The sequence below is a fragment of the Chryseobacterium sp. FH2 genome (assembly GCF_001045455.1).
In the GTDB taxonomy this organism is placed as follows: Bacteria; Bacteroidota; Bacteroidia; order Flavobacteriales; family Weeksellaceae; genus Chryseobacterium.
In genome coordinates this window covers 57,672-115,342 of the sequence record NZ_LFNE01000009.1, presented here as the reverse complement: position 1 = coordinate 115,342, position 57,671 = coordinate 57,672, and the positions used below count along the sequence as shown (strand labels likewise).

The window sequence follows — 57,671 nt, the reverse complement described above, 5'->3', positions numbered from 1 at the left end:
TCAAGGTCATTTTGTCTTCCTACGTAGTTCCACATCAGATATCTTACAAAATAATATCCGTTTTGGAATGTAAAGAAATAATCCATATTCTGAGCCAAAGAAGGTTTCTGAACGGTAATCAAATTATAAGGCTTTACCTTTAAGTAATCTGAAACGGTGATCGACTTATCTTCATATTTCTTTCTCAGCTCATCAAAAACCTGTTTGGCCTCAGGATTATCTGCAACATCTTCATTTCCGTAATTAAACTGAAAATCCGGCGCTCCGTACATAGAAATATAGTTCGACATTACGTCTTTATCTTCATTAAACATTCTCGGCATAAAGCTTACCTGAGACTTATTAAAAACGTAATTGAATCTGTCTCCAGTTTTTCTATACATTCCCGTTTTTTCATCTTTTTCGTAAGAATCACCTGTCTTTTGAGTCTTGAAACTTCCGTCTTCATTTTTCTCGATACCGTTTGCATCAAGGAAAGCTGTATAGTTTTGACCATAAATTGTAGGCCAGTCACCATACTGAACTCTGTTATAATAATCCAACATTCCGATCGCATTATCCGGATCGTTTAGGTTCATCGGGGGATTGGCATTCGCTCTGATAGGAATTACCATCCAACAAGAAAACCCTATAATCATATAAACAACCGATAAAGCAATGGTCTGGAAAATATTTTTCTTTGCTCTTTTAGCATATTTAATAAGGAAATAACAAATAGCAATCATTAAAATAAACCCTGCAATCGTTCCTGAATGGAAAGGTAAGCTCAAACCGTTTACAAAGAAGATTTCCAGCCTTCCGAACATTGTCATGATTAAAGGAAAAATACCCTTAAATACAATTGCTAAAATAATTAAAGTAATAACGTTTGCCCACAAAAAGTTTTTCCAAGTAAACTTATAATTTCTTGTATAATATACGAAACAAATTGCAGGAATCGCCAACATACACATCATGTGAACTCCTACAGAAAGTCCTAAAATGAAGAAAATAAGGATAATCCATCTCTCGCTGTCCGGAGCCTGGTATTCGTTTTCCCATTTAGTAATCAACCAAACTAATAATGCAATAAACATTGACGCCATCGAATATACTTCACCTTCCACAGCTGAGAACCAGAATGTATCTGAAAATGTAAAACACAATGCGCCTACAAGCCCTGCAAAAAGAACCGAGATTTCCTGATGTTTCGTGACTTCTTCAAAATCTTTGTTTAAAAGTCTTCTGACGAAATGCGTAATCGTCCAGAATAAAAACAAAATAGTAAAAGCACTAAACAATGCAGACATTGCATTGATAACGATAGAATAGTTTTCGCCCTTTCCTAAAGCAAAAATGGCTGCCACAGCACCCACTATCTGAAATAAAGCCGCCCCGGGAGCATGCGTTACTTCCAATTTTACCGCAGAAGAAATGTACTCACCACAATCCCAAAAACTGAAATTGGGTTCTATGGTGGACAAGTACGTGAAAAATGCAATAACGAAAACTACCCATCCCAAAATGGTGTTCCATTGCCTAAAAGTCCAATTTTTCATAGTATTAAATCAATTACGCGAAAATAAGGCTTTTATATGATTTGAAACTGTTTTTAACAAAATTTAAAGAATTTGGCTCGCTTTTTGAAAAGTTTCATCCTCAGATCGCAAGGCGAAAAATAAAATTTATATACTCCTTGCTTAGAAATCAAACAAAAGTTTAGTAATTATTTATTTTTTTGTATTTTTGCGGTCAGATTTTTATTGAAAATAACAAACTAATGAGTAATGTTTACGATAATATTCTTGGCCTTATAGGACAGACTCCTTTGGTGAAGCTAAATACTGTTACAAAAGAAATTCCTGCAACCGTTTATGCCAAGTTAGAATCATATAATCCTGGACATTCCACTAAAGATAGAATTGCACTTCATATTATAGAAAACGCTGAGAAAAAAGGTTTATTAAAAGAAGACTCTGTAGTTGTAGAGACTACATCCGGAAATACCGGATTTTCTATTGCAATGGTTTGCATCATTAAAGGATATAAATGTATTCTTGCCGTAAGTGATAAAACGAAACCCGAAAAGATCGCTTATCTCAAGGCACTTGGTGCAATCGTATATATATGCCCTGCTAACGTACCTGCGGATGATCCAAGATCGTATTATGAAGTAGCCAAGAGAATTGCTTCAGAAACGCCAAATTCAGTTTACATCAATCAATACTTTAACGAGTTGAATATTGATGCACACTACCGAACTACAGGCCCTGAAATTTGGGAACAGACGGAAGGTAAGATCACTCACCTGTTTGCTTGTACAGGAACAGGCGGAACTTTGTCTGGTTCGGCGAAATTTTTAAAGGAAAAAAATCCTAACATAAAAATCATTGGTGTAGATGCTGATGGTTCTATTCTGAAAAGCTATCACGAGACAGGAGAAATCCATAAGGAAGATGTTCATCCTTATCAAATCGAAGGAATGGGAAAAAACTTAATTCCTTCTGCCCTTCTTTTTGACAAAGTAGATGAGTTTGTGAGAGTAAATGATGAAATGTCCGCTTACAGAACCCGTGAAATAGCCCTGAAAGAAGCCATTATGGGAGGTTATACTACAGGAGCCGTTACACAGGCATTAATTCAATATTCTCAAACTCACGAATTTTCTGAAAATGATCTCGTTGTTTTAATTTATCCCGATCACGGTTCAAGATACATTACCAAAGTATACAGTGATAAATGGATGGCAGAACAAGGTTTTGTAAATAACTGCGTTCATAATTATGATGAAGTTTTCAAAACAGAATTTATTAAATAGAAACAAAATCACGATACAAATAAAGCCTTTTTTGTAGATCACAAAAGGCTTTATTTTTTAAAAAGTACTATATAAAATGTTGGATATTTTTGAAAGAATAAAAGAAAATCCAGGACCTCTTGGACAATTTGCAGATTATGGTGAAGGATATTTTATTTTCCCCAGATTAGAAGGTCCTATTGGCCCGAGAATGCAGTTCCAAGGAAGAGAAGTAATTTTCTGGAGTGCTAATGATTATTTAGGAATGTGTAATCATCCTGAAGTTTTAGAAGCTGATGCAAAAGCTGCTGCAGAATATGGAATGTTTTATCCAATGGGTGCAAGAGCAATGTCGGGAGAAACTGAACAGCATTTACAGTTAGAAAGAGAATTAGCAGATTTCGTACAAAAAGAATCCGCTTATTTATTAAATTTCGGTTATCAGGGGATGGTCTCTACCATTGATGCTCTGGTAGGAAGACATGATGTAATCGTTTATGATGTTGATTCTCACGCATGTATCGTAGATGGTGTAAGACTTCACGCCGGTAAAAGATTTACTTACAAGCATAATAATATTGAAAGTTTAGAAAAAAATCTTCAAAGAGCAACCAAAGTAGCAGAGGAAACTGGTGGTGGTATTTTAGTTATCACTGAAGGCGTTTTCGGAATGAGAGGTCAGCAAGGTAAGCTGAAAGAAATTTGTGATTTGAAATCAAAATACAAATTCAGGCTCTTGGTGGACGATGCTCACGGGTTCGGAACTCTTGGTAAAACAGGTGCCGGTGCCGGAGAAGAACAAGGTTGCCAGGATCAGATTGATGTTTACTTCTCAACTTTTGCAAAATCAATGGCCGGTTTCGGGGCTTTCATTGCCGGTGATAAAGAAATTATCCGATATTTAAAATTCAATTTAAGATCTCAAATTTTTGCTAAATCTTTGACAATGCCGATGGTAATCGGAGGATTAAAAAGACTGGAATTGCTGAGAACAAGACCGGAAATCAAAGCAAAACTTTGGGAAAATACAAATAAATTGCAAAACGGACTTAAAGAGAGAGGTTTCAACATCGGTGATACAAATACCTGCGTAACTCCGGTAATGATGCAGGGAACGCCCGTAGAAGCAACGCTTTTAGTAAAAGATTTAAGAGAAATCTACGGAATCTTTACTTCAGTGGTAGTTTATCCGGTGATTCCAAAAGGAATGATTTTATTAAGATTAATTCCTACTGCTTCTCACACAGATTCGGAAATCAACGAAACTCTTGCCGCATTTGAAGCAATTCATGACAAATTAGTAGGTGGTTATTATAAAGAGCAAGAGCAAAAATTGTTACAAGAACAAGGTTTAAGTTTCAAAGAAATTTAATCTTAAAAATAAAAAAACCACTGAATGAATTTCAGTGGTTTTTTATGAAGTAATAAAAGATGAAATTTAGAGGTTATGTTTTAGGTATTATTTCAGCAATTTCTTACGGATTGCTCCCCATTTTCATTTTACCCATTAAGCATGCTCATTTTTCATTAGATGTTACTTTATTCTACCGATTTTTATTTTCAGCCTTAATGATTGGCGGATATTTACTGTATTCTAAAGAAAGTTTTTCTATTAATAAAAAGGAAATATTAATATTTGTTATTTTAGGAATTTGTTATGCGCTTTCCTCAGAATTTTTATTTTTAGGATATGATTTTCTTACCGCAGGAATTGCATCAACGGTTTTATTTATCTATCCCGTCATTGTTGCTTTAATTATGTTTTTTCTTTATAAAGAAAAGCTTACAAAACTCTCAATCGTTTCATTATTACTTGCTCTTGCAGGAGTAATTACACTTTGTTTAAAAGGTAATAGATTGGAAATCAACTATATTGGTTTAGGAACCGTCTTGTTAAGTTCGATTTTCTATGCACTATACATTGTCATTGTCAACAAAACAAACATTAAGGTTTCAGGATTTAAACTTTCCTTTTATTCTATGCTTTTTACTTCAGTTTTTTTTATGGTGAAGGCAATTATAGAAAATGAATCTTTTGTAATTCCTTCCACAACTGCTTTTCTCAATTTTTTGGTTTTTGCATTTGTAACCACTGTTATCTCAAGTTTGTGTTTGGTATATGCCATCAAAGATATTGGTTCTACTCCTGCAGCAATCTTGGGAGCTTTGGAACCTGTGATTGCAGTAATGATAAGTGTTTTAATTTTCCATGAAAAGTCTACTTTCAATTTATGGTTTGGGATCATCCTAATTCTTATCGGGGTTATTTTAAATGTAATTGCAGACAGCAGAAAACTAAAACAAATTAAAAATCTGTAGAACATACATCTAAAGCCACAAAATTAAATTATTTAAAATAAATTTGTAAAAATTTTTCTATTGAAAGATCTGCTTCTTATTACTCCGCCATTTACCCAGCTTAATACTCCTTATCCGGCAACAGCATATATTAAAGGCTTTTTGAATACCAAAAATATTTCAAGCTGCCAGATAGATTTAGGGATGGAAGTTATTTTGAAATTATTTTCAAAAAATGGAATTCAGGAAATTTTTGATACACAAATTGATCTTCAAACTATTTCAGAAAACTCTAAAAGAATTTTTACGCTAAGAAATGAATATTTAAAAACAATTGATCAGGTTATCCTTTTTCTTCAAGGAAAAAATCCTACACTCGCAAGACAAATTTGCAGTATGAATTTTCTTCCGGAAGCTTCACGTTTCAACCAGCTTGATGATATGGAATTTGCTTTTGGAAATATGGGACTTCAGGACAAAGCTAAACATCTCGCCACGTTATATTTAGAAGATTTATCTGATTATATAATTGAAAATATTGATGCTGATTTTGGTTTCAGCAGATATGCTGAAAGATTAGGAAAGAGTGCTAATTCTTTTGATGAATTATATTCAAAACTGTCGGATAATCAAACCTTTATTGATAACTTTACTTTAGAAATACTTAAAGACAAGTTAGATACAGTTCAACCTAAATTGGTATGTTTCTCCATTCCCTTTCCCGGAAATTTATATTCGGCATTCCGTTGTGCTAAATTTATAAAGGAAAATTATCCTCATATCAAAACTGCAATGGGCGGAGGTTTTCCTAATACTGAATTAAGAGAAATAAAAGATAAAAGAGTTTTTGAATTTTTTGATTTTATTACTTTAGATGATGGTGAGTTACCAATCGAACTTCTCCATGAAAATCTAGGCATAAATGGATGTAATGTAGAATTTAAAAGAACTTTTTTAATTGAAAATCAAGAAGTTACTTATAAAAATAATTCGAAAAGGCACGATTATAAACAGGCCGAGATAGGAACTCCTGATTATACTGATTTACAATTAGATAAATATATTTCCGTCATCGAAATTGCCAATCCAATGCATAGCTTATGGAGCGATGGGAGATGGAATAAGTTGACAATGGCTCATGGATGCTATTGGGGAAAGTGTACTTTTTGTGATATTTCTTTAGATTACATCAAAATTTATGAACCTGTTTCTGCAAAAATTCTGGTAGACAGAATGGAAGAATTGATTACAACAACGGGTGAAACAGGTTTTCATTTTGTAGATGAAGCTGCCCCGCCTGCCCTGATGCGTGAAGTTGCTTTGCAAATTTTACGAAGAAATCTTGTTGTGACCTGGTGGACTAATATTCGTTTTGAAAAAAGTTTTACACGAGATTTATGTTTTTTACTAAAACTTTCAGGTTGTGTTGCTGTTTCAGGTGGACTTGAAGTTGCAAGTGACAGATTATTAAAATTAATTGACAAAGGCGTTTCTGTAGATCAGGTTGCCAAAGTAACAAGAAACTTTACAGAAGCAGGAATTATGGTTCATGCTTATCTAATGTATGGTTACCCGACTCAGACCGTTCAGGAAACGGTTGATTCCTTGGAGATGGTCCGTCAGTTATTTGAGATGGGAATTTTACAAAGCGGATTTTGGCATCAGTTTGCCATGACTGCTCACTCTCCTGTCGGAATCAATCCTGAGGAATTTGGAGTAACCCCCATCAGGCAGGAAATTTTATTTGCAAACAATGATATAGATTTTAAAGACATAACAGGAATTGATCACAGTAAATTTAGTTTCGGCTTAAAAAAATCTTTATTTAATTATATGCATGGAATCAATTTTGAACTTCCGCTTCAGGAATGGTTTGACTTTAAAATTCCAAGAACGACAATTGATCCGGATTATATTCATGACTGTTTGTTGGAAGAAGATGATTTTAAATTTAAAGGAAATTCTAAAGTGATATTTTTAGCTAAAAACGTAATCGCTGAGAATCGCGTAAAAACAAAAAAGAAATATATTTATCCGTATACTCAACTTACATTCCATTTAAAAACGAATATAGTTTCTGTAGATTTGGATCAGAAACAAGCTGAATGGCTAATAAAAACCCTTGAAAAAAATTCTACAGATAATTCAAAAAAGATAACGCTTCAACAGCTGAAAACTGATTTTGAAGAAAATCTTGAAGACTTTGAATTATTTTGGTTTTCAAAACCAATGCAACAGTTAAAAGAAAACGGAGTGATTTTGAGTTTATAGGTTATTGAAAATGACAGCTTAATATAAAGTAAAACCCCTGAAAATAATTTTCAGGAAGTTTTTTATTTTTAAAAGCTAATTATTTTTTATTTCTCAACCCCATCTTTCGTAACCTCACCTACAATTACTTTATCCTGAACTTTAATAAAACTCGGATCCATAATTGCCATCCTTTCTGCAAGAGCTTTATAAGTTGGAAACTTTAAAATAGAAGCCCTTCCGGACATCTCTCTATAAATGGTAAAGCTCTTTCCACCAGCAGTTTTTAACTGTTTTGTGGTAGTAATATATCTTCCGATAAGCTTACTTTTAGCATCATAAATTTCAATATCAACGAAAGTTTTTTCAGAAATTGTATCATCTGAACCAAAACTTACAGGCAGATTGGCAAAATATCCTACCGGAACACCATTACTTAAAATTTCACCAACATTGTTGACTGTAATATTGAGTTTGTCAATTTTACTTTTCGTTGTATAAGCATCTTTCGTTTTACTATCAAACTTTCTTTTAGGAGCATTTTTGAAAAGCTCATCCAAATTTTTAATGTTGATTCCCCTGTTATCAATGATTTTAAAATCTTTGATTGAAGTATAAACTGCAGATTTTTCCTCTCCCGAAAACGCAGACGGAGAACTATAATCCAGCTCTAATGTTTTGTCCTGATTATAAATTCTGTTTACCTTTATATAACTGTCTCTTACAGAGTCTACTATACTTTTATCAATAAATTCTATTGTATAAATGGGGGTTTCTTTCAAATCCATAAAAGTGTACACATTAGATTTGTTCGAAATCTTAGCAACATGTACTCCATCGAGACTTATGACACCTCTTTTGGTTTTGAAATTTTGAGCATTTAATAAAATCCCTAAAACTGTAAACAAAATAATTAAACTTTGTCTCATAAAATCAGATTTCTACATTACATAAAAAAAGTGTAACCAAAGTTACACTTTCTTGAAAATATATTTAGCTTTTCATTTAATTATTCGCAAAGGATAATTCCTTTATTATGATTAAATTCTACAACACCGCTTTTGATTGGATAAGAAAAAACAGAGTCTTTTTCATTTTCTTTAGTTAAGTTTTTAGTATAAGCTTCATCAATAGATTGAGCATACAACTTCACTTTACCGCCGATCAAAGAAGAAACAATTCCCGCGTGGTTTTTCATGATGTGAAATTCACCATTTTTTCCAGGCAACAATACAGAGTCTACTTCTCCTTCAAAAACTACGTATTCTGGTGTTAAAATTTTTATATTCATTTTGTTTCTCAGATTAAAGAGTAAAGAGAAAAGAAAAAAGAGAGAATGTCTTACTCTTTTTTCTTTATTCTATATTTCTAATTAAGCGTTATCAGCTAACATTTTTTGTCCTGCTGCGATAGCTTCTTCGATAGTTCCTTTCAGGTTGAAAGCAGCTTCTGGTAAGTGATCTAATTCACCATCCATAATCATGTTGAATCCTTTGATAGTATCTTTGATATCTACTAAAGATCCAGGAATACCTGTAAACTGTTCAGCAACGTGGAAAGGTTGAGATAAGAATCTCTGAACTTTTCTAGCACGGTAAACAACAGATTTGTCTTCTTCAGAAAGTTCTTCCATACCAAGGATAGCGATAATATCTTGAAGAGCCTTGTATCTTTGAAGAATTTCTTTTACTCTTTGAGCACAATCATAGTGTTCGTCACCGATAATCTCCGGAGCCAGGATTCTTGAAGTAGAAGCCAACGGATCTACTGCCGGATAGATTCCTAATGAAGCAATCTTTCTGTCAAGTACCGTAGTTGCATCCAAGTGAGCAAACGTAGTTGCAGGAGCCGGGTCAGTTAAGTCATCCGCAGGTACGTATACCGCCTGTACTGAAGTAATGGACCCATTTTTAGTTGAAGTAATTCTTTCCTGCATCGCACCCATTTCAGAAGCCAGAGTTGGTTGATAACCTACCGCAGAAGGCATACGGCCAAGAAGTGCAGACACCTCAGAACCAGCTTGTGTAAAACGGAAAATGTTGTCTACGAAGAAAAGTACATCTCTACCTTGCCCGCTTTCTCCACCATCTCTATAATACTCAGCTAATGTAAGACCAGAAAGTGCTACTCTTGCTCTTGCGCCAGGTGGCTCGTTCATCTGTCCGAAAACGAATGCTGCTTTTGAATCTTTCATAGCTTCTAAGTCCACTTTTGAAAGATCCCACCCTCCGTTTTCCATAGAGTGCATGAAATCATCACCGTATTTAATAATACCTGATTCTAACATTTCTCTCAAAAGGTCATTTCCTTCTCTCGTTCTTTCACCTACTCCGGCAAAAACTGAAAGACCACCGTGTCCTTTTGCAATATTGTTAATCAACTCCTGAATCAATACTGTTTTACCTACACCAGCACCACCGAACAAACCAATTTTACCTCCTTTTGCATAAGGCTCAACTAAGTCGATTACTTTAATACCTGTAAATAAAACTTCTGCAGAAGTTGAAAGTTGATCAAATTTTGGAGCTGGTCTGTGAATTGGAAGACCACCTTCCTTAGAAATATTTTGAAGCCCGTCGATAGCATCACCAACAACGTTGAATAATCTTCCGTTTACAGCCTCACCGATTGGCATTGTAATAGGATTTCCGTATCCGATTACATCCTGCCCTCTTTGAAGACCATCAGTAGCGTCCATTGCGATACATCTTACTGTATCTTCACCAATATGTTGTTCTACCTCTAAGATTACTTTTTCACCGTTCCCTTTTGTAATTTCCAACGCATCATAAATACTTGGAATTGCTTCCACGTTTGAAAAGACTACGTCGATTACAGGACCAATAATTTGAGAAATTTTTCCTTTAATTTGGTTTGCCATTGCTAAATTTTTTCTTGGTGCAAATATAATGATTCTTCATAAACCCACAATTGGTAAAAAAAAGATTTTTATCATACTTTTTGAAGAAGCTTAAAACCAAATTTTACTGTTTATTTTTTTGAATTTTCCTTTGATTTTAATATGATAATACGATTTAAAGATATACATTATAAAAATAGTCTTCTATATAATAGATGCTATAAAAAATCATAACTTGAAAATAACTCTTCCTATATTATCATAGATAATTTTAAAGGCTTTATATTTGCAATCAAATTTTTTTTCGTTTTGAAAGTTTTCAAGAATTTCACAGATTATACTTCACAAAAGCCATTAGCATTGTCTTTAGGTATGTTTGACGGAGTACATCTTGGTCATAAAAGTATTATTGATGAATTAATAAAAATAGGTTCTGAGAATGATTTGGAAACTGCCATTCTCACTTTCTGGCCACATCCGAGATTTGTTTTTAATCCGAATGAAGATTTAAAACTTCTTAATACTCTGGAAGAGAAGAAATTATTAATTGAAAAATATGGAATTGATAATTTATTTTTAAAAGAATTTGACGAAGAATTCAGAAACTTAACGGGTGAAGAATTTGTACGCCAGATTTTAATTGATAAATTAAACGTAAAATATTTAATTATCGGTTATGACCATTCTTTCGGGAAGAATAAAAGCGGAAACTTTGAATTGCTTCAAAAATTATCAAAAGAACTTGATTTTGAGGTAGAGCAAATGGAAGCAATTAATATTCACGAAAACAATATCAGCTCTACCAAAGTCCGAAACGCTCTTTTAGCAGGAAATATCAAAGATGCAAACGAAATGCTGGGTTACTCCTACTCTGTTTCCGGAACCGTTGTTCATGGAAAAAAAATCGGGAGAACAATAGGCTATCCGACTGCTAATATCGAAACAGAATCAATTAAACTTTTACCCAAAAAAGGTGCATACATTGTTGAAGTTCTTGTAAACGGAAAACAATATAAAGGAATGTTAAGTGTTGGAACCAATCCAACAGTAAACGGAGAAAAATTAACAGTCGAAGTTTATATCCTCGATTTTGAAGGAGATATTTATGATGAAAAAATTACTGTGAAATTCAGGGATTTTCTTCATGACGAAATAAAATTCGAAGGTCTTGAAAAATTAATTGAGAGACTGGATGAAGATAAAAGATTAACGGAAGAGTTTGAATACAAAAAAACCTTATAAAATTATACGGTTAATAATTCTTAAACTAATTGGTAATTTTTTGTCTTGATACTTTCATTCTCTTTACGTTAACGTTTTTCTAATTCAGAAGTTTTTTCAAAAAGATTGTTTTAATCCTCTAACTCAATGGGATTACGTGTATTTTTTTCTATTTCAATTCTTTTCTGCCGCTCACGTAAATTATCTTTTTGATCTTGGGAAAATACTGTACCCATACTTTCCAATTGGTATTTTGCATTTTCTCTGAAATCCGCCCTCGCTTGAACTAATTCTTTTTTTGTAATCAACTTAGAATTCTGATAGTACATCTTATTTATTGCTATTGTCTGTCCTTTCAAATTGGAACTTGGTATTGATTTTACCAATTCAAAACCATAATCTCCCGTTTTATCAGTTATTTTCACAATTAATCCTGGAAGACCGCTAAATTTGTTAGGACCATAAGGAAAGGGAATTTCGGTTGCATACCAAGCCGTCCAATCTCTTCCTTTGTAGTGCACCTCCGCTTTTTTACAAGCAATAGAATTAATTACTTTGGTTTCATCAATAAGTTTCCAATTATCAATTACTGCACTATTATAAGATAACAAGCTCATTCCTACTGCCTCGTAATATTGTGAATTATCATTTGTTTGGATAATTAGAAAATTAGATGTCTGTGTTGAAACATTATTCAAATCAATATGACTCTTATTCTTATTAAATTTCGCCATAAAAAGTGAGTCAAATTTCAATCTATTTTCACTAATAAAAAAAGCACGGCTATCACTTATTTGTAATGAGAAAAGTTCCTTATAAACATAATCCCGATTTAGAGTATTGGGTTTGCATTGAAGCAAATAAGTAAATTTTCCCCGCAACGAATCACTCTTAATTGTTTGAGAAAACGATACAGAGAAAACGAATAAAAATATAATTGTTAAAATTTGTTTTTTTCTAAAATTCATATTCCTTTGTTTATTTTCACTATAAATTTCCAAAAGCAACCAAAGGTATTCTTTGGACGGTCTATAATTATTACTTTAGATTAATACAATTAATCTAGGCCTGAAGCCTATTCAGTTGTAAACAATGGTTAAGGATTAAAAGGGCTACCGATCATACAATAATTATTTTGAATTTGCTGTCCCTAATATACCCATTGCTCAGCAGTCCAATCCTGACAAGTATATGCAGAAGTACAAGTTACTGTTACAGTTGCACATTCTACTCTTTTTGTAGTTTTACCTTCTAAAGTTGTTTTGTTTTTGCTCTTTGAAACAACTTCTTTTTTATCTTTTGATTAGTTTCAACATTTCAAAGAAAAAAAATAAAAATGATTTACACATTATTTTATATCACTTTTTTTGGAAAAATTCATTATGTTAAATGTATAGTTAACAAGCATTTATAACCACAATAAATAATTATTTATTTATGAATAAAAAAGAAATTAACTGTTTAAAATCTCTTCCTTCGCCTTTTTCGTCATTGAATTAAATACCAATTCATAAGACTGATCGATTAATTTAAAAATTAAATCCCTTCTCAATCCATCTACCATTACAGAATTCCAATGTGTTTTATTCATATGAAATGCTCCTGTAATTTGCGGATGCTGTTCACGAAGTTCTGCACTCCATTCCGGATCTGTTTTTACATTGATATTTAAAGGTTGTTTTTCCAATGGCATCAGAAGAAACATTTTAGTTCCGACTTTCATGACAAGCGTTTCATTGTCAAACGGAAAAGTTTCGGTAACTCCTTTTTTTGCAAGACAGTAATCTAAAATTTCGTTGGCATTCATATTTTATAGTAATAAATATCTGGTAATGAGTAATTTTCAATAAATAATCTTTAATTTCTCAATTATTCCTCCAAATTTAGTAAATTTAAGAAACAATCATTATCACAATTAATCTAATTATTATGAAAGCTTTAGTCATAGGCGCAACAGGTGCTACAGGAAAAGATTTGGTCAATCAGTTACTTAATGACAAAGACTTTGAAGAAGTAGATATTTTTGTAAGAAAACCTGTTGATATTCAAAATGATAAATTAAAAATTCATATTGTCAATTTTGAGAATCCGGAAGAATGGAAAAATGAAGTAAAGGGCGATGTCGCTTTTTCCTGTCTTGGAACAACGCTAAAAAATGCAGGAAGCAAGGAAGCGCAAAGAAAAGTTGATTTTGATTATCAATACGAATTTGCAAAAGCTGCAAAAGAAAACAATGTTGAAGATTATATTTTGGTTTCAGCTTATGGAGCCAGTCCGAAATCTAAAATATTTTATTCGAAGATGAAAGGTGAATTGGAAGAAGCTGTAAAAAAGTTACATTTTAATAAAATTACCATTTTCAAACCCGGAATGCTGGAAAGAAAAGATTCTGACAGAGCCGGAGAAGTTCTAGGAAGCCGCATTATCAAATTTGCCAATAAAATAGGACTTTTAGAGAGTCAAAAACCGCTTCCAACCAATATTTTGGCCAAAGCAATGATCAATTCTTCCAAAATAAAAAGTAATGGCTACTCTAGTATAAAACTGGGAAATATTTTTTGTTTTGCGGAGAAAAGTAATTCCTGATTAAGTTATGAATTAAAAAAGCTTCGACTTTGCTCAGCTTGACATATCTAATAATAACTGTTAATTTCCAGATACTTATAGTAGTGTCAAGCTGAGCAAAGTCGAAGCTCTAAGATATATTTTTATTTAAAATATTTCGTGATAGATTCGCTTGTAGGCTTTGTAGTACTGATGAAAGAATCGATCAATTTTCCGTTTTCATCAACTAAGAATTTTGTGAAGTTCCAAAGAATGGTCGTATTTTTTACTCCGTTTAATTCTTTTTCAGTTAAATATTTAAAAATTGGTGCTGTATCATCACCTTTTACAGAAACTTTTGCTGCTAAAGGAAATGTCACTCCATAATTTTTCTGGCAAAAAGCTCCGATTTCAGTATTAGTTGCCGGTTCTTGTCCTCCAAAATTGTTTGCAGGAAAACCTACAACAACAACCTTATCTTTATACTCTTCCGCAACTTTTTCTAAATCAGCATATTGAGGCGTAAAACCACACTCAGAAGCTGTATTCACAATAAGAATTTTTTTTCCTTTAAAATCTGCAAAGTTAATTTCCTTTCCGTCAAGGCTTTCCACTTTGAAATCATATATTGTTTTTCCCATAAGTTCATCGGTTTTAGCTTTAGAAACTTCACTTTTTTGGTTCATGCAGCTTTGTAAAAATGCTACAAACGAAAGCATTAGTAAAAAAACTTTTTTCATTTCTATTATTATTTGGCTGCAGTTTTCTGCAATTATTCAATTAAAATTTAAAAGTATTCGCGGGAAACACTTTATTGATCTCTACTTTATTTAAAAGCATTACATAATCTCCGTCTTTTCTCGGACTTGAAGAATCAATTCTGAAAGGCATTGCCAAATTCCCAACTTTCTTGTAATCAGAATAAATTAACGTTTCGTCTTTTTTTATTTCTTTTAAAAGCATGTACGTTTTCGTATCAAAATAATATATGTTTTTGTTGACATTTTTCGTTAATTCAACCTTATGACAGTAAATATCTCCTACCTTTTCTTTTCCTAAATATTTAGCATCAAAACCTTTATTTTCCCAGTCAATAAAATCGTTATCAAAGCTTTCCGGTATATATTCGGCATATTCCTGAAGTTTATTGGTTGCATAATTCATTGCATATCCTTTCGTCCCATCATACCCTTCGATAGCCGTATCTTTTCCATTAATTGTAATTACAGTTTTTGTAAGATTCGGGCGTTGCTGATAAATTTTAATCGGGTATTCATCTTTAATGCCTAAAACTACTTTCCCTTGAAGTAATACTGAATTCAAAAGCTTCCAACTTGTTAATCCTCCTGATAATTCGATATTTTTATCAATAATTTCCTTTGCAGTCTGGGCAAATGATATTTGTGAAAATGCAAGGACAAATACTAAAAGTAATTTCTTCATTAATCTTAATTATAATTCAAATATAAGGCTTTTGCAATAACATAAAAAGGCAAATCAGCCAATTTGCCAATTCCCCCCTTACTTTAATAGTTTTCTAGCCTTCTCCAAATCTTCGGGTGTATCTATTCCAACTCCGACAAAATTAGTTTCTATCATCTTGATTTTCATACCATATTCGAGATAGCGGATACATTCAATTTTCTCGGAAATTTCCAAAGGTTTCATTTCCAGTTTTGAAAATTGAAGCAGAGCATGCTTTCTGAAAGCGTAAACTCCAATGTGTTTAAAATAATTTACATCAAAAGAAATTTCCCTGTGAAAGGGAATCACAGAACGGCTGAAATATAATGCAAAACCATTGTTATCCGTAATTACTTTTACGTTATTAGGATTTTCAACTTCTTCTTTTTCAGTTAGTTTTATTTTTAATGAAGCTAAAGAAATCTCCTGATTTTCATCGTTATGGAACACTTCAATTAGCTGTTTTAAAGGTTCTAATTTTAAAAAAGGTTCATCTCCCTGAACGTTAATGACAATATCACAATCAATATTTTGTACCGCTTCTGCAATTCGGTCGCTTCCTGTTTCGTGTTGCCCGGTCATGACAGCTTTTCCCCCGTTTTTTGCGATCTCATTAAAAATAATTTCTGAATCTGTCGCTACAAAAACTTCATCAAACAAACCTGTCTCTACAACATTTTGATATGTTGTAGTGATAACTGTTTTTTCTCCCAACATCTGCATCAGCTTTGCCGGAAAACGACTTGCTTCGTAACGTGCAGGAATGACTGCGATTATTTTCATGATTCTAATGTAATAATTAAAAAATCTAACAGGGTAACATTTAATTAGTAAATTGTTACCCTGTTAGATTGGTATATTATATTTTTTATTTTAAAGCATTCAAAGCATTCTCCAATTTTGGCATCATTACAGAAATTTCGTCAGTAGCCAAACCTCCAACAGAAGCTCTGAACCAAGGCTCAGATTTTTCTTCTCCAAATGCAGAGAAAGGAACCAAAGCCACTCCTGCTTCGTTGATTAAATAAAACACCAAATCAGAAGAATTTTCAATAACGGTTCCGTCAGGTTTAGTTTTCCCGATATAATCTAATTTTATGGTAAGGTAAAGTGCTCCCATCGGTTCAATGCTGTCAACAGCAAGACCTTTTCCTTTTAAATCCTGAATTCCACTATGAAGGACTTTTAAGCTTTCTTCCAATTTACCTTTGAAATCTTCCACGAAAGCATTTACATCATCCGGATTTTCAAAATATTTTGCAGTAGCTTCCTGTTCCGGTTTTGGCGCCCAGGCTCCAACGTGCGTTAAAAGAGCCTTCATTTTATCTAAGATATGCACAGGACCAAATCCCCAGCCTACACGCACACCAGTTGCGGCAAGGCATTTTGAGATGCCATCGATATAAATGGTATAGTCTCTCATTTCAGGGAAAAGAGAAACAGGATCAACATGTCTTGCACCGAAAGTGAGGTTAGAATAAATTTGGTCATACATTAAGTATAACGGTTTTTCATCTTCACTTCTTTTTTTATTTTCAGCTAAAATCAATTCGCATATTTCTGAAAGCTGTTCTTTTGTAAACATTGTTCCTGTTGGATTCAATGGCGAACAAAGCGCAACCAGCACTGCTCCGTCCAAATGAGGTCTTAGGTCATCCGCAGTGGGAAGAAAATTGTTTTCCTGGCTTGTCTTAACTTCCACAGCATCAGCAGAAGTAAGATATGCATAATGATTATTATTCCAAGATGGTGTAGGATAAACTACTTTATCACCCTCATCAACAATGGTTTTATACACTGCATAAATCAATGGTCTTGAACCCGCTGTAATCAAAATATCATTAGGTGAATAATCAAGATTCCATCTCGTTTTTAAGTCTTTAGAGACCTCTTTTCTTAAAGATAAAAGTCCATTTGCAGGCGGATAATTAGTCAGATTATTCTGATAAGCCTTCTGAATTTCTTCCTTTAGCTTCGCAGGAATCGGATAGATATTAGAATTCAAATCACCAATGGTAAGATTAGCAATTTCCGCTCCTTTTGCCTTTAACTCGTTTACTTCGTTACCAATTTTTACAATTTCAGAACCAATCAGGTTCGCCGCTAATTTTGAAACTTTCACTTTTTTTTATTTAATTTAGATATTAGATGTCAGAAATTAGAAGTTGGATTAATAAGTAAACCGGCTTCTAATTTTCTATTTACGTCAATTGAAGATCTTTTTTCACTTCATTAATTTTTTCATCCAAAGACTTTAATTTATCTCTGAAATCTGATTCAGAAGTAATTGAGTCTTTTACAGAGATATAAAATTTAATTTTTGGTTCCGTTCCGGAAGGCCTTACACAAACTTTTGTTCCATCCTGCGTATAATAAATCAATACATTCGATTTTGGAATGTCATTCATTACCTGCTTTTCATTTTTAGAAACAACAAAATTTGTTTGCTCTTTGAAATCTTTCACTTCCTCTACTAATGAACCAGCCAGTTCTTTTGGTGGGTTTTCCCGGAAATTTTTCATCATATTCTGAATTTCTTCAGCACCGTCTCTGCCTTTTCTAACAAGATTTACCAATCCTTCATAATACATTCCCAATTCCTGATAGATTTCAATCATGTACTGATACATCGTTCTTCCGTTTGCTTTGCACCAAGCTGCAATTTCACAAGCCAAAAGAATACTTCCGCAAGAATCTTTATCACGTACGAAATCCCCTGTCATGAATCCGAAACTTTCTTCACCACCGCAAATGAATTTTTCCCTGCCCTCAAAATCGCGGATCATTTTTCCGATCCATTTAAATCCTGTAAGGCCTACTTTGCAGTCAACACCGAATTTTTGGGCAATATCATAGAAAATATCAGAAGTTACGATGGTAGAACCTATAAATTCCTTTCCTGTAATTTTTCCCTGCTTTCTCCATTCGTTCAGGATATAATAAGTAAGGATGGTATTGGTCTGGTTTCCATTCAATAACTGAATTTCTCCATCAAGATTTCTTACTGCAATTCCTAACCTGTCACCATCCGGATCTGTTCCGATAACAATATCTGCATTAGTAATTTTCGCTAAATCCATGGCCATTTCCAAAGCGGCCGGTTCTTCGGGATTTGGAGAATCTACCGTCGGGAAATTTCCGCTAGGGATCATTTGCTCCCTGACTAAATCAATTTTTTTGAAACCTGCTTTTTTTAAAGCTTTGGGAACAGTTGTATATGTAGTACCGTGAATGGATGTAAAAACTACGTTTAAATTTTCCCTTCCAATATTTTGGTACATAGAATTTTCAATACAGGCATCAATATAAACATCGTCCTGTTCTTCTCCAATCCATTCGATTAAATCATCATTTCCGTTAAATTTAATTTCATCAAATTTTACAGAATATACTTCATTAATAATCGCTTCATCATGTGGCGGAACAATTTGTGCGCCGTCATTCCAATATACTTTATAGCCGTTATACTCGGGTGGATTGTGAGAAGCTGTCAGCACAATTCCTCCATTACATTTTTTATCACGAACTGTGAAAGACAATTCCGGGGTTGGCCTGTGGTCTTTGAAAAGCAATACTTTAATTCCGTTTGCTGTCAAAACATCAGCTACTAATTTTCCGAATTCTTTTGAATTATTTCTTACATCATAAGCAATTGCCACACTAATTTCTTCTCCTTGAAACTGCTTCAACATATAATTTGCAAGTCCCTGTGTAGCTTGACCTAGCGTATATTTATTTAAACGATTGGTTCCGACACCCATAATTCCACGCATTCCTCCTGTTCCGAACTCCAACTCCCTGTAAAAAGAATCTTCCAAATCAGGCGAATTGCCCTCAATCAAAAGTTGAACAGCATCTCTCGTCTCTTTATCAAATGTTTCACTTAACCAAAGTTTCGCTTTTTCTAATGTTGTCATATTTGTATTTTGTTTCTTTTATAGTTTGTAAAGTTCCAATTTTATTTAATTCTGTCTTTTTAAGGAAGAAGAATGTGTTTGACTATTTTTTTACAGATTCTTCACTACATTTCATCCTGAATGACAAATAGCGTTTTTATCTGCAACCCTTTTAATCTAATTTCTTATTCTCAACCTTCGTTGTTTTATCTATTTTAAACGCTCTGATTGGGTCATTATAATAAACAAACTTTGCAGTATTCTGGATATGCCCTTTCAATGAATCTTTTACATTTACTTCTGCATAATTTCCGTTTTTAGAATCGATATTCAGGTTTTCAATTTTCCAGTAAGGAGCAATCAAACTTGCTGTGTCTGAAACTTTTATAACTGCATTTTTTGTCTGACCTCGAAAATTTGCCTTACTTCGGTTCAGCATTTCGACTTCTGCTCTTCTTGAGTTTATCGATCCCATAAATGTAGCATTATTTTTTAAATTCAGCCTAAAATTGTCAGTCTTAATTTCGCTCGAAATATTCATTTCCACAGAATCAGAAATGGCGACTTTCTCAAGATTATATTTTGAATAAATCGTTACATTATAAAAATCAACACCTTTCGTTCCTCGTTTTTCTTTGATGGAAAGTGTTTTATCTTTTACACCAACATCCAGATTATTGGCAACATTTGGATATGTTTCTATCTCTATAAAATCTTTAGGCCCTTTTGCATAAAATACACGAAACTTTCCGTCTAAATCTAAATTTACAAATTCAGAAACATCTACATCTTTTCTTTCAATATTTCCTTCCGGGGAAACTTTTCCGCATGATACTACCGCTAAAAGTATAAATGTGTAAAATGTATTTTTCATATTTAATTTAAAATATCCTGTATAACATTAAAATTATTATAAGACTTTCTATTCCCATTAAAACATAAAGGATTAATACTCTCCAAAGTAAACCTGGTATTGAGTACAAATTTTTAAAGGCATTCCAATATGTGAGCGCGGGAAAAAGAATAGAAAGACCGAATAATATTTTATCAATAATATTAAAAATCTGTGAGAAAGGTTTCCACAAACCTATCAGACTTACAATATCACTCAACAAAAATATGATTAAAATTCCTAAAAGCCCCACTGTTCCTATGATAAAATGCTCTGCAATATTCAATTTTATTCTTTTAAAAAGAAAATAACCATTTGCTGCCAACATCGGGATGATGACAAACAGTATTATTTTGGAATATTTTGAGAAAAAATCTTTGACATATAAGGTATCTTCTGTAAGGGTTTCCGCCGGAGCAAATTTTTCATAATAATGATAACTAAGCACATTAAAACCAAAAAGAATCAGTAACAATGATATAAAATTGTTGTATCTGATTCTTTTTCCTGAAATATAATCCATTGCCGTTTTTCCGGGCCTGAATAAAATATCTTTTAATGTATTAAAAAATTTACCCTCCACATGCCAGACCGAACCCAGAATATCATTTTTAATGAGTGAATTCGGAGTTATTCTTGCGGTGTCAGATTTTTGTCCGCAATGAGAACAAAACTCACCGGAAATTGTATGACCACAGTTTAAACAACTTTTTTTACTCATACTCAGAAGGCTACATTATATTTATTTTTTTATTTTTCTGTAAAACCAAGTATTTGAATGTTCTGAAACTGATGACAACAACAAATTATATAAATTCCCAAGAACCTTTCAATTTATTTGATTTACAAGAAAATACAATAATTAGTAAAGAGAAAAATACTAAATATTTGCTTAGCTTTATTCTAAATCACTTCATCAATATTATAATTCTTATGCTCTCTATTTGTTCTGATAATCATTTCTCCTAAAAAGCCTGCAATGAAAAGCAAAGTACCCATTATCATCATCGTTAAAGCTATAAAAAACCAAGGATTATTCGTAATTAAATGTCCGTAAATTCCTCTTGCAACATCAATTAATTTTGAAATTCCCAACCAAAGTGCAGAAAGGAAACCAACGATAAACATTAAAGTTCCAACCGCTCCAAAGAAATGCATCGGTCTCCCGCCAAAACGACTTACAAACCAAAGTGTTACTAAATCTAAGAAACCTCTGATAAATCTTTCTGTTCCGAATTTTGAAGTTCCGTAAGGTCTCGCCTGGTGCTGAACCTCTTTTTCCGTAATTCTTCTGAAACCTGCATTTGCAGCCAAAACCGGAATATAACGGTGCATATCTCCATAAACATCAATCGTTTTTACAACCTGTTTTTTATAAGCCTTTAATCCGCAATTGAAATCGTGAAGCTCCACTCCCGAAACTTTTCTTGCCGCAGCGTTGAATAGTTTTGACGGAACATTTTTCGTCATTACATTATCAAAACGCTTCTTTTTCCAGCCCGAAACAATGTCATAATTTTCATTAATAACCATTGAATACAATTCTGGAATTTCTTCCGGAAAATCCTGTAAATCAGCATCCATTGTAATAATTACATCGCCGTTTGTTCTTTCAAACGCCGCATGAAGTGCCTGAGATTTTCCGTAATTTTTGGAAAATTTTATTCCGTGGATTTGAGGATGCTGAACTTTTAAATTTTCAATAATACTCCACGATAAATCTGTACTTCCGTCATCTACAAACCAGATTTCATAAGATAAGTTACTGGATTTGCAAACATTATCAATCCTCGAAAAAAGCTCTTCCAGAGAGGCTTCTTCATTCAATAACGGAATAACTATAGATAAATTCATTTAATTTTTAATAAAAATTATTCTTGGGTTGTCTCTTCGGGCTGAATCGTTTTCGTTCTGAAAAATGCTCCAAAAAACACTGACAAAACTACGTAAAATATAAGAATTGCTGCAAAATATCCTGAAAAATGACTTGCTGTAAGCATATCTTTTCCTTTTATTGCCGCAGGATTGAATCTCTGAAGTCCTTCTTTGTATTTTTCTTCTAGTTCATCAATATCTTTTTGGTGTTTTAAAATCTTTTTGGCAGAAATATATTCTTTATCCAATTCTGATTTTTGTCTTGTTACATATTGATAGTTTAACAGTTTTTTTGCATCCGTATCAACAAAGTTTAAAAACACATAAATACTGAAAACCGACAAAATCCCACCAATAAACATGGGTACAAATGCTCTTTTGAAAGCTTCTCTGAAACTTACCTTGTGATCATTCCAATAAGATTTTACAGACCAAAACGCTGTAAGCGCATATAAAATAGGCAACACAAATGCATTGGTTTTCAATGAAATATCAAAATAATTGATACCCGAAAAAAAAGAATATACTACAAAGAAAACAATCATTGTAGCGATAAAAAGTATAATTCCTAATATAGATGGGCTTTTAGTCATATTTAATTTTTTAGAAAAATTTGAAAAATTATTGGCCTAAATTTCAGCAATTTAGCTTTATCAAAGGATTTTTCAGATTATTTTTCTTTGATTTTATTTTGAAGTTTATAATTTATTCCTACCTTTGCAACGGCAAGTCCTAAACAACCAGCTCCTGAGAATCCTCCAGGGTGGGAACGCAGCAAAGGTAATCGGTCGTAGCGGTGTGATTTAGGTAGCTTGCCATTTTTTATTGGTTTAAGTTGAAGTAAGGTAATTTGAAGATTATCTTTTTTTAGGCCTAAACTTTCCGACATTTCAATTCCAATTTTCAAATTACCTTTACTATTTATTTAAAATTCGAACGTCTCGCCTAATTTCGGTAAAACAAGCTCTACATCTTTATCCGTAAAATGCTTCAATGCACTTTCGTGATTAATTTCAATCGCAGGGAAAGTATCAAAATGACATCCGATAACTTTTGGAGTTTTTAATAGTTCTGCTGCTGCAAAAGCCGCTTTTCTAGGACACATTGTGTAGTGACTGCCGATCGGAAGAATGGATAAGTCTAACTTCCCGTATAATCTTGGAAATAATTCCATATCCGCCATTACTCCTGTATCACCTGCCAAATAAACGTTTTTACCTTCAGGAAGCCTGAAAATATATCCTACGGGAACACCACCGTAGCTTCCGTCAGGGAAAGAGCTTGTGTGGTGAGCCGGAACCATAGAAATTTTAAGATCATCGATTTTTGCCGACCCACCTAAGTTCACATCATCTTTATTTTTTGCATTTTTGAAATATCCGCAGATTTCCGGAACAGCGATAATCGTTGCTTCAGGATGAAACTGCAATACCTCCTCCACATCTGCAATATGATCTCCGTGCGCGTGAGTCAATAAAATATAATCGATTTTCTGAGCTGAAATATCAAACCCTGATTCTGCTTTTTTATAGTTGTAGAAAGGGTCGCATAAAATCGTTTTGCCTTTATAAGTGAACAAGAAACAGTTTTGTCCTAAGTATTGTATTTTCATTTTTAATTTAATTTTGAATGTTATATGTAATTTTCGACAAACATGGAATAAATGCTTCAAAAATACCTTCAATCGGTTTTCTGATAAGCATTTGAACTTCACCGTAAATATTCGAACTCATGATGAACATATTTAGTTAAAAAAATTCAGTCCAATTGCTGTAAGAATTGCCATTACAAAGGTCATAATTCCCACTTGTTTCAAAAATGGATCTAATTCCTTTGGTTCTTTTACGGACATAATGCTTCTTCTTAGTTTAGCTAGAGGAAACAGTAAAATCATTACGATGAAAACATAATAATTCTGAGCCTGAATAAAACCATTTATTCCTAAAAATATAAGTATTAAAACTAAAGGAAGCTGCAACAAAATCATCTCATAAATCATCGCATTTTTGAAACCGATTCTTAAAGCAAAACTATTTTTACCGGATAACTTATCGCTTTCAATGTCTCTCATATTATTAAGATTCAAAACAGCCATACTCATCATTCCGATCGCTGCTCCGGGCAATAACATGTCCCAGCTGAACGATTTTGTAAACAAAAAATAACTTCCGCAAACAGAAACCAATCCAAAAAATACAAACACGAAAAGATCTCCCAATCCCATGTATCCGTAAGGCTTTTTACCAACTGTATACCCTATCGCCGCTAAAATACAAGCCACTCCCAATCCGATGAAAATGTAAAATTCATTCATATATTCCGGAACGAAAGCCACATATAAAAGTGCAATTGTCGCTGCAAAAGATAAAACTGAGAAAAGAATAACTGCATTTCGCATTTGTTTTGCCGTAATTTTTCCGGAAGCAACTGCTCTGGCTTCTGCTTCTGATACTCTTTTGGCATCCGTTCCCTTTACACCGTCTCCGTAATCATTTGCATAATTGGAAAGAACCTGATAGAGCAAAGTCACGATCAATGCCAATGCAAAAATCTTCCAATCCCAAATTCCACCTTCACCATAAAGCCTCCATTTTGCAATGAAAGCTCCCATTATAATTCCGCTTAAAGAAAGCGGCAATGTTCTAAGCCTTGCGGCTTTTATCCAATCTGACATAAATATTTAGATGTTAGATATTAGAAGTCAGAAGTTAAATTTTAAAACTGTGTAAGTCTAATATCTAAATTCTAACCTCTAACTTCTTATGTTATGATATCCATTGATCTTTTCCGAAATCCGGCTTTCTTTTTTCCAGGAATGCATTTCTACCCTCTTTTGCTTCTTCTGTCATATAAGCCAAACGAGTGGCTTCTCCTGCGAAAACCTGCTGGCCAACCATTCCGTCGTCTGTAAGATTCATGGCAAATTTCAGCATTCTGATAGAAGTCGGGGATTTTGCTAAAATTTCCTGAGCCCATTCGTAAGCTGTATTTTCCAATTCATCATGAGGAATAACAGCATTTACCATTCCCATTTCTAAAGCTTCCTGAGCAGAATAATTTCTGCCTAAAAAGAAAATTTCACGAGCTTTTTTCTGTCCAACCATTTTAGCCAAATAAGCAGAACCATAGCCACCATCAAAACTTGTAACATCAGCATCAGTTTGCTTGAAAATTGCGTGTTCTTTACTCGCTAAAGTCAAATCACAAACTACATGAAGAGAATGGCCTCCGCCAACTGCCCATCCCGGAACAACCGCGATAACAACTTTTGGCATAAAGCGAATCAAACGCTGAACTTCCAAAATATTCAAACGATGTCTACCATCTTCACCTACATATCCCTGGTTACCTCTCGCTTTCTGGTCACCCCCACTACAAAAAGCCCAACCACCGTCTTTTGGACTTGGCCCTTCTCCTGAAAGTAACACTACCCCAATTGAAGGATCTTCTGAAGCATCATAAAAAGCATCATATAATTCTGAAGTAGTTTTAGGTCTGAAAGCATTACGAATTTCCGGTCTGTTGAAAGCAATTCTCGCTACACCATTGCATTTTTTATAAGTAATATCCTCGTATTCTTTGACGGTTTTCCACTCGATCATCTTGTAAAAATTTTTCCCAAAGATACGGAATTACAGAGAATTTTACTGTTGATTTTTAAGGATAATAATCGGAAAATTACTGATCATTTAGTCGAAAATTAAATTTACTTTTTAGCCCTCAAAAACTTTTGTTAAGTAGCTAAGAATATTAGAGTTGGTTATCTAAGTTTTAAAAACAGGCTAAAGTGAGCTTCCTAATAATATAAAACCCGAAGCAATTTTTTGCTTCGGGTTTTTATATATATTTATTAATTATTATTTCGCCTTAGCTTGAAGAGCAGCTTCTTTAGCTTTCATTTCAGCAGCTTTTGTTTGATTTTTAGTAAGATTATAAATATCTTTCAGGGTAGAAACAGCATCAATGCTTTCCGGTAAAGCTTTATACCAGCTTTCTGCATATGGTAAAGCTTTTTCAAATCTAGCTTTTCTAGCTTCAATAAGCTTTGTTGCATCATCCGGCTTAGCTTTTCTAAGTGCATTGATTTCCTCTACAGCCTTTGTATCATCACCAATAGTTGTATACACTAAATTTTGGTAAGCATTAGCAAAGTCCGGTTTAAGCTCAATTGCTTTTTTGAATGAAGCTTCCGCATCAGCTGCTGTAGCAGGATCTTTAGATTGTAAAACTCCTAAATTGTACCAGTTTGTAGCATCATTAGGATTTTTAGCTAATTGCTCTTTCAGGTTCTGCATAAATTTTTCTGTGTTACCAGATGCATAAAGCGCAGTTCCCTGAGCTTCTTTAAGCTTTGCATTGTTTGGAAATTTAGCTAAACCTTTTTCAATAAGAGCTACTGCTTCATCATTCTTTTTGGCATTTAGCAATAAAGTTGATAAAGTTTCATATAAATCCGGTTCTACACTTTTAGTCTGCTCAGTTTTAAAATCAGAATAATCTTTTGGAGAAGATTTTTTCAACAATTCCCAGGTCTGCTTGTCATAATTAGCAACTTGCCCTGTCTTAGTATCTTTTGCAGTATAAGTTGTCTGAACACCTGTATAACCAGAATTAATTAAATCTGTATAAATTTTAATCGCAGAATCATTGTCATTAGCCAATGCATAGCTCAATCCAGCATAATACATATACATTTTGTCATCTTGTCCGTTCGCTTTCAGCAAGTCATAAACTTCCATAAACTTAGGAGCCGCACCTGCGTAGTTCTTTGCATTGTATGCATCCATAGCTGCTTTATTAGCACCTTGTAATTTAGCATTTACATCTTCTTTCTGTCCGAAAACAAAAGCTGATGCTACGATAGCTAAACTTAAAATTAGCTTTTTCATAATCACTATTTTATATTTAATTGTACAATTTTATTCTTCCGAATCAGAATTCCCAGTTTCCTCAGTTGGGTTTTGATTTTCCGCTTGAGGTATTTCTGTATTGTTTTCTTGGTTATCAGCTACAGTTTCTGTTATTTCTTCATTTTCTTCAGAATCGTCTTCTACATCTTTATCCATTTCTACTTTTGCGATTGCTGCAATTTCATCATTTTTCTTTAGGTTAATCATTCTTACCCCTTGAGTATTTCTACCCATCACTCTCATCTCATCCATATTCATTCTGATAGCAACACCAGATTTATTGATAATCATCAATCCGTCTTCGTCTGTTACGTTCTGAATAGCGATCAGATTTCCTGTTTTCTCAGTGATATTTAAGGTAATAACTCCTTTTCCTCCTCTGTTGGTAATTCTATAATCTTCGACAGCAGTTCTCTTACCGTATCCTTTTTCAGATACCACAAGAACGGTTTCTTTTTCCACATCGTTCACAACAATCATACCAATTACCTCATCGCTATCTTCCATTGCGATACCACGAACCCCGATAGAACCTCTACCAACTTCTCTTACTTTCTCTTCCGGGAATCTGATACACTTACCGTTTTTCGTAGCAATCATGATCTGAGAAGTTCCGTTTGTTAAATAAGCACCTAACAATTGGTCATTATCTCTAATCTCGATAGCATTAACTCCATTGACTCTCGGTCTAGAATATGCTTCAAGAGACGTTTTCTTAATGGTTCCGTTTTTAGTGACCATTACAACGCTCATTTGATTTACGTATTCAGAATCTTTTAAGTTATTGGTTCTGATATATGCTTTGATTTTATCGTCAGGTTCGATATTAATCAAGTTTTGAACCGCTCTACCTTTTGCTGTTTTAGAGCCTTCAGGAATTTCAAACACTCGTAACCAATAGCATCTTCCTTTTTCTGTGAAGAATAACATATACTGGTGATTCGTCGCAGAAACTATATACTCTAAGAAATCTTCATCTCTTGTTGTTGCCGCTCTGTTTCCTACACCACCTCTGCTTTGGATTTTGTATTCTGAAAGTGAAGTTCTTTTAACATACCCTGCGTGTGAAATGGTAAGAACCACAGATTCATTAGGAATAATATCTTCAATAGACATTTCTCCTCCTGAATAATCAATTTCAGTTCTTCTTTCATCACCATATTTTTCTTTAATTTCAGCCAATTCATCCTTAATGATTTGGAATCTTCTTGGTTCGTTCGCCAGAATATCTTCCAAATTAGCAATTTCTTTCATGATTGCATCATATTCATCACGGATTTTATCAAGCTCCATCCCTGTCAGACGGGCAAGACGTAAGTCAAGAATCGCCTGAGCCTGAATCTCGGAAAGATCAAATTCTGCAATTAACCCTTCTTTTGCAGCCTGAGGATTGGCGCTGTGACGAATGATTGATATTGCTTTATCTAAAGAATCCTGAGTACCAATCACTTTCATGAAACCTTCCAAGATATGAGCTCTTTCTTTAGCTTTTCTAAGCTCGAAATGAGTTCTTCTTACAATTACTTCATGTCTGTGCTCCACAAAATGATGGATGATATCTTTTAAGTTTAATTGTTCCGGTCTGCCATGAACCAATGCAATATTATTAACACTAAAAGATGTCTGAAGTGCAGTATATTTATATAATAAATTTAAAACAACATTAGGAATCGCATCGTTTTTCAGTTCATAAACAATACGTAGACCTTTTCTGTCAGATTCATCTCTGATTTCGTAAATTCCGGGAATCTTATCATCCTTTACAAGCTCGGCAGTTCTGGCAATCATCTCTGCTTTATTTACCTGATAAGGGATTTCTGTCACAATAATAGCGCTTCTGTTACCAATTTCTTCAAAATTGACCTTAGCCCTTAAAACAACTCTGCCTCTACCCGTATGGAAAGCATCCCTTACCCCGTCATATCCATAAATTATACCACCTGTAGGGAAATCCGGAGCGATGATATGCTGCATGAGCTCATCAATTGTAATATCTTTATTATCAATATAGGCAGAAATTGCATTTACAGCTTCTGATAAGTTGTGGGGAGCCATATTTGTAGCCATACCTACTGCGATACCAGATGTTCCGTTTACCAGAAGATTAGGAATTTTTGTAGGCATTACTGTGGGCTCTGTCAAACTATCATCAAAGTTATTCTGGAAGTCTACAGTCTCTTTGTCTAAGTCTGAAAGAATGTCATCAGAGATCTTTTTTAATCTTGCTTCAGTATAACGCATTGCTGCAGGCGGATCCCCATCCATAGATCCAAAGTTACCCTGACCGTCAACTTGTGGATAACGCAAGCTCCACGGCTGTGCCATTCTCACCATTGCATCATATACAGAGGAGTCTCCATGCGGGTGATATTTACCTAAAACATCTCCAACGATTCTAGCAGATTTCAAATATTTTCTATTAGAAAAAACCCCTAATCCATACATACCATACAGCACTCTTCTATGAACGGGTTTCAAGCCATCTCTTACATCCGGTAACGCTCTCGAAACAATAACGGACATCGAATAATCGATATAAGATGACTTCATTTCATCAACAATGTTGATAGGAATCAGTCTTTCTCCTTCTTTTTGCATAAACAATTTTATTATAATGATTTTCAAACCTTTAGCTGTGAGCTTGAAAATTATTTATTTTGTATTTTTATTAACGGGCTAATTTACGAAAAATTTGCCGATTTTTGTGGCAGAATTTATTCAAAAAATCTTAAAAATTCATAAAATATGAGCGTATTAAGTATAACTTTCCACTGTACGAAAAATAATCTCGAAGAATGGGAAAATTATATTGATGAAACATTGGTTTTAATGACAGAAAATCTACTGGATGTCAACAAATATATCCTTTCCGAAGTACATAGCGATTATATTGAAGATGGGAAAAATTATAATCTTCTTTTAATCTTTGACAATGATGATCTTCGTGAGGATTTCATCAAAAGTGAACTCGTCAATATTGCTGAAATTGTCGAGAATAAATTTGGTCAGGAGGTAATGATTTTTAATACTTTCTTAAACCCGAAAAAAACAAGACTTTAGTTAAAAAAAGAAAAGCACTGGAATTATCAGTGCTCTTTTATTTTTTCTCAATTCCATCTGTGATGTCCGCGCCCTCGATGATGTCCATGGCTGTGCCCGTTTCCTCTTTTTTCATAGATATATACTTTTTTTGTATGTCCCGGTGGTCTTCCTCTCCTTCCGTAGTGCTCGTGAACCACACATGAGGTTAACATCAACATTACCGTTGTGACACCAACAACTTTAATCAAACCTTTCATTTTTTCATTTTTACAAATTAAGGATGAAAATAATCAAGGTTAATGCCAAAAATTAAGTACGAAAGTATTGGATTTAGTAAAAAAAAGTTAAAATTCTGAGTTTAAGATACTTTGTTGAAGAGCTAAAGTTTTTTGGCAAATCAATTTATTATCTCACTTCTTTTTTCAAGCATGACAACATCTTTCCATTCTCCATTAAGCTTCCCTAACTTTTTTCTTATACCCACTATTCTAAAGCCATACTTTTGATGAAATTTTATCGAAGTTTCATTTTCAGGAAAGATGTTTGATTGCAAAGTCCAGAATCCGTGATTTTCGCTATCCAAAACCAGCTTTTTAAGTAAAACCGAACCCAATCCTAATCCCTGATGTTTATTATCCAGATAAATACTTACTTCTGCCACTCCTTTGAAACATTCTCTTTTACTAACCGTTTTCAGGGCGCACCAGCCAATAACTTCATTGGCTTCGTTTTCCAAAACCCAGCGGCAATCGTTATAAAACTCCATATTCCAGGCTTCGGCAGTCGGGACTGTAGTTTCAAAAGTTACAATACCACTGTCAATCCCCTGCTGAAATATTTCTAAAACCCTGGTTTCGTCATTGGGAAGCATTTCCCTTAGTTCGTAATTCATTTATTTAATAATATTTTCTTTTGTTTTTTCTTTTAATTCTGGAATAATGCGTCTGTTTGCTTTTCTCATCTTCCGAAATCACACTGATGTTCCCATCCACTTCCAAAATAGAAAGCTTTACCTCTTTAATTCCGTTTACGCCATGTTCACGCACTGCTTCTTCAAGCTCATCTTGTGTTATTTTAACTTTATCTAAAGCTTTTTCATCTACCTTCCCATCTTTGACCAAAATCACAGGATCTTCTTCCATAAAGGTTTCGAAATAGCGATTTGAAAACATCAATCTCTTTAGAATAAAATTGGCAGCAAAAAGAACCAATGCAGCAACCAGCCCGCCCTGTAAAGAGGTGTCCGGGCCTACCATTGCATTTTGTACGGCATTGGAAATCAGCAATAATAAAACGACATCTCCCGCATTGAGCTGAGAAAGCTGGTTTTTGCCAAAAAGGCGAATAGCAATCACCATGAAAAGGTAAACGCAAAGAGACCGGACAACTACATCAAGAATAGGATTCACAATAGTTTATTTATACCAAATGTATAAATTTTTATGATTTGTAAAAGCATTTATTTCGCACTATACAATCGGCTAGCTTGAAGAAAACAACATACACATAAAACCGTTAGTTCCTGCTTAGTTCTTGTGATAGAAAATAAATAAAAAACCGCTCATTTAGAGCGGCTTATTCTTTAAGGACATTGAGCAATTGGAACTTCACTGCAAACGACCTGGTTCAACCTTTCGCAATAAACACAATATTTTTTCGGTTGTCCTCCATACACTGATTTTAATTCAGTCTTGTTCAGTTTTCTTAAATTTTTCATATTGTTTTAATTTTGTGGATTAAAGTTAAAACGATATAATTTATCTTTTATTACAGATTTTTGATTGAGATTTTCAGGATTTGCACTTGAAAAATAAGATTATCTGTTGTCAATTTCCACTGTTACAGGCATGACATAAGTATATGCCATCATATTTTTATTTAAAATTCTGCGGTTAATTTTAAGATTGGTTAAAACGTTTTCAATTTCCCTGCTTACATTTTTACAATCCCCTGTCGAATGAACATTCGTAATCTTTCCGTTTTCCGAAATATCAAATTTCACCTCTGAATTTACAATTCCCTGTTTGTATTCATAATTTGCAAAATCAAAATTATCCATTAGCTCATTTCTTACTTCATTCAAGGCATCATTTTTATTCAGCTGAATTTCCTGAATTACATTGTTATTGGCAACTTGTGCTTTAACGGTATTCATTAGAGACATAAATCCGCAGACAAAAAAAGAAGCAATAAATATTTGAATATTATTTTTCATAACTTATTGGTTTTAAATATTATAATTAAATTATTTTGTATCTCCTACCAAAGTTATTAAAAATAATTCATATTAAATTAACTTTTAGTTAATATTTAGTTAACATTGAAATATAAAATGCTGATTTACAAATATATAACTTTCAAAATAATTGAAAATTTAATATTGGAAGTAAATTCCAGGCATAAAAAAAGCCAAACCGATTAAGTTTAGCTCTATATTTGGAAATTATAAACCTTCAATAATTCTTTTACTTTCAATTTCATCAATGATAAACTTTGCATTACTTTCATTAATGTATTTATTTTCATAAAGCCAGTGGATCCTGCTTAGTTGTACATGAGTTGGAATTAGATTATCTATTCTAAAATATTCTTTTAAGTAAAATTCTTTTTTACTTTCCTTAATTTTAGAAACAAATAAATCAACCTGTTCCTTATCTTTATTTGTATAGAAGAAAATAATGGGTCTTTTCGCTGTAAGGCTTTTAGATGCTTCTTTCCTAAATTCATTATTGCATAGTCCTGCAATAATAAAAACAGGAATCATCATAACTCCAAAAACAATCATTCCTAATGAGCCAGAAAGATGATAATGCTCATTAAAAAATATCGTAAGAAATATTCCATTAAACAAAACGGATATAACTACAATTATAAGTACAAAATCTTTACTTTTTCTAAAGACAATTTCCTCATCTTGAATGTCATTAAAATGAACTTTATACTCCTGCACTTCTTTAGCGAAGTTATCCTTTATAAAAACTCCATCTTCTTGAATTTCAAAATATTTTGTGTTTCTCCCATTCTTTTGTGTTAATATTTGCATATCAAAAATCTATTCCAGTTCTCTCTTCAAAAACTTACCTGTTAAACTCTTTTTCGACTTTACAATTTCCTCAGGCGTTCCTTGTGCAACAATCTGTCCACCGTATTTTCCTCCCTCCGGACCAACATCAATAATGTGATCGGCTAATTTTATGACATCCATATTATGTTCAATAATGATGAATGAGTTTCCTAATTCCACCAATCGGTTTATAGCTTCCATCAGAATTTTTACGTCTTCAAAATGAAGTCCGGTTGTAGGCTCATCAAGAATGTATAAAGTATTTCCTGTCTGTCTTTTTGCGAGCTCAGTTGCCAATTTGATACGCTGAGCTTCCCCTCCGGAAAGCGTTGTAGACTGTTGTCCTAACGTAATATATCCTAAACCGACATCCTGCAAGGTTTTTACTTTCGCAAAAATCTTAGGAATCGGCTGGAAAAATTCTACCGCTTCATCAATCGTCATATCCAATACATCAGAAATTGACTTTCCTTTGTAACGAACTTCCAGCGTTTCCCTGTTAAAACGTTTTCCGTTGCAAGTTTCACAGTGAACATAAACATCCGGTAGGAAATTCATTTCAATCACCTTTAAACCGCCTCCCTGACAAGTTTCGCATCTTCCGCCTTTTACGTTGAAAGAAAATCTTCCCGGTTTGTAACCCCGGATTTTACTTTCCGGTAATTCTGCAAAAAGATTTCTAATATCTGTAAACATTCCCGTGTACGTCGCAGGATTTGAACGAGGTGTTCTACCAATCGGAGTCTGGTCTACATCTACAATTTTATCGATATGCTCAAGACCTTCAATTTTTTTGTAAGGCAGAGGTTCCTGAACTGCTCTGTAAAAATGTTTGTTAAGAATCGGGTACAAAGTTCCGTTAATCAGAGAAGATTTTCCGCTTCCTGAAATTCCCGAAACCACAACTAATTTTCCCAAAGGAATATCAAGGGTTACATTTTTAAGATTGTTTCCTGTAGCACCTTTTAATAATATATTTTTACCGTTTCCTGCTCTTCTTACTTCCGGAATAGCAATTTTTCTTTTTCCGTTGATATATTGAGCTGTGATTGTATCGGCATTCAATAAATCATTTGGCTTTCCCTGCCAAAGAATTTCGCCCCCGAATTTTCCTGCTCTCGGACCAATATCCAATACTTCATCGGCTTCCAGAATCATATCTTTATCATGCTCAACAACTATAACCGAATTTCCGATGTCACGAAGATTTTTTAAAGAATTAATCAATCTTTCATTATCTCTCTGGTGAAGCCCGATACTGGGTTCATCCAAAATATAAAGAACATTTACTAATTGAGACCCAATTTGCGTTGCCAGACGAATCCTTTGAGATTCCCCTCCGGAAAGGGTTTTAGAACTTCTGCTTAAACTTAAATAATCCAAACCAACGTCCAATAAAAACTGAAGACGGGTTTCGATTTCTTTTAAAATCTCATGAGCGATGATTTTATTTTTTTCTGAGAATTTATCTTTAACGTCTGTTAACCATTCTTTTAAGTCTGATAAACTCAATCCATTAACCTCAGCAATATTTTTCCCGTCAATTTTAAAACTTAAACTTGAGGGCTGAAGACGAGCTCCTTTACATTCCGGGCAGGTTTCTTCCGTTGTAAAATGCCTTTCCAGCAAAGTTGCTTCGTAAGATTCTCTTTCTTCAATCAATTCTTCCATAAAAGGAATCAAACCATCAAAGCTGATTTTAATCTTTTTGGTAATTCCTGCATATTTTAAATCTTTATTAAACTCCTTGTGACAGCCGTGGTAGATATACTCCAATGCCTCTTCCGGAATATCTTTAAAAGGAGTCGCTAAACCCAGCCCAAAAATTTCAAGAATATTTTTAATCTGAGCCAGAATCCATTTGTTTGACTTGATATCCTCCAAAGGTAACAAACCTCCCTGATTGATTGATAATTTGGGATTTTCAACAAAATAATCAGTATTGATTTTTTTTATTGTACCCAGCCCTTTACAGCTTGGGCAGCTTCCTTTCGGGGAATTGAACGAAAAAGTATTCGGTTCCGGTAAAGCCAGTGAATGTCCTGTTTCTGCATCCATCAAATTCTTCGAGAAATATTCAATATCCGTACTTCCCAATTTTTGAATTCCGATAAGTCCTTCTCCCATTTCCATCGCTGTTCGCAATGATTTTTCCATTCTGCTTTCAGATGCACTTTCCCCAATAATCCAACGGTCAATAACAATATCAATATCGTGGGTTTTGTAACGGTCTAGCTTTAAATCATATTCAATATCCAGCAACTCACCATCTACTCTTGCCTGTCCATATCCTTTCTTCGCCATCTGAACAAAAAGTTCGTGATAATGCCCTTTTCTGGAACGCACTACCGGCGCCATCAACATTATCTTTTCGCCTTTATAATTTTCTTTGATAGCTTCAAGGATCTGGTCTTCTGTATAGCTTACCAATTTTTTTCCCGTTGTCTGTGAATAGGCATCGGAAACTCTCGCATACAAAAGTCGTAAATAATCATATAATTCCGTAACAGTTCCAACAGTTGAACGAGGATTTTTATTGGTTGTTTTTTGCTCAATAGCAATTACAGGGGAAAGTCCTTCGATTTTGTCGACATCAGGACGTTCCAGACCTCCTAAAAACTGTCTCGCATATGCAGAAAACGTTTCGATATAACGACGCTGACCTTCCGCAAAAATAGTATCAAAAGCCAATGACGATTTTCCGCTTCCCGAAAGCCCGGTAATCACGACCAATTCGTTACGTGGAATTTTCACATTAATGTTTTTAAGATTATGCTCGCGTGCACCGTAAACTTCTATATATTCTGTTGATTTACTCATAATTTGGTGTGACTTTACCTGAAAATCACGATGTGCAAAATTACGGAATTTTATGGAATTTTTTGTGTTAAAAAATGTTAGATTAAATAACAGGTAAAGGCATAAAATTTTTAATTTTAATTATTTTAAAGTTTTTTATAGATGCTTTTAACTTATAGATTCATTTCAAATAAAAAGATCGGTGAAAAATATTCATCGATCTTCTTTTCAATAGTTTATTTAATGTATTTTATTTTACAAATGAATTGTAAGAATTAAGTACTGAATCATAAGCAGAATCAATTTGCTGAATATCACTGTCTGATATTTTCCCCGAAGCTTTAGAATTTCTTATTAATTTTCTGAAAGTATCTAAAAAATTCGCCGAATTTTTATTCACATTTTCAAATAAAGATTTTTTATAGGCATACTGTGTATCTTTTACGTTAAAATCAAGCTTTGCATTATTTTCAACCGCTTTGGCAAATTCATCATATTTTTCCTGGGCTTCCACTTCATTGAATTTTCCTTCATATTGCCTGCCTATAACACCATATGCAGAATCAAGAGTATTCATCAGGCTTTTAGAGGAAATAATATATTCTTTCATGGGATGATCTTTCAAAATAACTTCTTCAGCGGCATCTGTTGCAGGTTTTATTTTATCTAAAATACTTTCTCCTGAAACAAAAAAAGATTGGGCATCAGTTTCAATTTCTTTTGCTATTGTCTCTGCTTTTACCCCTTTATCATCTTTAAAATCTTCAGAGTTCATGTATGACTTCAACTCCTCGAATTTCTTTTCAATATTGCCTTTTTTAGTTTTATAATTTTGAAAATCGGTTTCAATCGCAGTTTTATCTTTCCCAAATCCGGACGGTACATTTTTAATTTTATCAAGATTATAATCCATAGAACCAATAACAATCGGCATTATCATGACACTCCCTCCTTTTGATTTCGTAACGGCGGCATCTGCATATTTTAAAATACTTTCGATATGGCTTGAAGAGCTTTTATAAGAGTCCAAGAAATTATTATTAAAATCAATAATGGCATTGGCTCCATTACTACCTTCAATATTATTTAAAATGGCATCCCCGAATTTACCCAAATCTTTCTTACAGCTCATACTGACGATACTCAGAGACAGCGTCAATACAAGTACAATAATTTTTTTCATATATTTTATTTAGCGATTAATTTTAAATTAAGAATCGGTGTCTTCGTTGGTAACTTTCACTAGATACTCAATTCCGTCAATTGCTTTTGAAACAATCTGATTTTTAAGAATATTTGACATATTCTCCCAGTAGGCTCTTCCATAGAAAGAATAGTTTTGGGGAATAATTTCAACTTCGACGGTTCGTACAAAGCCCTCTTTCGGTTTATTGCTTATCATTGTTCCCCTGGTAACTCTTACTTCTTTCATCTCATCTTTCAGAACCATTCTGCAGTAATTTTTAACATCCTCCAGAGAAATAATTTTATCTCTTGTAGTCAAAGCATATTTATAAGCTTGAATACTGTCTGTACCTTTCTGCTCTTCAGCCCCTCCAATCGTTTCGGTAAGAAGAACCAGCGTTTGAGATTTTAATTGGTTTGAAAGTTCAGTTCCCGGACGCATGTGATTTGCCAAAGTACAATATGTTACCCAGAAAGATGCATAGGTATGATCCGTTTTTTCTACAGGTTCCATAATGACATAATTCAGCTCTTGTTTAATGCTTCGTTTTGCATTATTCACTTTCTGAACCATTGATTTCATTTTATCAGACATTTCGCTCAGAACGCCTTTTACATTATCCCTGTTTAAAAGAGAGAACGCTGCAATTTCGTCTCTTGTAAGCTCGAGAACACTTGCAATCATATCAACGGCATTACGATTATTGAAGCGTTCCATTCCTCCTTTTCTGACGGTATACAAACCTTTTTTCAAATTATCGTTTGGCGTAAAGGGAATTTCAGTATATACTCTTCCCTCACCATCCTGAACCTCATCAACATACAAAAAGTGTTCGCCGTCATCGGTAACCAAAGGAATATTATTTCCCATAATATCTAAACTGTATTCCGTTTTTTTCCAACCGCGGTTATAAATTGGGAAAGCATTTAATACAAAAGAAAAATTATCCAAAATTTCGGCAGTAAACTGTGGAGGAAATTCTAAAGTCAACCATAAATACCGTTTGCCTTCAATGTATTTTCCGATTTCTTCCCGATCTCCAAGGAAATCAAGATTTTGCGGAAGCTGACCTGCTTCAGAAAACAGACTATGCGAAAGCCCTGTTATTTCAATAAATTTATGATGATAAATACTTTTAATATCATCTATAATTTTACTCTGAATAGATTGCTCATGAAACATCTGCTCATATCCGTCTGCTTGTTTATTTTTAAGGTAAGAAATTCCTTCTTTTACAAACAAAGGGTTCCCGTTACTTGAAATGGTAATATATGGCAACAGTTTATAAACAAAATCTAAATGCTCAAAAGCGGGATTTGAACAGAAAATGCTTACGGATTTAGGAAAATTTTCGCTTGCATATTTTGTTACGTTAATTCCAATGGTAATTTTCCTGTAATCCTCCGGTTTTCCCTGAAATCTTGCAATAGGGATTTTGTTCAGCCTGTCATCTATTCCATAGCAGGTATTTCCTACAAACATAATAGAATTCTGCGCTTTATTAATCCGGACATTACCAACAGGAGTAAAGGGAATATTAAGCTGTTTATCTGATTCTGATTTTACCGTTGAAGTCATCTGCTTTCTGAAGAAAAATTCTGTATGTTCCAACAATATTTCAGACGATTCATAAGGCTGTGTAAAAGCAATCGCATGGGCAGGAATAGGATGTGTGTAAATAGAGGGCGTTAAAAGTTTTGCCAATTTCTCTAAAATCCGGGCATTTACCGTCTGTATCTCGTTGTTTGCTTTAAAAACCTCGGTGCTGAATGCATCTATTAACAATTTTACAAAAGGATCCAAAGACTGCGGACTTTTTAATCCCCAAACTTTAGTTGCATTCTGGAGCATTCTCGCTTTTACCGATTCTTTGGAATATATATTCTGATCTAAATTCATAAATTCTGGTTACAATTAAAACTTAATCGATAGACATCGGGCTCAAAAATAACTCTGTAGAAAAGCTGAAACGCTCTCCTGTTTCCTCCATCTTTGCATTGATGGCGATTTTGACTTTCTTTTTGATTTCCGTGTGCTCTTTTGTATCATAATTATGTTCTACAAACTGAATACTGGCATCAATTTGCGGCTGAACAATTCGGGGTTCGTATGCTAATATCTGTCTTTTTAAACTTTTAATGAAAACGTTTTCCCAAACAGCACTTGTAACTCCATTATCGAATTCCAGATTCCAAACGTCGTTTCCGTAATTTTCATCATATCTGTTTTCGCCTTTTTTGGTGGTGATCAGCAGCATGATATTGTGGGCAATACTTTCACCCATGTCGCAGGTGTCAATACTTCCTCCTTCCGTCATTAATGCTGATGGAACAAAAGGCATTCTGTAATTTGGTGTATCCATGATTCTACTTCTTTATTTTTTACGTCATAATCTAATTTATCTGAAAATAAATACCAAATTAAACATTTTTCACGAAATAGAGTATTGTTAAAATTCAAAATATTATTTAAAGTTTTCGTAATTGAATCTTCAGGAAAATTTATAATGAGCTTTAGATAGCACATTCCTAGCCCCGATTGCAGCGGCATCCTTTTTTTGTTTGGCATTTAAAAGCATAGGCAAAAAAGATATAGCGGAAAGCGGGATCAAGCTCCTGAAAAAAACATAAATGATGAAAAAAGCACCTCGATCCAAGCAAACAGCTTTTAGAATATTATTCTTTAATTTTTTGATTTCGGTTAATAAAGTAATACACCGGAAGTCCCAATAAAACCATGACGAAGCCTGGCCAAGTATACTGTTGTTTGTAGATTAAAAGTAAAATACAAAACCCTGTTCCTATTAATAAATAGATAACAGGAGTGACAGGATATAACCATGTTTTATACGGTCTTTCAAGATTGGGCTGTTTGAATCTCAAATAAATAACTCCAAAAACAGTAATCATATAGAACAACACAATTACAAATGAAATCATATCCAAAAGATTTCCATACTGGCCGCTTAAACATAATAAAGAAGCCCAAATTCCCTGCATCCAAAGAGCATTTTCAGGAACTTCGTTTTTGTTGTTTTTTCCCGCTTGTCTGAAAAACATCCCGTCTTTTGCCATCGTCTGGAAAACTCTTGCTCCTGCCAGAATCAGCCCGTTATTACAACCGAAAGTAGAAATCATTACCAACAAAGCAATAATAACCGTTCCTGCACTTCCGAAAATATTGTGAGAAGCTGCAACCGCTACTCTATCATTTTCTGCAAAAGCAATCGCATCCCTGTCTAGTGCATTCAAATAAACATAATTAACGGCGATATATAAAATCATTACGGCAGAAGTACCATAAATCATAGACTTTACAACATTTTTTTTCGGATTATCAATTTCTCCTGACACAAAAGTTACACTTTCCCATGCTACAGAACTGAATACAGAGCCTACCATCGCAGCTGCAATTCCGCCCATTAATGTCATTCCGCCAATCGGTTCCCAACCTTCTTTTAAGAAATTTCCATTCAAATCTTTTTTCAGATTGTTAAAAGAGTCATATCCTAAACTGAAGTTTTCAGCCAAATGAGAAAAATCTACCAAAATAAACCCGGCAGCAATTAATCCTAATAAGGCTAATATTTTAGAACCTGTAAAGATATTCTGTAATAATTTTCCACTCTCTACTCCTCTGGTATTGATATATGTAAGCAAAAGTATGATTGCTATCGCCAAAATCTGTATCCAGGTTATTTTAAACTCCCCGCTTTGAAAAATCGGAGCCGCATTATTAAGAGCAGGGAATAAATATGCTGTAAATTTTCCAAAAGCCATCGCCACTGCCGCAATAGTCCCTGTCTGTATTACTGTAAACAATCCCCAGCCGTAGAGGAACCCCATCTTTTTTCCAAAGATTTCCTTAAGGTAAGTATACTGCCCGCCAGCTTTAGGATACAATGCAGAAAGCTCTCCATAGCTTATTGCAGCAGCAACAGTCATAATTCCCGTAATCACCCAAACGGCAACAAGCCAGAATCCGGAACCGAGATTCCGCATCATATCAGCACTTACAATAAAAATTCCGCTGCCAATCATAGAACCCATTACAAGCATAACAGCATCCCAAAGTTTCAGTTTTTTCTGCATAATCAAGTATAGATGTCAAATATAAATAAATATGCGCTTGTTTTTTGATTTTGTTTTAATTTTTAAGAATGACCTGTTTTTTATCAAGTTTTTGTCTGTTTATGATTCAATTTTTATTAGTATTTTTGAAAAAAATATTAAAAATGAAATTCAAAGCAATACTATTTGCAGTAGCTATAAGTGCTTCAACTTTAGCTTTTGCGCAGGAGACGAAAAAAATCGGTCCACCGGCCGGAAACGCACTTGTTGGTGATACATACGGAAGCGGAGTTGCTTCTGGAACTGAATCTAAAGCAGTTTCTGTAAAAAAATTAAGCAAAATGCTTAAAAAAGAGAATAAAAAAGTTGAAAACGTAGCCATCAAAGGAAAAGTAACAGATGTTTGCGAGAAAAAAGGATGTTGGTTAACTATTCAGACTGAAGATAACTCTCAGTTTTTCGTGAAAATGAAAGATTATGCTTTCTTTGTTCCAACTGCTTTAAAAGGTAAAACGGTAGTATTGGACGGAAGCGCTGAAAGAAAAGTAACTTCTGTCGATGAGCAGAAACATTATGCAGAAGATGCTAAGAAGTCTCAGGCTGAAATTGATGCGATAACGGCTCCGAAAGAAGAAATCAGATTCGTAGCAAACGGAATCAAAGTTGTAAATTAATTTCTTTTGTCATTGTGAACAAAGTAAAAAAACTAAACTTTACAAATTTCGCCGGAATGACAGACAGTATAAAAAGCAAAAGCGGAACAAATTGTTCCGCTTTTTACTATTTATTCTATTCTAAATTCTGCCACAGCATCCAATTTTGGATATTTAGTCGCAGAAATGAATTTCTTTCCGGTACAGTCAATTTCCAACCACCCTTTTCGTTTTTTAACGTCTCCTACTTCCATTACAAAAGGAACAAAGGATATTTCATCTTTACCGTCTTCTACAATTTCCCTGTATTGAACGGCCACGTCTAAAATACATTCATGATCTGTATTTAGCTTTACATTTCTATAAATAATATCATAGTGTGTTTCTTTATTTTCAGGAATATCAAGATAAGTTTCCCAACCATCAATTCCGGAATTTAATTCGCTTATTGCTTTCAAAGCATAATATAAAGCAATTGTATAATATTTTCTCGTTTCCTTTCTTATATAGTCGCCCACAAAATGGCCTCCTTCAAATAAAATCGTAGGCATTCCCGATTTGATGAAATTGTCACCTGTAGAGGCAGGATAAAACTCATCAGAATATCTTCCGATTTGATTAGGAATTAATTCTTTCAAATGACGATAAACTTCCGCAATGACAGCCATGCATTTTTTTCTGTTATCTGTAACGGTACGCTCTATATTCTCAGAAGGTGCCAAAAAAGAGAGCGTTGCAGGATGTACTCCGTCAGTTGTGAAAATTGTTCGCTGCTCATGAAGATTCAGAGCATAATCATACTTTTCAGAAGCTGCTGTTTTTTTTAGAATTTTAATCTCTTTGCTTGCTTCATTATGAAAATCTCTATTAAGGTCAATTTCTGCGGCATTTAGCCTCATCCATTTATGAGAGCCATCAGGATTTAACATAAAAATAAAATCAAGTCTGATTTTGCTAAACAATTCTTCTTTTAGCTCCTGAGCTTTATCTAAAGTAATTAATAAGTCTAACATTGCATGTGTAGCATTCGATTCGTTACCATGCATTTGCGACCATGCAAGAACATTAATGTTCCCAGAACCAATAGTCAGTTTGTAAATTGGTTTTTCTAAATAAGATTTTCCAATCTCCTGAATGTAATCACTGAGATTTACCTGTAAGTAAGAAAATAATTTTTCAGGAGAAATATAACGATTTGGGAAATCAGGGTTCTGTTGATAAATCTGTTCAAAGTTCATTAATCAAATAGTTTACAAGAGTCAAAATTAACCATTTTTCCGGAAAAAATAAAATTAACATTTGTAAAACAGTTAAACATTGTGAAGTGACAAAATGTCTGTGGATAAAATTGTGGATTAACAATAATTCAATGTAAATCATATAAAGTATTAAAATCCAGAAACTTATAAAATTTATCTAAATTTTTATTTTAGGTCTACTTTAACTAAGAAATTTAATAGTTATCAGCATTTGAGGGTTATTTTATTAAACAAAGAATGTATGGAAAACTATATATAATAATACTATATACAAATGTAAACGCATTGATTTTAGACTTTCAATTTGCTGTTCATCTTAGTTTTTTATCTAAAATTTAATGATGTAAACTGCTGTATTTAGCGCTTATATCTAAAGTTAAATTTACGTTATACATAATGCATAATGAATGTCTAAAGCTGACAGTTAATTACTATTTATAGCAGAAAAGCTCCTATTTATAATATGTATAAGCTTTATTCAGCTTCTGGCAATCCCCTTGCTCAATACTATTAGACTAATAACATATAGTGGCACAAAAATAAATTTATTAGGTAAATATTGATAACTTATCAAAAATAACTTATTAATAAGTTATTGACTTTTCGGGCTCATAAAAAGGCAAATTTAAAATCTGTTATGGATAAATTACTGTAAAATATTACATTTAAAAAGTAGAAATATTAAAACTACTTGTTTATCAATGTATTATATAGTTTACACTTGTACACAGCATTATTTTACATTTGTATATTACAAATAGTTGCATTTGTAAACTATATTATTTACATTTGTAAAGTACTTGAAATCTATTTTTATGAGTTTAAACGAGAGAATTTCCAAAGTCATAGAGTATTCAAATCTTACCTCTTCCGAATTCGCAGATGAGATAGACGTACAGCGATCTTCTATTTCACATATTACGTCAGGAAGAAACAAACCATCTCTTGAATTCATCATAAAAATAAAATCACGTTTTCCAGAGATTCTTTGGGATTGGCTGGTTACCGGTGAAGGCGAAATGCTGAAATCTGAATTACGTGAAGAAAATAAAATTCAGGAAAAAAAGCAGGAAGAAGAAAATTCAAAGACAACTTCTCTACCCGACCTTTTTACGATGATGAATAAAGATGAGGATTTTGGAACCGAAGAAATGGAAATTCCGGCTCCAAAAACAACTTCCGGAGAATCGTTTATACCGCACCAAAATACAGGTCAGGAAAAAATATCCGGTTCTCAGCGATTAGAGAAACATGATGATGAAATAACAAATCAAGTCGTTGGAAATCAGGATAATAAAATAAAACGTATTGTTATATTCTACGAAAACGGAAAATTTGAAAGTTTTGAGCCATAAAAAACCTGATCAGGAAAAGATCAGGTCAAAAATATTTGAGAAGAAAACTAAAGCTAATGCTTTATTTTTTTCAGCTATATTAATAAAATGAGATACTCATTTTGTATGCTTTCATGGTACACAACTAAATTACAAAATTAATACTAAATCCACAATAAAAAATTTAATTTAATATTATATAATCATTATTTAAAATAACCTGAATAAATATTATCAATTACGATTTATAAATAACTAAAAAAAGCTCTACTAATTGGTAGAGCTCTTTTTAGTTTGAAAAAAAGATTATTTTCCTTTTCTTCTTTCTAATTCTTTCTTAATGAGACCAAGCTCTCTACCTGTTTGTCCGGCAACAGAAGTATTTTCCTGGGCTCTTCTTGTAAGATACGGAACAACATCTTTTACGGGGCCGTAAGGGAGGTATTTAGCAACATTATAGCCCTTATCAGACAAATAAAACGTAATGTTATCACTCATTCCGTAAAGCTGCCCAAAATACACATGCGGATTACCATTTTCAAGGTTTTTTCCTTTCATTTTATCCATTACAAGCTCTGAAGAAATTTCATTATGAGTTCCAAAGAATGCCGAAACCTTATCTAAATGATCCATTACAAAATCAATTCCTCCATTATAATTTTTATCAGAGGCATCTTTATTTGGCTGAATTGGATCTGCATATCCTTTTTCAGCAGCTCTTGCTCTTTCTTTTTCCATATAAGCCCCCCGGACTATCTTATAACCAATAAAATAACCTTTCTCCCTTGCCCTTTGAAGATGTGCTTCCATATATTCCAATCTTCCAGTTCTATACATTTGAATTGTATTCCAAACAATAGGTTTTTCCTGATTGTATTTCTCCATCATCTCTTCACAAAGATGATCTGCAGCATCCTGCATCCAGGTTTCCTCTGCATCTACCATTACTTTTTTATCATTTTCGTGGCAAAGCTTACAAACCTCATCAAATCTTTTTACAACTCTTTTCCATTCTTCTTTCTGGCTGGAAGTCAGCTCTGCATTTTTACCAACTGCTTCGTAAAGGTCAATTCTACCAAAAGCTGTAGGTTTGAAAACGATAAAAGGAATTGCAGGATTTCCTACGGAAAATTTTACGATATCTTTAATTTCCTGACACACAGCATCAAAAGTGGCTTCATCTTCTTTGCCTTCTATAGAATAGTCAAAAATACTTCCAACTCCTCTTTTGAAAAGCTGTTTCACAACTTTCATACTTTCTTCACGTGTTTCACCACCGCAAAACTGCTCAAACAAAGTGTTTTTTACAATTCCGGTAACGAAAGGAAAATCATTATGAACAGTGAAATTAAGAACAGAAGTTCCAATTTTTGTAAGTGAAGGCTGCTCGATCATTTTGAACATCCAATACGCTTTCTTTAACTGTGCATCAGATTTATCTGCGAATGCAACTTTAGTATCGTTAAAAATGGGCATTACTTTTATATAAATTTAAGGTTCCGCAAAGGTAAGAAAACCTTAGTGTTTTTAAAGAAATTTTTCTACAAATTACCTTCGATTCCGCTTAAAAGCATGGCAATTATTCCAACGAAAACCCAAAATCTCAGAATATTGAGAGTCACAAATTTACTTTTCCTGGAAAAATTTAAAAGCAGATAAATACAAACAACCATCACAAACAATCCTCCTGAAAAATAATAAGCCATGAAACCTGAAATCCCCGTTCTGATAATTAATTTCATCGAAACAGCCATGGTAAAAATCAATAAAGAAATGATGATAATTTTTGTAGTTTTATTCTTATAGTAGTTAGGAATTGTAGTATATCCAAAAGCCTTATCAACACTCTTTGTCAATGTATCTTTCACAATATCAATACATAAAAGAATCAGAAAAAGGAAAATTGCCATTAAGAAAACTTTTAATGAAAAAGTTTCATAATAAACCATCATCCCGAAAAAGGGATATAACGTAAGGCTTACAAAAGTAAGATTATTTAAAACTAAAATCCTGCTTAATTTATGGCTGTAGAACCACATAAAAAACTGGTAAATAACAAAAAATAAAAATACTCTATGAGAAATAAACCATGCAACCCCTAATGATATTATACTTAAAAATAAGTAAACATACAGGAAATATTTCTGTTTAATAAAGCTTTGGATTCTTGTTCTAAAAGGTTTTACAATATGATCTTTTTCAAAATCGTAAAACTGATTGATAATTCCGCCTGCCAAAATAGTTAAAACTGTACAGAAGATAATACCGTGAACTTTAAAATCAAAAACAAATTTTCTTAAACTTTCCTCCTGATTAAAGAGGAAAAATGTGGAAACATACAGAGCAAAAGTAAGTAAAACAGCTACAAAAACACGAGCTCCCAAAAGGAAACCTACGAATTGTGACAGCCTGTAAAATAGAGATTTCCGGGCAATATTTTTTTGTTGGAAAGTTTCTTTTTCAGAATTCATTCCAACGTATTTAAAATCTGTAAATTACTTCTTTTTGGAAACCGTCAAGCATTTTTTCAGCCTTCTCGTAATCTCTAGTGAAACCTAAAATATACCCGCCGCCGCCGCTTCCGCAGAGCTTCAAATAATAAGCATTAGAATCTAACCCTTTTTTCCATATATTGAAAATACTCTCGGGAATCATCGGACGGAAATGTTCGTAAGCCCAATGAGAAAGCTTTTTCAGGTTTCTGAAGAAAGGATTCATGTCTTTTTTAAGGAAAGAATCAATGCAGGCATTATTATAACGAATAAACTCTTCTTTCAATGTTTTTCTGAAACCTTCCGTCTTCATTTTTTCAAAGAAAATCTGAATCATTGGTCCTGTTTCACCTGTCATTCCTGAATCAATCAAGAAAATAGCCCCCTTTCCTTCTTCCCCTTCCGGAATGGAAACTTTATCTAAATTTTCTCTGTTTTCGATGAGAATCGGAAGATTCATATAACAGATTAAAGGATCCATTCCTGAACTTTTACCATGGAAATAACTTTCCATTTCGCCAAAAACAGCTTTTAAGCTCTTTAAATTATCTTTAGAAATATTCTCAGGATTGTGCTTGCTCAACGAATATTTTTCGAAAATAGCAGCAACCAATGCTCCGGAACTTCCCACTCCATATCCCTGCGGAATATTAGAATCAAAGAAAAGTCCGTTTGAAATATCTTGTTTAAATTTTTGTACGTTTAATTTGAAGTCTGCAGGAAGGTCTAAATTTTCAAGAAAATCTGAATACTTTTGCAAATGTTCGTTTGATTTTTTTTCAAATTCGGAGCCTGAATCCGAGAATTTTAAAGTTCCTTTGTAGAAGCTATATGGAACTACAAGACCTTGAGAGTCTTCTATCATTCCGTATTCTCCGAAAAGAATTATTTTTGCGTAAAATAGAGGGTTCGTCATCTTGACAATAAATCTTTTTGCAAAGTTAAAAATTATTCCGCTGAATATAAGCAAAATTCAAGCCGAATTCTAACAAATTTTAACGAAAATACCTTTAAAGGTTTTAATTAAATATTAAAAACCCTTATTATTATTTTAAAATTAACAAAAAAAACCGAATTAATCAGGCTTTTTTACCATGTATTTGAATAAAACTATTGTTTGATTAATTTCTTAGTTACCGTTTGCTTTTCAGTCTCTACAGTAATTACATAATTTCCGGTCTGAACCGAAGAAAGATTGACCTCCGCATTATTTCCCTTTAATGAAGAAGCTGAAGTTATCAATCTGCCTGACGCATCAAAGATTTTATATGATTTTAAATTCTCTTTAGATGAAATAGTAATCATTGTTTTGGCAGGATTTGGATATATTCCGACAGTATCTTCAACTCCTAGAACAGCACAAGAGAAACTGGCTTGCCAACCCAAATCATTAACTCCCGGATCCGAAACAAATTTTACTGTAATTGCTCCCGAAGGATGAGTCGATGTAAATGTTCCAGGCAATGCGGTTCCCGTTAAGTTATTTCCGTTTGCAAATAATGGCGAGCTTGTGGATGGACCATTGTATATATACACCCAGCGAACCGGCTTTAATCTAATTAATGAGATATTTAATTAGATTTAATAGAGAGAAAAAAAGACGTCAATTGCTTAACGTCTTTTTTATAAGTATTTAATTTTTTTATAAAGTATCTCTGTCTTTCAACATTTTTACTTTTAGGAATCGAATTAAAACCAATCCAACTGCGAAAAATATCGTCATTGAAAGTGCTGCAATACGCATATTATTAAAATGCTCAATCAGCGTTGCAAAAATAAATGTTCCTAAAATGATTGCCAGCTTTTCCAAAACGTCATAAAAGCTGAAAAAAGTTGTGTTTTCCATAGAATCTTCCGGAAGAAGTTTTGAATATGTAGACCTTGACATCGCCTGAAGCCCCCCCATTACAAGCCCCACAACCGCTGCTACTCCGTAAAACTGGTACTCTACCGTAGGATTTTCTTTATTCAGGAAAAAAGCCCAGATACAAGCTACAATCCACAATACAATAGCGATAGAAATTACGTTTTTATTACCAATTCTTTTAGATAATCTTGAGAAAATAACAGCTCCTATGATAGCTTCAATCTGAATCACCAAAAGTGTTCCTATTAATTTATCCTGAGCAAGGTTTATTTCGCTTTTCCCAAATAATGTTGCCATAAGAAAAATCGTCTGCATACCAACACTGTAAAAGAAGAAGCTTGAGAGGAAGAATTTCAAATTTTTATCTTTAAATAATTCATTTCCTACTTTGAACAACTCATGGAAACTTTCTTTTGCAATGTCTTTATAAAAGCTTAAATTATCTTTAAAAACTTCAAAAAAACCACCCTGCTCAGCATGTTTTTTGAAAATATTTTTATAATTTAACAATACTAAATCTTTTGGAAGTTTATCTTTCACATCTCCAAATTGAGGAAGATGTTTGAAAGTATACTGAGAAAAACCAAACCACCAAGCCCCTGTTAACAAGAAACTGATTCTTGTAAACAATAACTGTTGAGCTGCACCTTTAGCAAAAACCTGAATTAATACCAAACAAATTACTACCAAAACTACAGAACCTATATATCCGTAAACATAGCCTTTTGCAGAAAGTGCATCCTGCTTGTCCCGAGTCGCAATATCCGGCAAAAATGAGTTATAGAATACTAAACTTCCCCAGAATCCTACGCTCGCTGTAATACTGAAAAGAAGGCCTAAAAATACATTGTGCATCCCCGTAAACATTGCCAGTCCCATACAAGAAGTGGCTCCTAAATAACAGAAAAACTGTAAGAAAGATTTCTTATTCCCAATGGTATCTGCCAGAGAAGACAAAAACGGTGAAAGGAAAACCACAATTAAAAAAGATATCGTTAAAGAATATCCGTAAACCGCATCCGGCTGATATTCTTTTCCGAAAATTTTAATCATGTGTCTTACCGGAACATCAATCCATTTTTTAGTTTCAGCTACGTATTCTTTCTTTTCGTAAGCTGTGGTAAGGATAGAATAGTAAATAGGGAAAATAGTAGAGGTAATTACCAGGGAATAAACAGAATTTGCCCAGTCATAAACAGCCCAGGCTTTCATTATCTTTGGATTATTCTTTATATTCCTAGGTTGTTGATTATCAATTTCAGACATTTCAAATAAATATTAGTACACAAAAATAAAAAAACCATTGAATATTCAGAGGTTTTTATTTTCTTTCATCAAACATTTATTGTTTAGTTAAAATTTAAGTTCAATTTCTACCGGTGATTTTGCCGGTGAAGCAGATCTCATGATGTCATGCTGAACCCTTATAAGTTTTAAATATTAAAAAAAAACAAAAAATCCGAAAGCGTTAGACTTCCGGATTTATAAATAATTTACTAAAACAATTATTACATATTTTCAATAACAATAGCAGAAGCGCCACCACCGCCATTACAGATAGCTGCAGCACCATATTTTGCATTGTTTTGCTTTAAAACATTAATCAGAGTTACAATAATTCTGGAACCAGAACTTCCAAGTGGATGACCAATAGCCACTGCTCCGCCATTTACGTTTACTTTAGAAGCATCTAAACCTAAAATTTTGTTATTTGCCAAACCAACCACGGAGAAAGCTTCGTTAAACTCGAAGAAATCAATGTCTGTAAGCTCTAAACCTGCCTTTTTAAGAGCAATTGGTAAGGCTTTTGCAGGTGCGGTTGTAAAGTTTTCAGGCTCCTGGGCAGCATCTGCATAAGAAACAATTTTAGCTAAAGGGGTAAGGCCTAATTCTTCCATTTTTTCTTTGGAAACAAGAATTAATGCAGAAGCTCCGTCATTAAGTGTAGAAGCATTTGCAGCCGTTACTGTCCCTTCCTCTTTTTTGAAAACCGTCGGTAAAGTAGGAAGCCTGTCGAAGTTTACTGCTTTGTATTCTTCATCTTCAGCAAAAACGATTGGATCTCCTTTTCTTTGAGGAATTGATACCGGTACAACCTCATCATTGAATTTTCCTTCACTCCAAGCCTTCGCAGATCTTTTATAAGATTCAATGGCGAAATTATCCTGCTCTTCTCTTGTAATGCTATAATCAGTCGCACATTTTTCTGCACAAACTCCCATATGAACTTTGTTGTAAACGTCTGTAAGACCATCTAAAACCATTCCGTCCTGCATTTTCACATCACCTAATTTTGTAGCGTTTCTTGCGTTATAATAGTGAGGAACGGCAGACATATTTTCCATACCCCCGGCAACAATTACATCTGCGTCGCCAGCTTTGATAGCCTGTGCAGCCATAGTCACGGCCTTCATTCCTGAAGCACAAACTTTGTTTACTGTAGTAGAGGGTGTTTCGATAGAAAGACCAGCTCCAAGGGCAACCTGACGGGCCGGTGCCTGTCCTTCACCCGCCTGTAAAACATTTCCCATATAGATTTCCTGAATGTTTTTGGGATCTAAACCAATTTTATCTAATGCTCCTTTTACAGCAACAGAACCTAATTTTGTAGCAGGAACCGTTGATAAACTTCCCAAGAAACTTCCAATCGGAGTTCTTACCGCGGAAACGATGAATACTTCTTTCATTTTATAATTCTATTTTTAATTTTTTAACTCAATGATTCCTTTCGGCTTCACTTACAGTTTTATTTTTTATTTTCTTTAGCTTTCATTAAAACCAAATCGAATTTCTCGCCATTCAGCTGAGAATTTATTTTTATATAATTATCCTGTGTTGCAATTACTGTATTACTAAAAACATCACCGACTTTGATAGGATTGCTCTGTTCTGTTTTTTCAAGGACAATTAATTTATAATTACATTCGTCCACAAAAACAATGCTTGATTTTATAAAATCTTTACCATCATTATAATATTCCGTCTGAATATTATCCTTCACAGTCATATACCAAAGATTCTTGGGATAATTGATACGTAAAAACGTTCCCTCTTTTATATTACTGCACTTTACCGGGTTGTCCACAGGTTTTGCCTGAGCTGCTGCTTTCTGACCTTTAGTCTGAGAAAAAACTAAGGAAGAAAAAACAATGGCAAATAAACTTAATAGCTTCATATGTTGTGTTTATATTTTTTTGTTATTACTTTTTGAAAAAATCATTAAGAATGCTCCCAAAAATTCGAAGAACCATCCCCATCTCAATTTTACAACCCCCGCAAGAGTTTTTCTCCATGATTTAAATGGTAAAAAGCTGAAATAATCCAATGACTGAATTTTAACTGCAATTAATGTAAAAATGAACAGTAAAATTAAAAGAACAGCAAATGTTCTCGTAATTTTCTTTTCATTATTCACAATTCCGAACAAGGCGCAAGCCGAGAAAATCCAGCAGGCAATAGCCAGATAATGATCCAGCTTCCAATAATTCCAATTCCCGATTATGGGTACGTGTACCAAAGGCAAAAAACTACCCACAACAACCAATAATAATCCAAATAACTGAATATTTTTCATCTCTCTATAAAGTGCCAAAATACAAAAAAAAACACACTTAAAAACAGTGTGTTTTAAAATCTATTTATTTATATCCAAACAATTGTTAGCTTTAAAATAATTGTCATAAATTTAACAATTTCACAATAAAAAAATCAATTACTTAATTATTTTAAAATATACATTTGCGATTTCAAGACCAATTTGCAATCCGTATTCCTTCTTTAGCTGAGCATTTATTATTAAATGCATGTATTACATCTTTTTGAATAAACAAATAAATCCTACCGTAACCTATTGCTAATTTGCTATGGGGTATTTTAGCCAAAAACATTTTGTAAAGTGCCTTTTGAGCCTTATGGTCTTGTTTTTTGTCAAAATAAAGCCCTCTCTAAGTTCTCTATCTATAAGATGAAAAATATTTCAATTGGTTGCTTGATTATAAAAAATTGCACTTTCTTTGGAAAATGCAATGTAATTTTAATAATCAAATAAATTAATGGCTCACAGAAGAGACTTCTTCCGGATTATGCTTATGTCTGAATAAAATAGCAAACAGAACGGCTAAAACCAATGCATAAGCAGCAAAAGAAAGCCAGATATTATGCCAGTCTTTTACCATTACAATTGATGATAAAGTACCATCCGGATTTACCGCAGAATTGAAGCTTTTTTTTAAGATTTCCAAGAAAGTAGGATTATCTGGGGTTGTTTCCAAATACGCTGACAAATCTGTTACTGTTGTAAATCTGTAAGTAAAGAATTTATCAATAGCCCAGCCCGCAGCATAACTTCCGAAAACAGCTCCAAAACCGTTTGTCATCATCATAAACAAGCCTTGTGCAGAAGAACGAATCTTTTTGTCAGTTGTGGTTTCAACGAAAAGTGATCCCGAAATATTGAAAAAATCGAAAGCCATACCGTAAACGATGCAAGAAAGAATAATCAAACTTAAACCGTATCCTTCAGGAACTCCGTATGCAAAAAATGCAAATCTAAGAACCCAAGCCAACATCGACATTAGCATTACCTTTTTGATTCCGAATTTCTTTAAAAAGAAAGGAATCGCCAGAATAAACAATGTCTCAGAAACCTGAGAAATAGACATAATAATCGTAGACCTTTGTACAACAAAAGAGTCTGCATATTTTGGAAAATGTTCAAATTCGCTCAAGAATACGTCTCCATAAGCATTTGTAAGCTGTAAAGCCGCTCCTAAAAGCATTGAAAACAAGAAAAACAATGCCGTTTTATAATCTTTAAATAATTTAAAGGCATTAAGCCCGAATTGTTCTGTTAAAGGAGCGCTTTTATCAATCAATTTTTGAGGAGGACATTTTGGTAACGTCAAAGCGTAAATTCCCAGACAAACAGCAACGGCTCCGCCAATATAAAATTGTCCTTCGGTAGCTTTATTTCCCGTAAGGTTGGTAATCCACATGGCAACGATAAATCCTATCGTTCCCCAAACACGTATAGGCGGAAAATCTTTCACCACATCCAGATTACTGTTTTTCAGAATCGTATAAGAAATCGAGTTCGCCAGGGCAATTGTCGGCATATAGCAACACATTGCAATAAGCATCACTGTAAAGAAAGAACCAGGTTCTGTAGAATGTGGTAATATAAAAAGAACAATTCCGTAAAGAATATGTAAAGCCGCAAAAATGCGTTCTGCATTCACCCATCTGTCGGCGATAATTCCTGTAATGGTCGGCATAAAAATAGAAGCTATTCCCATTGTTCCGAAAACTGCTCCAAACTGAGCTCCGTCCCAATGTTTTGTGCCAAACCAAAAATTAGCCATCGTAATCAGCCAAGCCCCCCAAACGAAGAACTGAAGAAAACTGAGGATGGTAAGTCGTAGTTTTAAATTCATAGTTAGTGTAAAATATCTCTTTAGTCGATTTTCTTTTTTCTCCTTTTGATTTCTTCCTGAATCTCCAGAGCTGTATCGTAATCTTCTTCTTTTACGGCTTCTTCCAAAAGCTTTTGAAGCTCTTCCATCGAGATAGATTTTAAACTATCTTCTGTCTGGACCGTTTCTGAAAACGATTGCTCTTCTTTGGAAACATCTTCCAATTCTAAAAGAATACCAGCTTCATTCAGTACTTGCTGGGTTGTAAAAATAGGAGCATCAAATCTTACAGCCATTGCCACGGCATCAGAAGTTCTTGCATCAAGAATTAATTCTTCATCATTTGCCTTATTTCTAAAGTTGATGTTTGAGAAAAATACTCCGTCTACAATCTGATAAATAATAACCGAAACAAGTTCGTAATTAGCAGAAACTATAAATTTTGTGAATAAATCATGTGTAAGAGGACGTGGCGGATGGATATCTTTCTCCAGACCAAGAGAAATGGATTGCGCCTCGAAATTTCCTATAACAACAGGTAATTTTATATGTGTTTCTTCATGTTCCAATAACAAAGCGTACGCCCCTGATTGGGTCTGGCTGTACGATATTCCGCGAATAATTAGCTGTTTATAATCCATAGCTACAAATATAAATTAATTTTTTATTGTAGGATTTACTTTTTAGACAAAAATAAAAGCCCTTTTCGGGCTTTTATTGTATTTTGTAGATTAAGAATTATGAATTTTTAGTTGTACCCGAATCTTCAGTTTAGACTTAAAGAAAATTCAAATAACTATTCAGACAATTCATTTGCCTTATCCTTTTAAAGCTTTGATTTTCTCTGTTAAAGCAGGAATAATTTGGAAAGCATCTCCTACTACACCGTAATCAGCTGATTTGAAGAAAGGAGCTTCAGGATCACTGTTGATTACGACAATAGTTTTAGAAGAGTTAACTCCAGCTAAGTGCTGAATCGCTCCGGAAATACCTACAGCTACGTAAAGATTTGGTGAAATAGCTTTACCAGTCTGTCCTACGTGCTCTGTGTGGGGTCTCCACCCAATATCAGAAACGGGTTTAGAACAAGCCGTAGCAGCCCCTAAAACGTTTGCCAGATCTTCAATCATCCCCCAGTTTTCAGGACCTTTCATCCCTCTGCCGGCAGAAACTACTACTTCAGCCTCTTTAAGGTCTAGTTTTCCTGAGCTTTGTTCGTGAGAAATTACTTTAGTATCCTCATTAGCAACAGACAAATTTTTCACTTCTTCTGAACCCGATACTGCATTTTCCTTAGCACCGAAAGCATTTTGAGAAACCGTAACGATTACTCCTGCCCCTTCAGCTTTTGCATGCATAAAACCTTTTCCTGAAAAAGATCTTCTTTTCACCTGAAACGGAGAAAGACTTTCCGGCGCAGCGATAGCGTTGGTAATTAAAGAATATCCATTCATAATTGCCAGCATAGGAGCAATTGAAGAAGCATCTGTTGTGTGAGGGAAAACGATAATATTTCCGTTTGCCACCTCGCTTACGGCCTGAGCATAAGCTTTAGCCGAGAAACTTTTAAGACCCTCGTCTTTTATGTTAATTACATTTGATGCTCCATATTTGTATAATAAATCTGAAGAATCTGTAGGGTTTACAGAAATTGCTGTTACTGTATCACCAGCCTGATCTGCAATAGCTTTAGCATAAGCAACTGCTTCAAAAGCTGCTTTTTTGTAAACTCCGTTTATATTTTCTGCGTATACGAATACTGCCATTTTTTTTAAATTAAAAGATTAAAATTAAAGATTTAAGTTCAGGCTAAGCTTTAGGAATATTATTATATTAAACTTAACCTCAGCTTCAATATTAGATAACTTTAGCTTCTTCATGAAGCAGTCTCACCAATTCATCCAAGTTATCTGCAGAAACCAATTTTACAGCAGCTCTTGGCGGTACGCTGTCATAAGAAACGCCCTGAACTTTCACTTCAGAAGATGTAGCTTCTACCACCTGTAAAGGCTTTGTTCTAGCAGACATAATACCTCTCATATTTGGAATAATCAAATCTTTTTCATCCACCAATCCTTTCTGACCGGCAATTACAGCAGGTAATTTTACAGAAATAGTTTCTTTACCGCCTTCGATTTCTCTTACAGCAGTTGCTTCACTTCCATTAACGTCAAGACCTACAGAAGCATTTACAAAAGGCTGATTCAACAATTGGGCAACCATTCCCGGAACAGAACCGCCATTATAATCAATAGATTCTTTACCACAAAGAATTAAGTCATAACCTCCGTTTTGAGCAACAGAAGCAATTTCTTTTGCCGTAGAATAGCTGTCTTTAGGATCGATATTTACTCTTACCGCATCATTTGCCCCGATTGCTAATGCTTTTCTGATTACAGGCTCTGTAGCTGCATCTCCCACATTGATTACTGTAACAGTAGCACCTTGAGATTCTTGTAATTTAATAGCTTTTGTCAATGCAAATTCATCCAAAGGATTAATAACCCACTGAATTCCGTTTTTGTCGAACGCAGATTTGTCTGCCGTGAAGTTAATTTTGGAAGTAGTATCCGGAACACTACTTATACAAACTAATATTTTCATGTGTACTATTTTAATTGTTTCTCTTTTTTATAAAAACTAATGCGTTTTAGAGAGAGATTTTGATTTAATTAATTTTTGCTAATATAAATAAAAAATATATTATGCATGCATAATACTTATTATTTTACTATTCAAAGCATTAGATGTGGTGCCTATGCTGGTTTCGTAGCCCTAAACTCTATCTTACTCGGCAAAACTCTTGGGTTCATCTTTAAAATATCCAAAACCAGATTTCCCATATCTTCAGGCTGAATTTTCCAGTTGTCTTTTTCAGATGGAATATTTCCGTTGAAGTTTGTGGCTACCGAACCCGGCATAATTACGGTTGACTTAATGTTATATTTTCTTAAATCAATCATCGCAGCTTGTGTAAAACCTACTACTCCGAATTTGGAAGCGTTATAACCTGTCCCGTTTTCAAAGAAATTAGCTCCTGCTAAACTTGAAACTGTAATATAGTACCCTTCCGTCTTCTTCAGCTCTTCCACAGAAGCTTTTAATGTATAGAAAGCGCCTGTTAAATTAGTTTCGATCATATCATTCCATTCTTCGGCAGACAGCTTATCTACAGGTTTGAAAACCCCCAATCCCGCATTGGCTATTACAAAATCTAATCTTCCGAATTTTTCAACAATATATTTTACAGCTTCCTGTTCACTTTCCAGATTCCTCACATCCGAAACAACCCCTAAAACATTCTTTGAATATTGCTGAAGCTCATGTTCTGCTTTTTCGACATCATCTCTTCTTCTACCCGAAAAAGCAACCGAAACTTTATTTTCAAGTAATATTTTAGCAATTCCGAAACCGATACCTTTAGTTCCTCCTGTTATATAGGCAACTTTATTTTCTATCATCATATTATAGATTTAAGTTCTTAAAAATAATAAAAACACCCTAAATA

54 protein-coding genes and 1 other RNA gene (1 of these 55 only partly in view) are annotated in these 57,671 nt (G+C 33.8%); 10 read left to right on the top strand and 45 right to left on the bottom strand.

Translation table 11 applies throughout. The annotated features are described in order from the left end of the window. On the bottom strand, window positions 1-1,538 hold the start of the coding sequence (locus tag ACM39_RS14390; RefSeq protein ID WP_048511756.1) for a DUF2723 domain-containing protein. The gene continues 1,948 nt to the left of window position 1, outside the view; 1,538 of the gene's 3,486 nt are visible here — the first part of the coding sequence; it begins with the start codon at window positions 1,536-1,538; its stop codon lies off the left edge, out of view. A gap of 221 nt (window positions 1,539-1,759) precedes the next feature. Between ACM39_RS14390 and ACM39_RS14385 the strand changes: the two genes are divergently transcribed. The 4 genes from ACM39_RS14385 (at window position 1,760) to ACM39_RS14370 (ending at window position 7,345) form a co-directional block, all read left to right on the top strand. Continuing rightward, the gene (locus ACM39_RS14385) at window positions 1,760-2,797 is read left to right on the top strand and encodes a PLP-dependent cysteine synthase family protein (protein ID WP_048511755.1); all 1,038 of its coding nucleotides are present in this window, start codon (window positions 1,760-1,762) and stop codon (window positions 2,795-2,797) included. 79 nt (window positions 2,798-2,876) lie between these two features. Continuing rightward, a complete protein-coding gene (locus tag ACM39_RS14380; protein ID WP_185097466.1) occupies window positions 2,877-4,148 on the top strand; it encodes an aminotransferase class I/II-fold pyridoxal phosphate-dependent enzyme in 1,272 nt (423 codons plus the stop codon). Window positions 4,149-4,207: 59 nt separating this feature from the next. Continuing rightward, window positions 4,208-5,095, top strand: coding sequence for a DMT family transporter (locus tag ACM39_RS14375; RefSeq protein ID WP_048511753.1), 888 nt, complete (start codon window positions 4,208-4,210; stop codon window positions 5,093-5,095). A gap of 60 nt (window positions 5,096-5,155) precedes the next feature. Further along, window positions 5,156-7,345, top strand: a complete 2,190-nt coding sequence (locus tag ACM39_RS14370) for a B12-binding domain-containing radical SAM protein (protein WP_048511752.1) — start codon at window positions 5,156-5,158, stop codon at window positions 7,343-7,345. An 86-nt stretch (window positions 7,346-7,431) separates the two neighbouring features. Here the strand turns inward: ACM39_RS14370 and ACM39_RS14365 are convergent, their stop codons facing one another. From ACM39_RS14365 to atpD, 3 genes are all read right to left on the bottom strand, one after another. Further along, complete coding sequence (locus tag ACM39_RS14365; RefSeq protein ID WP_048511751.1) at window positions 7,432-8,253, bottom strand: hypothetical protein; 822 nt, start codon at window positions 8,251-8,253, stop codon at window positions 7,432-7,434. 80 nt (window positions 8,254-8,333) lie between these two features. Continuing rightward, the gene (locus ACM39_RS14360; RefSeq protein ID WP_048511750.1) at window positions 8,334-8,615 is read right to left on the bottom strand and encodes a FoF1 ATP synthase subunit delta/epsilon; all 282 of its coding nucleotides are present in this window, start codon (window positions 8,613-8,615) and stop codon (window positions 8,334-8,336) included. Window positions 8,616-8,696: 81 nt separating this feature from the next. Next, window positions 8,697-10,205 carry a F0F1 ATP synthase subunit beta gene (gene atpD / locus ACM39_RS14355; RefSeq protein WP_048511749.1) on the bottom strand — a complete coding sequence of 503 codons (1,509 nt, stop codon included), beginning with the start codon at window positions 10,203-10,205 and terminating at the stop codon, window positions 8,697-8,699. Between the two features lie 288 nt (window positions 10,206-10,493). On the opposite strand from atpD, the gene ACM39_RS14350 reads away from it, so the two are divergent. Further along, window positions 10,494-11,426, top strand: a complete 933-nt coding sequence (locus ACM39_RS14350) for a bifunctional riboflavin kinase/FAD synthetase (protein WP_048511748.1) — start codon at window positions 10,494-10,496, stop codon at window positions 11,424-11,426. Between the two features lie 110 nt (window positions 11,427-11,536). Here the strand turns inward: ACM39_RS14350 and ACM39_RS14345 are convergent, their stop codons facing one another. Further along, a complete protein-coding gene (locus tag ACM39_RS14345) occupies window positions 11,537-12,373 on the bottom strand; it encodes a GLPGLI family protein (RefSeq protein ID WP_048511747.1) in 837 nt (278 codons plus the stop codon). 485 nt (window positions 12,374-12,858) lie between these two features. Further along, window positions 12,859-13,212, bottom strand: coding sequence for an MmcQ/YjbR family DNA-binding protein (locus ACM39_RS14340; protein ID WP_048511746.1), 354 nt, complete (start codon window positions 13,210-13,212; stop codon window positions 12,859-12,861). A gap of 122 nt (window positions 13,213-13,334) precedes the next feature. Here ACM39_RS14340 and ACM39_RS14335 point away from each other — a divergent pair, with 122 nt between their 5' ends. Continuing rightward, the gene (locus ACM39_RS14335) at window positions 13,335-13,991 is read left to right on the top strand and encodes an NAD(P)H-binding protein (protein WP_048511745.1); all 657 of its coding nucleotides are present in this window, start codon (window positions 13,335-13,337) and stop codon (window positions 13,989-13,991) included. Between the two features lie 122 nt (window positions 13,992-14,113). On the opposite strand, the gene ACM39_RS14330 is transcribed toward ACM39_RS14335, so the two are convergent. The 9 genes from ACM39_RS14330 to ACM39_RS14290 form a co-directional block, all read right to left on the bottom strand. Beyond that, window positions 14,114-14,689 carry a glutathione peroxidase gene (locus tag ACM39_RS14330; protein ID WP_048511744.1) on the bottom strand — a complete coding sequence of 192 codons (576 nt, stop codon included), beginning with the start codon at window positions 14,687-14,689 and terminating at the stop codon, window positions 14,114-14,116. A gap of 40 nt (window positions 14,690-14,729) precedes the next feature. After that, window positions 14,730-15,392, bottom strand: a complete 663-nt coding sequence (locus ACM39_RS14325; RefSeq protein ID WP_048511743.1) for a histidine kinase — start codon at window positions 15,390-15,392, stop codon at window positions 14,730-14,732. Window positions 15,393-15,470: 78 nt separating this feature from the next. Next, window positions 15,471-16,196, bottom strand: a complete 726-nt coding sequence (kdsB, locus tag ACM39_RS14320) for a 3-deoxy-manno-octulosonate cytidylyltransferase (RefSeq protein ID WP_048511742.1) — start codon at window positions 16,194-16,196, stop codon at window positions 15,471-15,473. An 85-nt stretch (window positions 16,197-16,281) separates the two neighbouring features. Then, window positions 16,282-17,535 carry a pyridoxal phosphate-dependent aminotransferase gene (locus ACM39_RS14315; protein WP_048511741.1) on the bottom strand — a complete coding sequence of 418 codons (1,254 nt, stop codon included), beginning with the start codon at window positions 17,533-17,535 and terminating at the stop codon, window positions 16,282-16,284. Window positions 17,536-17,614: 79 nt separating this feature from the next. After that, complete coding sequence (locus ACM39_RS14310; RefSeq protein ID WP_048511740.1) at window positions 17,615-19,330, bottom strand: phospho-sugar mutase; 1,716 nt, start codon at window positions 19,328-19,330, stop codon at window positions 17,615-17,617. Between the two features lie 151 nt (window positions 19,331-19,481). Further along, on the bottom strand, window positions 19,482-20,183 hold the full coding sequence (locus ACM39_RS14305) for a GIN domain-containing protein (RefSeq protein WP_048511739.1): 702 nt from the start codon (window positions 20,181-20,183) through the stop codon (window positions 19,482-19,484). Between the two features lie 7 nt (window positions 20,184-20,190). Beyond that, window positions 20,191-20,922 (bottom strand): DUF3667 domain-containing protein, encoded by a 732-nt coding sequence (locus tag ACM39_RS14300; RefSeq protein WP_048511738.1) that lies wholly within the window; start codon window positions 20,920-20,922, stop codon window positions 20,191-20,193. 182 nt (window positions 20,923-21,104) lie between these two features. Further along, complete coding sequence (locus ACM39_RS14295; RefSeq protein ID WP_048511737.1) at window positions 21,105-22,055, bottom strand: glycosyltransferase family 2 protein; 951 nt, start codon at window positions 22,053-22,055, stop codon at window positions 21,105-21,107. 17 nt (window positions 22,056-22,072) lie between these two features. Continuing rightward, window positions 22,073-22,669 carry a DUF4199 domain-containing protein gene (locus tag ACM39_RS14290; RefSeq protein ID WP_048511736.1) on the bottom strand — a complete coding sequence of 199 codons (597 nt, stop codon included), beginning with the start codon at window positions 22,667-22,669 and terminating at the stop codon, window positions 22,073-22,075. A 130-nt stretch (window positions 22,670-22,799) separates the two neighbouring features. Between ACM39_RS14290 and ffs the strand changes: the two genes are divergently transcribed. After that, an RNA gene (gene ffs / locus ACM39_RS18905) (signal recognition particle sRNA small type) lies at window positions 22,800-22,897 on the top strand. Window positions 22,898-23,001: 104 nt separating this feature from the next. On the opposite strand, the gene ACM39_RS14280 is transcribed toward ffs, so the two are convergent. From ACM39_RS14280 to gyrA, 5 genes are all read right to left on the bottom strand, one after another. After that, on the bottom strand, window positions 23,002-23,688 hold the full coding sequence (locus ACM39_RS14280) for a metal-dependent hydrolase (protein ID WP_048511734.1): 687 nt from the start codon (window positions 23,686-23,688) through the stop codon (window positions 23,002-23,004). Between the two features lie 132 nt (window positions 23,689-23,820). Next, window positions 23,821-24,750 (bottom strand): 1,4-dihydroxy-2-naphthoate octaprenyltransferase, encoded by a 930-nt coding sequence (gene menA / locus ACM39_RS14275; RefSeq protein ID WP_048511733.1) that lies wholly within the window; start codon window positions 24,748-24,750, stop codon window positions 23,821-23,823. Window positions 24,751-24,841: 91 nt separating this feature from the next. Next, a complete protein-coding gene (locus ACM39_RS14270) occupies window positions 24,842-25,678 on the bottom strand; it encodes a 1,4-dihydroxy-2-naphthoyl-CoA synthase (RefSeq protein ID WP_048511732.1) in 837 nt (278 codons plus the stop codon). Window positions 25,679-25,933: 255 nt separating this feature from the next. Further along, entirely contained in the window at window positions 25,934-26,965 is a 1,032-nt protein-coding gene (locus tag ACM39_RS14265) for a tetratricopeptide repeat protein (protein ID WP_048511731.1), read from the bottom strand. A 30-nt stretch (window positions 26,966-26,995) separates the two neighbouring features. Continuing rightward, window positions 26,996-29,584, bottom strand: a complete 2,589-nt coding sequence (gene gyrA, locus ACM39_RS14260; RefSeq protein ID WP_048511730.1) for a DNA gyrase subunit A — start codon at window positions 29,582-29,584, stop codon at window positions 26,996-26,998. A gap of 147 nt (window positions 29,585-29,731) precedes the next feature. Here gyrA and ACM39_RS14255 point away from each other — a divergent pair, with 147 nt between their 5' ends. Further along, complete coding sequence (locus ACM39_RS14255; RefSeq protein WP_048511729.1) at window positions 29,732-30,046, top strand: DUF4286 family protein; 315 nt, start codon at window positions 29,732-29,734, stop codon at window positions 30,044-30,046. Between the two features lie 47 nt (window positions 30,047-30,093). Here ACM39_RS14255 and ACM39_RS14250 read toward each other — a convergent pair whose 3' ends face one another. From ACM39_RS14250 to ACM39_RS14205, 11 genes are all read right to left on the bottom strand, one after another. Then, a complete protein-coding gene (locus ACM39_RS14250; protein WP_048511728.1) occupies window positions 30,094-30,285 on the bottom strand; it encodes a hypothetical protein in 192 nt (63 codons plus the stop codon). Window positions 30,286-30,425: 140 nt separating this feature from the next. After that, window positions 30,426-30,920 (bottom strand): GNAT family N-acetyltransferase, encoded by a 495-nt coding sequence (locus ACM39_RS14245; protein WP_048511727.1) that lies wholly within the window; start codon window positions 30,918-30,920, stop codon window positions 30,426-30,428. A 4-nt stretch (window positions 30,921-30,924) separates the two neighbouring features. Continuing rightward, entirely contained in the window at window positions 30,925-31,437 is a 513-nt protein-coding gene (locus ACM39_RS14240) for a DUF421 domain-containing protein (protein WP_082140611.1), read from the bottom strand. A gap of 173 nt (window positions 31,438-31,610) precedes the next feature. Further along, window positions 31,611-31,745, bottom strand: coding sequence for a bacteriocin-like protein (locus tag ACM39_RS18900; RefSeq protein ID WP_082140610.1), 135 nt, complete (start codon window positions 31,743-31,745; stop codon window positions 31,611-31,613). A 99-nt stretch (window positions 31,746-31,844) separates the two neighbouring features. Beyond that, window positions 31,845-32,243 (bottom strand): hypothetical protein, encoded by a 399-nt coding sequence (locus tag ACM39_RS14235; protein WP_048511725.1) that lies wholly within the window; start codon window positions 32,241-32,243, stop codon window positions 31,845-31,847. Window positions 32,244-32,471: 228 nt separating this feature from the next. Next, window positions 32,472-33,071: a hypothetical protein gene (locus ACM39_RS14230; protein ID WP_048511724.1), complete on the bottom strand. Its 600-nt coding sequence runs from the start codon at window positions 33,069-33,071 to the stop codon at window positions 32,472-32,474. A gap of 9 nt (window positions 33,072-33,080) precedes the next feature. Next, window positions 33,081-35,912, bottom strand: coding sequence for an excinuclease ABC subunit UvrA (gene uvrA / locus ACM39_RS14225; RefSeq protein WP_048511723.1), 2,832 nt, complete (start codon window positions 35,910-35,912; stop codon window positions 33,081-33,083). Between the two features lie 229 nt (window positions 35,913-36,141). Continuing rightward, complete coding sequence (locus tag ACM39_RS14220) at window positions 36,142-37,074, bottom strand: DUF3829 domain-containing protein (RefSeq protein ID WP_048511722.1); 933 nt, start codon at window positions 37,072-37,074, stop codon at window positions 36,142-36,144. Between the two features lie 27 nt (window positions 37,075-37,101). Beyond that, window positions 37,102-38,976: a type VI secretion system baseplate subunit TssF gene (locus ACM39_RS14215; RefSeq protein ID WP_048511721.1), complete on the bottom strand. Its 1,875-nt coding sequence runs from the start codon at window positions 38,974-38,976 to the stop codon at window positions 37,102-37,104. Between the two features lie 22 nt (window positions 38,977-38,998). Next, window positions 38,999-39,439 (bottom strand): GPW/gp25 family protein, encoded by a 441-nt coding sequence (locus tag ACM39_RS14210; RefSeq protein ID WP_048511720.1) that lies wholly within the window; start codon window positions 39,437-39,439, stop codon window positions 38,999-39,001. Between the two features lie 313 nt (window positions 39,440-39,752). Beyond that, a complete protein-coding gene (locus ACM39_RS14205) occupies window positions 39,753-41,168 on the bottom strand; it encodes an APC family permease (protein WP_048511719.1) in 1,416 nt (471 codons plus the stop codon). A gap of 143 nt (window positions 41,169-41,311) precedes the next feature. Between ACM39_RS14205 and ACM39_RS14200 the strand changes: the two genes are divergently transcribed. Beyond that, on the top strand, window positions 41,312-41,821 hold the full coding sequence (locus tag ACM39_RS14200; protein ID WP_082140613.1) for a DUF4920 domain-containing protein: 510 nt from the start codon (window positions 41,312-41,314) through the stop codon (window positions 41,819-41,821). A 110-nt stretch (window positions 41,822-41,931) separates the two neighbouring features. On the opposite strand, the gene ACM39_RS14195 is transcribed toward ACM39_RS14200, so the two are convergent. Further along, the gene (locus ACM39_RS14195; protein WP_048511718.1) at window positions 41,932-43,038 is read right to left on the bottom strand and encodes a M14 family zinc carboxypeptidase; all 1,107 of its coding nucleotides are present in this window, start codon (window positions 43,036-43,038) and stop codon (window positions 41,932-41,934) included. 836 nt (window positions 43,039-43,874) lie between these two features. Here ACM39_RS14195 and ACM39_RS14190 point away from each other — a divergent pair. After that, window positions 43,875-44,414, top strand: coding sequence for a helix-turn-helix domain-containing protein (locus ACM39_RS14190; protein WP_048511717.1), 540 nt, complete (start codon window positions 43,875-43,877; stop codon window positions 44,412-44,414). A gap of 285 nt (window positions 44,415-44,699) precedes the next feature. Here ACM39_RS14190 and ACM39_RS14185 read toward each other — a convergent pair whose 3' ends face one another. The 13 genes from ACM39_RS14185 to ACM39_RS14125 all read right to left on the bottom strand — a co-directional run bounded on the left by ACM39_RS14185 (window position 44,700) and on the right by ACM39_RS14125 (window position 57,624). Continuing rightward, a complete protein-coding gene (locus tag ACM39_RS14185) occupies window positions 44,700-45,869 on the bottom strand; it encodes a proline dehydrogenase family protein (protein ID WP_048511716.1) in 1,170 nt (389 codons plus the stop codon). A 65-nt stretch (window positions 45,870-45,934) separates the two neighbouring features. Next, the gene (locus ACM39_RS14180; protein ID WP_048511715.1) at window positions 45,935-46,864 is read right to left on the bottom strand and encodes a UbiA family prenyltransferase; all 930 of its coding nucleotides are present in this window, start codon (window positions 46,862-46,864) and stop codon (window positions 45,935-45,937) included. Between the two features lie 10 nt (window positions 46,865-46,874). Next, window positions 46,875-47,801: a mevalonate kinase gene (locus ACM39_RS14175; protein ID WP_048511714.1), complete on the bottom strand. Its 927-nt coding sequence runs from the start codon at window positions 47,799-47,801 to the stop codon at window positions 46,875-46,877. Between the two features lie 194 nt (window positions 47,802-47,995). Further along, complete coding sequence (locus tag ACM39_RS14170; RefSeq protein WP_228377122.1) at window positions 47,996-48,421, bottom strand: T9SS type A sorting domain-containing protein; 426 nt, start codon at window positions 48,419-48,421, stop codon at window positions 47,996-47,998. Between the two features lie 106 nt (window positions 48,422-48,527). Next, window positions 48,528-50,018 (bottom strand): MFS transporter, encoded by a 1,491-nt coding sequence (locus tag ACM39_RS14165; RefSeq protein WP_048511712.1) that lies wholly within the window; start codon window positions 50,016-50,018, stop codon window positions 48,528-48,530. Window positions 50,019-50,260: 242 nt separating this feature from the next. Then, window positions 50,261-51,439, bottom strand: coding sequence for an acetyl-CoA C-acyltransferase (locus ACM39_RS14160; protein WP_048511711.1), 1,179 nt, complete (start codon window positions 51,437-51,439; stop codon window positions 50,261-50,263). A gap of 59 nt (window positions 51,440-51,498) precedes the next feature. After that, a complete protein-coding gene (locus tag ACM39_RS14155) occupies window positions 51,499-51,927 on the bottom strand; it encodes a hypothetical protein (protein ID WP_048511710.1) in 429 nt (142 codons plus the stop codon). A 9-nt stretch (window positions 51,928-51,936) separates the two neighbouring features. Continuing rightward, window positions 51,937-52,326, bottom strand: a complete 390-nt coding sequence (locus tag ACM39_RS14150; RefSeq protein WP_048511709.1) for a hypothetical protein — start codon at window positions 52,324-52,326, stop codon at window positions 51,937-51,939. Between the two features lie 475 nt (window positions 52,327-52,801). After that, window positions 52,802-54,184: a nucleoside permease gene (locus ACM39_RS14145; RefSeq protein ID WP_048511708.1), complete on the bottom strand. Its 1,383-nt coding sequence runs from the start codon at window positions 54,182-54,184 to the stop codon at window positions 52,802-52,804. 20 nt (window positions 54,185-54,204) lie between these two features. Then, window positions 54,205-54,804, bottom strand: a complete 600-nt coding sequence (locus tag ACM39_RS14140; protein WP_048511707.1) for a bifunctional nuclease family protein — start codon at window positions 54,802-54,804, stop codon at window positions 54,205-54,207. Window positions 54,805-54,981: 177 nt separating this feature from the next. Continuing rightward, window positions 54,982-55,929, bottom strand: coding sequence for an electron transfer flavoprotein subunit alpha/FixB family protein (locus ACM39_RS14135; RefSeq protein ID WP_048511706.1), 948 nt, complete (start codon window positions 55,927-55,929; stop codon window positions 54,982-54,984). Window positions 55,930-56,020: 91 nt separating this feature from the next. After that, a complete protein-coding gene (locus ACM39_RS14130; protein ID WP_048511705.1) occupies window positions 56,021-56,767 on the bottom strand; it encodes an electron transfer flavoprotein subunit beta/FixA family protein in 747 nt (248 codons plus the stop codon). 152 nt (window positions 56,768-56,919) lie between these two features. Beyond that, a complete protein-coding gene (locus tag ACM39_RS14125; RefSeq protein ID WP_185097465.1) occupies window positions 56,920-57,624 on the bottom strand; it encodes an SDR family oxidoreductase in 705 nt (234 codons plus the stop codon). Window positions 57,625-57,671 lie beyond the last annotated feature (47 nt).

Bases quoted from the DNA above. Each gene is read 5' to 3' on its own strand.
- ACM39_RS14325 (WP_048511743.1), bottom strand. From the start codon at position 15,392: ATGAAGAAATTACTTTTAGTATTTGTCCTTGCATTTTCACAAATATCA.
- ACM39_RS14305 (WP_048511739.1), bottom strand. From the start codon at position 20,183: ATGAAAAATACATTTTACACATTTATACTTTTAGCGGTAGTATCATGC.
- ACM39_RS14385 (WP_048511755.1), top strand. From the start codon at position 1,760: ATGAGTAATGTTTACGATAATATTCTTGGCCTTATAGGACAGACTCCT.
- ACM39_RS14175 (WP_048511714.1), bottom strand. From the start codon at position 47,801: ATGACGAACCCTCTATTTTACGCAAAAATAATTCTTTTCGGAGAATAC.
- ACM39_RS14200 (WP_082140613.1), top strand. From the start codon at position 41,312: ATGAAATTCAAAGCAATACTATTTGCAGTAGCTATAAGTGCTTCAACT.
- ACM39_RS14165 (WP_048511712.1), bottom strand. From the start codon at position 50,018: ATGTCTGAAATTGATAATCAACAACCTAGGAATATAAAGAATAATCCA.
- ACM39_RS14230 (WP_048511724.1), bottom strand. From the start codon at position 33,071: ATGCAAATATTAACACAAAAGAATGGGAGAAACACAAAATATTTTGAA.
- ACM39_RS14160 (WP_048511711.1), bottom strand. From the start codon at position 51,439: ATGAAAGAAGTATTCATCGTTTCCGCGGTAAGAACTCCGATTGGAAGT.
- ACM39_RS14185 (WP_048511716.1), bottom strand. From the start codon at position 45,869: ATGCCCATTTTTAACGATACTAAAGTTGCATTCGCAGATAAATCTGAT.
- ACM39_RS14375 (WP_048511753.1), top strand. From the start codon at position 4,208: ATGAAATTTAGAGGTTATGTTTTAGGTATTATTTCAGCAATTTCTTAC.
- ACM39_RS14340 (WP_048511746.1), bottom strand. From the start codon at position 13,212: ATGAATGCCAACGAAATTTTAGATTACTGTCTTGCAAAAAAAGGAGTT.
- ACM39_RS14190 (WP_048511717.1), top strand. From the start codon at position 43,875: ATGAGTTTAAACGAGAGAATTTCCAAAGTCATAGAGTATTCAAATCTT.
- ACM39_RS14255 (WP_048511729.1), top strand. From the start codon at position 29,732: ATGAGCGTATTAAGTATAACTTTCCACTGTACGAAAAATAATCTCGAA.
- atpD (WP_048511749.1), bottom strand. From the start codon at position 10,205: ATGGCAAACCAAATTAAAGGAAAAATTTCTCAAATTATTGGTCCTGTA.
- ACM39_RS14135 (WP_048511706.1), bottom strand. From the start codon at position 55,929: ATGGCAGTATTCGTATACGCAGAAAATATAAACGGAGTTTACAAAAAA.
- ACM39_RS14155 (WP_048511710.1), bottom strand. From the start codon at position 51,927: ATGAAGCTATTAAGTTTATTTGCCATTGTTTTTTCTTCCTTAGTTTTT.
- ACM39_RS14300 (WP_048511738.1), bottom strand. From the start codon at position 20,922: ATGAGTAAAAAAAGTTGTTTAAACTGTGGTCATACAATTTCCGGTGAG.
- ACM39_RS14140 (WP_048511707.1), bottom strand. From the start codon at position 54,804: ATGGATTATAAACAGCTAATTATTCGCGGAATATCGTACAGCCAGACC.
- ACM39_RS14265 (WP_048511731.1), bottom strand. From the start codon at position 26,965: ATGAAAAAGCTAATTTTAAGTTTAGCTATCGTAGCATCAGCTTTTGTT.
- ACM39_RS14270 (WP_048511732.1), bottom strand. From the start codon at position 25,678: ATGATCGAGTGGAAAACCGTCAAAGAATACGAGGATATTACTTATAAA.
- ACM39_RS14365 (WP_048511751.1), bottom strand. From the start codon at position 8,253: ATGAGACAAAGTTTAATTATTTTGTTTACAGTTTTAGGGATTTTATTA.
- ACM39_RS14360 (WP_048511750.1), bottom strand. From the start codon at position 8,615: ATGAATATAAAAATTTTAACACCAGAATACGTAGTTTTTGAAGGAGAA.
- ACM39_RS14210 (WP_048511720.1), bottom strand. From the start codon at position 39,439: ATGGATACACCAAATTACAGAATGCCTTTTGTTCCATCAGCATTAATG.
- ACM39_RS14180 (WP_048511715.1), bottom strand. From the start codon at position 46,864: ATGAATTCTGAAAAAGAAACTTTCCAACAAAAAAATATTGCCCGGAAA.
- uvrA (WP_048511723.1), bottom strand. From the start codon at position 35,912: ATGAGTAAATCAACAGAATATATAGAAGTTTACGGTGCACGCGAGCAT.
- ACM39_RS14345 (WP_048511747.1), bottom strand. From the start codon at position 12,373: ATGAATTTTAGAAAAAAACAAATTTTAACAATTATATTTTTATTCGTT.
- ACM39_RS14280 (WP_048511734.1), bottom strand. From the start codon at position 23,688: ATGAAAATACAATACTTAGGACAAAACTGTTTCTTGTTCACTTATAAA.
- ACM39_RS14330 (WP_048511744.1), bottom strand. From the start codon at position 14,689: ATGAAAAAAGTTTTTTTACTAATGCTTTCGTTTGTAGCATTTTTACAA.
- ACM39_RS14245 (WP_048511727.1), bottom strand. From the start codon at position 30,920: ATGAATTACGAACTAAGGGAAATGCTTCCCAATGACGAAACCAGGGTT.
- ACM39_RS14310 (WP_048511740.1), bottom strand. From the start codon at position 19,330: ATGACAACATTAGAAAAAGCGAAACTTTGGTTAAGTGAAACATTTGAT.
- ACM39_RS14215 (WP_048511721.1), bottom strand. From the start codon at position 38,976: ATGAATTTAGATCAGAATATATATTCCAAAGAATCGGTAAAAGCGAGA.
- ACM39_RS14150 (WP_048511709.1), bottom strand. From the start codon at position 52,326: ATGAAAAATATTCAGTTATTTGGATTATTATTGGTTGTTGTGGGTAGT.
- ACM39_RS14335 (WP_048511745.1), top strand. From the start codon at position 13,335: ATGAAAGCTTTAGTCATAGGCGCAACAGGTGCTACAGGAAAAGATTTG.
- ACM39_RS14195 (WP_048511718.1), bottom strand. From the start codon at position 43,038: ATGAACTTTGAACAGATTTATCAACAGAACCCTGATTTCCCAAATCGT.
- ACM39_RS14130 (WP_048511705.1), bottom strand. From the start codon at position 56,767: ATGAAAATATTAGTTTGTATAAGTAGTGTTCCGGATACTACTTCCAAA.
- ACM39_RS14235 (WP_048511725.1), bottom strand. From the start codon at position 32,243: ATGAAAAATAATATTCAAATATTTATTGCTTCTTTTTTTGTCTGCGGA.
- ACM39_RS14295 (WP_048511737.1), bottom strand. From the start codon at position 22,055: ATGAATTTATCTATAGTTATTCCGTTATTGAATGAAGAAGCCTCTCTG.
- ACM39_RS14205 (WP_048511719.1), bottom strand. From the start codon at position 41,168: ATGCAGAAAAAACTGAAACTTTGGGATGCTGTTATGCTTGTAATGGGT.
- ACM39_RS14290 (WP_048511736.1), bottom strand. From the start codon at position 22,669: ATGACTAAAAGCCCATCTATATTAGGAATTATACTTTTTATCGCTACA.
- ACM39_RS14250 (WP_048511728.1), bottom strand. From the start codon at position 30,285: ATGAAAGGTTTGATTAAAGTTGTTGGTGTCACAACGGTAATGTTGATG.
- kdsB (WP_048511742.1), bottom strand. From the start codon at position 16,196: ATGAAAATAATCGCAGTCATTCCTGCACGTTACGAAGCAAGTCGTTTT.
- ACM39_RS14125 (WP_185097465.1), bottom strand. From the start codon at position 57,624: ATGATAGAAAATAAAGTTGCCTATATAACAGGAGGAACTAAAGGTATC.
- ACM39_RS14220 (WP_048511722.1), bottom strand. From the start codon at position 37,074: ATGAAAAAAATTATTGTACTTGTATTGACGCTGTCTCTGAGTATCGTC.
- menA (WP_048511733.1), bottom strand. From the start codon at position 24,750: ATGTCAGATTGGATAAAAGCCGCAAGGCTTAGAACATTGCCGCTTTCT.
- gyrA (WP_048511730.1), bottom strand. From the start codon at position 29,584: ATGCAAAAAGAAGGAGAAAGACTGATTCCTATCAACATTGTTGATGAA.
- ACM39_RS18900 (WP_082140610.1), bottom strand. From the start codon at position 31,745: ATGAAAAATTTAAGAAAACTGAACAAGACTGAATTAAAATCAGTGTAT.
- ACM39_RS14145 (WP_048511708.1), bottom strand. From the start codon at position 54,184: ATGAATTTAAAACTACGACTTACCATCCTCAGTTTTCTTCAGTTCTTC.